The following is a 57,671-nucleotide window of genomic DNA, read 5'->3' as shown; positions in this document are numbered from 1 at the left end:
GCCCGGAGTGTCTGGCTGCCAGCGCGGGGAGGGAAGATGCGGGGGCCAGCCCTTAGTAGTGGTAGCGCGCCTGCAAGATGGTCACGTACTGGTCATTAGCCATGTAGACAAGTCTGTGTTCCTGGTCGATACGCCTGGACCAGGCTCCGGCTAGCGCGTGTTTCAGGGCTTCGGGCTTTCCGATGCCCTCGAAGGGATCATCGCGCAGCGTGTCTTCGATGAGGGTGTTGATCCGCTTTAGTGTCTTGCGGTCCTGGGTTTGCCAGTAGAGGTAGTCCTCCCACGCTTCGGCGGTCCACGCCAGCCTGCGGCCGGAGGTCACGGATCGGTAAGCGCGTGCTCGGTGACTTGACCATCCCGCACGGCAGCAAGGGAAGTCAGCAACCGCTGTGCGTTCTTGGGCGACCGCAGCAGGTGGGTGGTCTCCACCAGGGCGTCGTATTCTTCTTTGGACATGAGGACCGCGGATCCGCGCTTGGACGTGATCTCGACTTCGGTGTGATCGAGGTTGACGCGTTCGATCAGGCCGAAGAGGTCACGCCGTGCCTCGCTTGTGGTGATTGCCATGTCTTCCTCCTTGTCGTACTAGATATGGTACCAGTCGGACCTATGGTCATGCTGGTTGTTTGGCCTGCTTGGCGTTCATCCATTCGGTCAACCAGGGTGCGCGGACCGTGGACGTGATCCGGCAGTCGGCCACGAACGTCCCGCGAGATCCGCAGTCGATCCAGTCCTGCAGCGCCGACAGGTCCTCGAGTGAACGGATCACAGTAGACTCGGCACCCAAAGCCCGGGCAACCCCGCTGAAGTCCACTTCCGGGATCAGCATGGGCTTCTCGGTCAGGCCCTGCGAACCGTACTGGTGGATCTCTGCCCCGTACGCGGCGTCGTTATAGATCACCACGACCGCGCTGCGGGCGGCACCAATCAGCGATTCAAGGTCGGACAAGCCCATCAAGAACCCGCCGTCGCCGGAGGCCAGCACCAGGGTGCGGCCGTCCTCTACCGCGCGGGCTGCCCCGACGGCACTCGCAAGGCCCAGCCCGATGGACTGGAACGCGGTCCCCACCATCACGAGGTCCTGCGGCCGCGGGATGTTCCAGTACATCGGCGCCCACCCAATGAAGTGCCCGCCGTCCTGCACCACCGTGCGGCGCTCCGGCAGCACGGCATCCAGTGCGGTTGCCAGGGCGCGCGGATCCAGCCGCCCGTCCTCAGTCGAAGCGGAACCCGCAGCATGGCCCGGACCGGAAGCCAGCCGCCGGACAGCCTCCGAACGCCACGCACCAGCAGCCGCGTCAAGATCAACCAAAGCCAAGAGCCGCGCAGCGGCAGCCTTCACGTCCGCCTGAACAAACACGTCGACCCGCGGGTTTGTCGGTTCCACCGCCGTGTCGATCTGGATAACCGTGGCGTCCGGGTTGAGCAGGTGCCCGAACCGCATGGTGAACGGGCTCAGGCTGGCCCCGGCCACCAGGACCACGTCGGCCTCGCCCATGAAGCCGGCCGCGGTATCGGTGCCGAAACCGCCCGCCACGCCCAGGTACCCCTCGCCATTGAGGAGGTTGAGCGCCAGGGCGGTTCCGGCGGTCAGTGCGCCGAGCCGGTCGGCAAGTTCGCGGAGTTCCGGGCCGGCGCCGGCGAGGTGCGCACCCCGGCCGGCCAGCATCAGCGGCCGCCGTGCCCCGGCGAGAAGGCGGGCCACCTGCCTAAGGCCCGTGCCGCCGTCGTCCGTCACCTCCAACGCCGCCGGCTCCGGAAGGTCCTCATCCTCAGCCTCGAGCGCGGCGAGGTCGTAGGGGATGGCCAGCACTACGGCGGTGCGCCGGGTGAGTGCGTACTCCACCGCCTGCCGGGTGACGGCGCCCGCGGCGTCGCGGGTGACGGTGAAGGTGGCCGCGCCGAGGCCGGCGGCGATGGCGGCCTGGTCCACGTCCCAGGGGCGGGCGCCGCTGGTGGGGGCGTCGCCGGTGACCAGCACGACGGGGATCTGCGCCTGGACGGCCTCGGCCAGGGCGGTGAGCGCGTTGGTGTAGCCGGGGCCGTAGGTGGTGGTGCCCGCGGCGAGCCGTCCCGAGGTGCGGTAGTAGGCGTCGGCCGCGGCGATGGCGGCGCCCTCGTGCCGGACCGCGGTGAAGCGCAGGCCTTGCTGCTCCGCGGCGTCCAGAAAGTAGACGTTGCCGTTGCCCATGACGCCGAAGACGTCGCTGACATAGCTGCTGAGAACCTGTGCCACACGGCCGGAGACGGTAACTGAAGTCATGCAGGAATCCTGCGGTCCAGCTCACGGAACGGCAAGAGCCGCGATTCTCGTTGGGACTTTTGGCAGCGGGTGAGCGGGGGACTGACAATACGCGCACCGGCAGCGGGCGTCACTAGCAGTTAGTTCAAAGCGGGAGATTCCTCCTTCGGCAACCGGCTGATGGGCCCTCGTGCCGGGGCGGCATGAGCTCCAGGATGGAGATGGCCGTGCTGGTCCACTGAATCCCATCGATCTCCGCAGGGGGAGCGGCCTCCGCCACATTCACAAGATTAGGATGATACTGAAAGTTCCATGGAAAGGGCTATATTTTGCAGCAGAACCACGTAGGCGTTACACCTAATGAATTACCAGTTCTACAACAGGCAATGAAGGACCTCCAGGCAAACGTCGCCGCCTATTATGCGGCGACGGCCCGTGGCAATGATTATGGGCAGGCAGTTCGGGCTTTCTTAGTGAGTACGCAGACGCTCAATGAGCATTTTTCCCAGAACATCAACGATAAGAATGCGTATATCAATCTCCTGGATTCCTCGACTCTTCCCGGGGTGGGCTTTATCAAAGCTGTGAAATATGCGCGGAATGTCCAGCAGCATGTTATGCACATCATCAGCCCAAGAGCCAATAGCCTGGTCGGAGGTTTGCAAGGGATGCGGACCTACGCGTTTTGGGACGAAATTCCTCAGGAGGCACACGACAAGCTGCACACAAGAACCAAGTTGCTAAAGCCGTTCTACGACGGTGTTCTGTTCGACAAAGAGGTGACCGAGACCATGTTGGAGGTCTTGCGTTTCTTTGCTGTCGTCGCTCCTCAAATAGTCCACCGCGATGAAAAAGCGGAATGGAGCCACTTTCCCCTTACGAGTCAGCCGGGCATGTTGGCACCTCGGCTGCACCCGGAGGAGCCCCCGGCTCTCGTCGATGCCCAGACGTGGTTGAACGACAGGGTTCCAAACGGCGACGCCAGGGTCATCTTTGGTCAAATCACGGTCGAGGACGTGAAGTACTTGGTGGGTAGCACCTTCGTCAACCGTCACTGTTTTTCGCCATTTGTGGAAACTGCTAGCCAAGTTGAATGCGACATAGCGGCTGGATTCAGCTACCTGCAAGGGAATCCTGAAGAGAATGTGGAGGATATAACCGATACGTTCAATCAACCCCTCCAGGGAGCTGTCTTGCTTAGTCGAGATTCTCTTGATGCTTGGACCGTTCCAGTGCTGCAGATCGAGCCGCAAAATGATTTTCACGTTGCTTATAGCATTGATGTTTGGCAAAGCATCATGTCTGGAGAAAATCCCAGACTAGTGCCAGAATCCATGGCATATGCAACACGCAGGGCGCGTCGTTTGAACGCGTTCTTGCCCCCAAGTTACTAAGAAGAGCTGATTGCCCTCCTAACCAAAGACCGAGCTTTAGATTCTGGGCAACAGAAACCGTGGCCGCCTCAACTCTTCCTCCGAGCAGGAGCCACAGTCTGCGGTGCGGGGCGCCGGAACCGGCGTTGGCAAAACGTTGCCGGTGCTTCCATTTTGGAGGCAAAGCTAAAGAAATGGTTCAAGCGCACCTGCGTCCCCTTTCGTGCTATTTGTGGGCCGTGAAGGCTTCCTGCTCCGTCAGCCGGCTGATCAACCCGTCGTAACGAGGCGGCATGAGTTCCATAACGGAGATGGCGGTGCTGGTCCGCTGGATCCCGTCGATCTCCAGGATCTGGTTGGTGATGCGGTAGAGGTCGGCGGTGCCGCGGGCCACCACCTTGGCCATGAGGTCCGCGTCACCGGTGGTTGCGTGCACCTCGATGACCTCCGGGATCGCGGCGAGCCCGCTTTCCACCGAGCCGAACCGCGTCTGGCTGATCTCCAGGGAGAGGAAGGCCATCAGCTCATAGCCGAGCGCGGCCGGGTCCAGCCTGCGGCTGAAGGAGCGGAGCGCGCCGCTGCGCTCCAGCCTCGCCAGCCGGGAGTGGACGGTGTTGCGGGCAACGCCGAGCGTCCGGGAGAGCGCCAGGGCGCTGGCTTCGGGGTCCTTGTCCAGGGCAAGGATGATCCTGCCGTCAAGCGAATCGAGGGTGCGGGAGGTGGAGATGGTCATATTTTCACCAGAGGTACTAGAAGTTGAGCAGAAGTCCCAAGCACGGAAGCCTACCTTGCATTGTGGTCCGGGTCACTTCCATGATCGGACCTCATGAGCCCTGAACAACTCCTGGCCCCATCGGCGCTGCCCACCCTGCGCGCCGCGGTCACCGGTCTGCCGGCATACGTCCCGGGCCGGCGCAGCCTCGGCGCGGACATCGCCGCCCTCGCCAGCAACGAAAGCCACTACGACCCCGTGCCCGCCGCCACCGCCGCGGTGGCCGAAGCGGCCGGCAAGATGAACCGCTACCCGGACATGGCCGCCGTCGAACTCCGCGAACGCATCGCCCGGCACTTGGGCGTCACCGCTGAGGAGGTGGCGATGGGGCCCGGCAGCGTGGGCGTCCTGCAGCAGATCATCACCGGGCTGTGCGACGCCGGGGATGAGGTGGTGTGCGCGTGGCGCTCCTTTGAGGCGTACCCCATCCTGGTGGAGCTGGCCGGCGCCCGGCCGGTCCGCGTCCCGCTGGACCACGCCGAGGGCCACGACCTGGATGCCATGGCCGCCGCCGTCACCGACCGCACCAGGGTGATCCTGCTCTGCACCCCCAACAACCCCACCGGCGTGCCCATCAGCCACCGCCGCCTCGAAGCCTTCCTGGAGTCCGTCCGCTCCGACATCCTGGTGGTGATCGACGAGGCCTACGTGGAGTACGCCGACGCCGGCAGCGGCCCTGACTCCCTGGCGCTCTACCGCCGGTACCCGAACGTCTGCATCCTGCGCACCTTCTCCAAGGCCTACGGGCTCGCCGGACTGCGCGTCGGGTACGCGATTACGACGGCGGCAATCGCCGAAGGTCTGCGGCGCACCGCCCTGCCGTTCGCCGTGAGCGCGCTGGCGCAGAAGGCGGCCGTCGCTTCGTTGGACGCGGGGGAGGAGATGGCAGCGCGGGTTTCCCTGGTGAAGCAGGAGCGCGCCCGAATGGCAGCGGAGCTGGAGGCCCAGGGCTGGAGGCTGCAGCCGAGCCAGGGCAACTTCCTGTGGATCCGCGCCGACGCCCCACTTTTGGCCTTGCTCGTGGATGCGTTCGATGCCGCCGGGATTCTGGTCCGGACGTACCAGGGCGATGGTGTACGGATCACCGTTGCCGACCCCGCCTCCAACAACCGCGTGCTCTGGATTCTCGAAGCCCACGCGCCGCTGGCCACTTCCTGATCCTTTTCTCCTTCCGTTCCACCGATCAAATAAGAGGAATTCCCATGGAACACCAGACAACGACGTCTGCCCGCGCCCTCGGCGCGGCCCTCAAACCCCGGCAGCTGACCATGATGGGCCTGGGCAGCGCCATCGGCGCCGGCCTGTTCATCGGCTCCGGCGCCGGCATCCAGGCCGCCGGCCCGGCGGTGCTGATCTCCTACCTCGTGGCGGGCACGCTAATCATCCTGGTGATGTGGGCGCTCGGCGAGATGGCCGCCGCCAACCCGGACAGCGGAGCGTTCTCTGTCTATACCGCCAAGGCGTACGGGCCGGTGGCCGGCGCCACGGTTGGCTGGCTGTGGTGGATCCAGCTGGTGGTGGTGATCGCGGCCGAGGCTTTAGGTGCGGCCGGCCTGCTGGCCACCATCTTCCCGGCCCTGCCGGTGTGGCTGATGGCCTTCGTGTTTATCGTGGTGCTCACCGCCGTGAACCTGACCAGCGTGAAGAACTTCGGCGAGTTCGAGTTCTGGTTCGCCCTGCTGAAGGTCGCGGCGATCGTCGGGTTCCTGCTGGTCGGCTTTGCGCTGCTCGTCGGCTGGCTGCCGGGCGTGCAGTCACCGGGCCTTGCCAACTTCATGGGGGAGGGCTTCGCGGTCAACGGCTTCAGCGGAATTGCGACGGCGCTGTTCGTGGTGGCATTCGCGTTCGGCGGCACCGAGATTGTCTCCGTGGCGGCAGCTGAGACGGCGGAGCCGGCCCGCAGCGTGAAGAAGGCAGTCCGGACCGTGCTGTGGCGCATCCTGGTGTTCTACATCGGTGCCATTTTCGTGATCGCTGCTGTGGTGCCCGTGGGTTCAGCGGGACTCAAGAGCCCGTTCGCCGCGGTGCTGGACGCCGCCGGCATGCCGGGCGCTGCCACCGCCATCACCCTAGTTGCGGTCGCGGCACTGCTGTCCGCACTCAACGCCAACCTCTATGGCGCTTCGCGGATGGCGTTCTCCCTGGCCGAGCGCGGTGAGGCGCCGCGCTGGCTCGCTTCCGTCTCCAGGGCACGGGTGCCGGTGGTTGCCGTCCTGGCCAGCGTGGCCTTCGGTGTTGTCACGGTGGTACTGGAGCTGGCCTTCCCGGAGATGGTCCTAGGCGTCCTGCTCAACATCGTGGGATCCACCTGCCTGCTGGTATGGACGTCCGCGCTCCTGGCCCAGCTCGCGCTGCGCCTCCGCGCGGACCGTGAGGGAACGGAGCTTCCCCTGCGCATGCCTGGGTTCCCGTGGCTAACTGTTGTTGGGCTGGTCATCCTCGCAGCAATCTTCACGGTTGGTTTCATCGGCGAAGATTCCCGTCCTCAACTCCTGAGTACCTTCGCGCTTGTGGCGCTTCTTGCGGTGGCTAACTGGCTGAACCACCGCACCGGGAAGGCTACGGGTCGCATTGAAGCTTCGAACGATGACAAGCACCCAGTGCTCGTCGACTAAATCAGGCGGCTTTGACCGCTTCTCGGCTTATTTCATGGAGGGCCGCCTGGCTTTGGCCAGGCGGCCCTCCATTATTGGAGCGTGTAGTCCCGAGACCGGTAACGCTGGTCGGTTTTCATCCTGACAGCGGAGCCATACCCAGGAAGCCGCCATCATCTGTTCGTAGTTTGGTCCTCCAAACGAAGCGCGAGCTTTATGTTTACCCAGCCATAAACTTCCCTTATCAATGGTTGTGCCCGGACGGAAGTACCAGTGTTGCAACGACAACACTGATTGCCGCCGAGTATGTATCGTCGGTTAGTGTGCTTGATTCTTAAAGCGTGATGAAAAGAACGACCGTCTCGATCCGAGGCGTCGGAATACCTTCTTTGGATAGCTGTAAGCAGGGTCCCATCCAAGATCCATCAACGATTCCCGAAGAACTGACCCGACTTCGGATTCCTCCTGACGGTTACTGTCAGCAACTTGAAGCAACTGCGATCTCAAGCTAGTTTCCTCAGCGCCTAAACCCTTTGTGTAAAGAGGAGCTAACAAGTAGGAGTGGTTGTCTGAGGAAAAGGCTGCAAGCGCATCAAGAAAAATCTCTAGTTTGCGCCCTGCTGCTAGCAATGCTTCGGGTTCATGTAACGGGTTACCTCCAGCATTCGACTCTGCGTCACTAGCAGAAGCGAATTCAAGTTGGCCACGCCAGAGGTGTTGTTTTGGGTCCTGTTGCCGGAGGGTGAGGACGGTTCCGAAGGGCCGGGATTTATCTAAGCGTTGCTGAGGAAGGGCGCGGCGCACATCATGAACAATCTCGTGAAAATGGTCGTCTTCAAGTCCAAATCCAACAAACAACATGTGGTGCGTCACGAGGTGTGCCTTCACTAGGGCAGAAAGCGCTTGGCGATTGGCGGTGTGATCGAGATAGTCGCCGCGTGTGAGAACTATAGTTTCCGGCTTCGTAACTGTACCGTGAAGCTTCAGAAGCCAGCGATCGCCTGCCGTGGGATGATCATCGGGGATTACGGTGCGAGGCTGTTTAGCGTCTAAGCAAGCTGTTTCGAAGAGTGTGTCGTAGTTGAGTGTAATTGTGCCTGCAGCGGGTAAGGTAGCGAGCAATGCGGGTGCTAGCCCATACCGAAGCATTGTTACTTCTTGACAGATGGTTTCCCTGAATTCACCTGGCTGTTTTTGTTTCTCGAAGAGTTGCTCCAGGAGTCCTGCCTGGTCCAACACCGGTAATGCAGCGAAAACGCCTGGACCAATTGATTCTAGGCTCACATGATCTGAGAGTTTACCGATCAGTTTCTTCCAGTCGGGGGCACCTGCACTTACGCTTACACCTGCGCCTAGGAATGGCACTAGCGTGCCTTTCCTAGCTTTTGCGGCTAAGGATTCGGCCAACTCTAGTTGATCGGAACTCAAGGATGACCAATAAATGTCCTTCTTTTCGCGTCGAAGTTTTTGCGCCAGCGCAAAGGCGGCTTTGTCTCGTAATACAATCGCTACGTCAACCTCGTACGCCAAACTTGCTGATACCGCCGCTTGTAGCAATTGCGTCAGCATCTCCCCGAGGTTTCTACCGGCTCCTCCTCCTGCTGTCCCGAAGAAAGGAATGGCAAGAAGAGGTAGTGCTCTATAGGACGGGCGCGAAGGGATGGCTTCAACCGCTGCCTGCGCGAAGGCATGAATTCGCTTCTGAAGTTCTCCTGAGGGCCAGAGGTTGCTCACTGTGACAGAGGTCAGGATAGGAAGCGCTGAGTCCTGCAGCCAACCGTCAACCGCTTGGGCGAGCTTGGATCCGGACCGAAACTCCGGTCCTGCTGAACTATGTGCAAGGCGCTCCAGGTCTGGGTTTCCGTCCTTCCAGTAATCGCTGATCTTGACTTCCACGCCTGTCGGTAGAAGCCAGGCGTCACAGTTCAGATGGAGGATATCTGCCATAGCAATAAAAACGTGAGGCCGCAGAGGAGTAGACGGACTACGATTCGATTCAACATTCACATCGGCGACTTTACAGTTACTCTGCGCTGTTTCCGGCTGACGTTTACGCCGTGTTCGATACCGCAAACGGCAGCAGCTCGGATCTGTATCAGACACACTAATGGATTAGCTAGCACGAAACGTCCGGCTCAGTTCCGTCGCAGCCACTCCTGCTCTTGCCTAAGTACGCGCTCACCTTGACAGTCATTGCAGGCGGTGCCTCTCAGAAGCAACGGACAATTGGTGCTCTAGTTGCAGCCCCGCCTCCAAGGCATGGACAGTGGCTGCAGGCCCCAACTACGCATCCGAAGATGCCACGCTGTATCTGGCTATCCGCGCCGCACCCGCGTAATCGCTGTTTCGCTCCGCCAGCGTGCTCGCAGCCATTGAAGGAGGCAGTAGTTCCGCGAACTTCAGTGTTCTGAGCGCACGCTCATCAACCTGCGGCAGGAGCCTTTGCGGCTCGTCTTGAAGCACACCCCGGATCTCGCGCTTGGCCTTGGCCAGAGCAGGAGCGGTTGTGTCGCCACGCAGCCCAATTTGCCAGTTATTGAAGGCCCTCGACTCATCCAACAACTCGGGCGCCACCTCCAGGAGGCCAGCGACCAAGACGGCGTTGGCCCGCGCTCCGGCCCATGTCCACCAGCGAAGCCTCCCATTCGGCTCGCCACGTATGACAGTCGAATCACCGGAAACTCGGCCTGCATATTCTTCCCGCAGTTCGCCCAATTTGGTCACAGCTCTTTTGGATAGCAGCACGCCGGCCGGAGTGGCTCCGAGCAGCACCCGCCGAGTTGCATCGCTCAGGGCATAGGACTCCGGCTGCGGCATGCTTGACCATTTGGAGTCCCCAGCGTTTGCAGATGGTTCAACGTAGGCTCGGTGGCGCTTCCAATCGACGTAGTTCACCTGCCACGCCCTGCCTCCGAGGGTAAGGAGCCGCGGACCGTCAACTTTGCGCTGTAGCACCATAGGGTCGACAGAGCCGATTTCCTCGCGGCTGTGCAGAATTACGACCTGCGGTTCCGCTGTGAACACCGCCATCAGGTCCCGGTAGTGCACGCCGCCGTACTTTCGCTCAGCTTCGGGGCCCATGAACAGCATCCCTTGGTCCGAATCCAGGTGCCCCGTTTCCACCAGCCACGCAGCGATGTCCTGCCACTCAGCAGGCGAAGCGAGCTCAAGCCCGGAGAACCACTCGTGCCATGTGTTGGCCCCGATTCGCCGTTCCTGCAGAGCTAGCCCCAAGAGTTGCTGTGCTGCCAATTGCAGAGGCGACGGCGGGGGAGTGACCGGCTCAACATAGCCCTCCGACCACAGCAGCAACAGGCCGCAGGCGCCGAGAAATTGTGCGTCGTCCGTGGACAGGAAAAGCATGTTCCGCTCGGTTCCTGGTCTGCGGCCGGTCCGGCCGAGCCGCTGCAATACCGAGGCGACGGTGCGCGGTGCACCGATCTGGACCACCCTATCGAGGTCGCCGACGTCGATGCCGAGTTCGAGGGTCGAGGTGGACACAATGACGCAGTTCCGAGCTTGGGAGAATGCGGTTTCGGCCTGCCTCCGGGCATCGACGGACAAGGACGAATGCGAAACGAATGTCTCCACCTCAAGATCCCGCAGCCCCAGCGACACCTTTTCCACCGTTCGTCGCGAATCGGCGAAGACGAGCCGTTTCTCGCCGCGATGCAGAGCCGCTATCACTTTGGCAGCGTTTAGATCGCTGCCTACGAAATCGAGCTGCATCTGCGGTGCGACCGCAAAGCCGCCGTCCGGGGCGATGACCGAGGCCGGTATCTCCGAGAGCCGATTGCTGCCTTGCAGCCAAGTCAAGAGCTCCGCGGCATTGCCTACCGTCGCGGACAGTCCAATCCGTTGCAGCGGATGGCCAGCCAGTTTGGAGATGCGTTCGACAACTCCCAGCAGGTGCCAGCCCCTATCATCTCCGGCAAAGGCATGGACTTCGTCGACGACGATGGCGCGCACATCCGCGAAGAGGGTCCGGGGATCCGCCAGCGTGGACACGAGCATTGATTCGAGTGATTCCGGGGTCGTCAGCAGGATGTCCGGTCGGTCAAAGACTTGGCGCTTGCGGGCGCCTGCAGCGGTGTCGCCGTGCCGGACGGCCGCAGTACGTCCGAGCCATCCGGCGTAGGAAGCGACCCGTGGTTCCAGGTTGTTCAGCAGCGCGCGCAGGGGACACACGTAGAGCACAGAGGTCCCTGTCCACGCCTCCTCGGCCATACGGGTCAGCAGAGGGAACAACGCTGCCTCGGTCTTACCGCCGGCTGTGGGAGCCAGGAGCAGGCAATCGTTGCCACCAAGTACGGGACCGATGGACTCTGACTGCAATGACCGCAGCCCACCCCAGCCCAGGGTGTTGGCGATGTGGTGCTGGACCACCGTGTGGAGCGCGTCGAACCCCGCAAGTTGGGTCATAGGTCGATTTCGACGTCGTCCGTGGTCGCCGCGTAGCTGCCGGCCATTCCGACGCTGCCGCCCACGGCGTTGCGTTCCTCCGGGCTTAGTTCCTCGCGGGCGAGGGTCAAAGCGTAGTGCTGGCGCGGTTCGAAGCCAGCGAACTGGTCAACACGGTCCAACACGTCGCCGATGAGTTTCTTTAAGAAGATTCTCGGCGCGATGCCGACCTTGCCGCCCAAACCGCCGGTCACGGCGTCTGCCAGATGCGAGATGTAGGGATCATCAACGAGCTGGCGGATACGGTCAGGAGCGTCGGCACCGAGAAGGTAAAGGTCCCGTACCTTGACACCCAACGCTTCAAGCGCGTCACGGTCAAAGCCAGCCAAACGGATCTGTACGGCGCGAGGGTTGTCGAAGCGCGAATCGGTGCCGAAATCCGTCGCCAGGCGCTGTGCAAGGGGCGCCAGGCGGGCCACTCCCGATGGGCCGGTGAAGAAAGCCGGTGTTCCAGTCAGAACCAGATACAGCCCTGGGAACCGACCGGAATCCACTTCGTCCATGAGCTGGCGCAGCGCGTTGAGGGCTTTGTCCCGCACATCCGACCGCATTCGTTGCAGGGTCTCAACCTCGTCCAAAACCACCAGCAGGCCGGGATGCCCGGCGTCGCGCAGGATCAACAGCAGACCCTGCAGGAATCCCAAGGCACCGAAGTGGTCAAGGTCGCCACGGATGCCAGCCCCGCGCTTGGCCGAAGCGCCCACATGGGGCTGGCCACCGAGCCATGCGGCAAGCCCGTCCGCAGCGGCAGCATCTCCAGCGGTTACGGTTGCCCGGTAACCGCGGAGTGCTTGGGCGAAGGCAGGTGTCTTCGCACTCACCTCGGCCAATCGCCGGTCCAGCAATCCATCCGCGGCGGCCGCTAACTCAGCCGCGGAAGCGGTAGCCAGAGAGGGGTCTGCGGCGATGGCATCGTCCTCAAGGGTGAACAGCCAAGCATCTAGGACGGAACGGAACGCACTGGGTGCTACCGAGGCTGTGCGGAGCGACTCGGTAATTCTCCGGTATACGGTTTCGAGTCTGTGCAGCGGGGTCTCGGTCTCGGAAATCTGCACCTCGGCGGCGGCGAAACCCATCCTGAGGGCTTTTTCCGCAAGATGGCGGGTGTAGAACGTCTTACCCGTGCCGTACTCACCACGGACAGCCTTGACCACGGCGCCACTAGCCGCGACCGTCTCGAGTTCCTCGTCGGCGGCGCGCTGGAAACGCTCCAGACCGACAGCCAGCAGGTCGAGTCCGTTGGAAGGAACCGTGCCGCGCCGCAGGGCGTCGATCACTTCGCGGCGCCTGCGCGGGGAGACGTCAGCCACGATCTGTCACCCCGAACTGTTCGCGGAGCAGCCGTGCGTCCAGGACCAGCATGGAACCGTCGACACGCAACACCCCGTAGCCTTCGACGTTGAGCAGCTTCTGCAGTTGGGCTATCGCGCCGTCCATGCGCGTGGGTGCGACTTGGAGGACGACGGCGGCAGCCTCCTTGGTCAGCCGGGTCCCCGGCCCGGCGGTCAGCGCGTCTAGCAGCGCGGAGACTTGTTTATCGAACACTGCGAGTCGGCCCGCGATCGCTTTCTGCGCCTTGTACATGCCTGAGGACACGACGGCGGCGCCCAACCGCGACGCGGGCAACGGGTCGGTGGAATCGAGGATGTCGAGCATCGATGGCGTGTTGTCCTTGGCGGTCTTCGTCAGCCCGGCACCCGGGATAGCTGGGCGCGCCGCGGCGCCGGCGGCCGTAACTGACCACCACAGCGGTTCCTGTGATGGCGCCAGCTTCCACCCGTCCGGGACGTTGTCGCCCGCAACGAGAACCACAATGGGAACTACTACCTCAGCGGGGGAAGCGCCTCCGTGGTATCCGGCCTTGACCGGTCCGTAGCGCAGAGTTTCATCGACAGCGAGCACTGCGCGGCCACCCTCGGCGAGAACTCGGCGTCCCTGGACAAGAACCTCATCTTCACCGATAGGGGTTTCCGGCAGCCGGGACCGTGCGCTGCTCGCTTCACCGAAGGCGCGCAGTTCCCCGCGCCGACGCTCCACGATGTGCCCGTGATCGGACGTCATGACCACGGTGCGTCCGGCGGCCATCGCGGCGGATAGCAACGGTCGCAGGTGCCGGACGGTGTCAGGCGTCCACGTGGTTCCGGCCGGGTCGCTCTTGTCCAGGGCGTCATCAATGGTGTTCAGAACGCAGGCCACGAGCGAGGTCCGTTGGTCGGCGATGGCAACAGAAATGTCGTCCTGCAGGGCCAATCCAGGACGCGATGAATCGAGGGGCGCCTTGTGGAAGAGCTGTGATTGGGCGATCCCGCCGGTCTTTGTCACTGCGGCGAAGCCGGACAATTCGCGGGACTGCCCTCCGGACGTCAACTCGCCGCTGAACAGGGAAGCTCGGCTGAGGTTCGTGAGCGTTGGTAGCACGGCCACGGCGGACCCACGGCGTTCCGATGCAGCCGGAATAACCTCGGCCCAGCCCTCGTTCCCGTGGAGCACGGTGGAGGAGAGTTCCGCGGCGCTGGCGGCGCTCATGCCGTCGAGAACCAGCAGGAGTGTGTTCTTTGCTCGGGCGAGTGGCAGAACCACTGAAGGCAGCAAGCGCTCGAGATGCCACACGGGGTCTCCTGCGCCGTCCAACTGGCCTGTCGCTCTGCCTTCGTCCGAAGAGGTTGACGTAGCCAGCAGCCGCGCGAATTCTCGGTCGTGGCCGTGGCGCCGCTTTTCAGTGAGTCGCAGGATGGTGGCTAGACCTTCGCCCAGGAGTTGGTCGCTGACGCCGGCAGCCACGTCGTTGTAGGCGGCGTCGACCCAAGCGTGGACGTGAGCATGCAGATGGACGGCACCGATGAAACCGCTGGGAAGAGTGTTTTTGCCGGTAAGCCAGCGGGCTAGTCTGACGGCAGCGTGGAATGGGGCCACGCGCGGATCCCGGGCGTTGCCTCGTACCGGATATGCCAGACGGTGGTCTTCGGCCGCTGCCCAGGCCTTTTCCACGGCGTCGATCCCGGACTCAGGGAACGAACGTAGCGTTTCCGCAAGCCGTTGTAACATCGCGGTGAGTCCGGCGGGGAGCAGCTGCGAATCTCGGACTAGGCTGGAAGCTTGGATCTTGATGAGTAATCTGTCGGATGCTTGCAGCGCCGCATGAGCCTCCTGCCAGCGGGCCGGATCCTCCAGTTGCGCTTCGACAACGTTGCGGGCTGCCTTACCGAGTGCCACCAGCATGGAAGGGGTGATTGGTTCCGCGGAGCCGGCCCACAGGTGTTCGAGACGTGCCAGCGCAAGCTCGCTGAGCTGCCGGTCCTGGGCGGTCCGCCCGACCGTCTCGGTCAGGATGTTCAAGGCGATACCGACCGGCACTGCTTCGGCCGCGCGGCCGGTGAGAAGAAACCTCAGGAGCGGCTTCCCGGCCTCGCCTGCGCGGTCCGTCAGCCATTGAAGAACGGCGTCAGTAAGTTCGTTGCCGCCAAATTCGCGCAGGTCTGCCATGCGGTTTGTGGCATCGGTCCGCATGGTCCAATCGAGGACGCTGAGGCCGTCTACCGGACCACGCTGCAGTGCCAGCTGCCGCTCCGCGACTGAAGCGAAGGCATGGTCGATGGTCAGGACTGCTCCGGGAGCTGTGGGCCATCCTTCGTCGGGGGTGATGCGCAATAGGCCTTGTGCCACTGGCAGCCGCTGTTTGAGAGTGGACAGCGGACGGTCGATCCGATCAGCACCGAAACGTTCCTTGAGTGCTTCCCACGAACCTGGTGTCTGGAGCCTCTGGTTCGCAAAGTGCCCGAGGATTCCGGCCCCCAGATCCTCTTCCGGCCGGTCTGTCAGGATCACGAGCCACTCATCACCGGCACGGTTGTGCAACGCGTCTAGGATGGCCAGCGACGAAACACACGGCAGTACGTGTACGCGCTCTCCGGAATCGGCGAAGCGTCGTTCAGCATTCGCGTCCGGGACTGCACGGAGGCCGATCACGCGCTGAGTGCTGTGCTTGCGGGCCGCGGAGATGAGGGAACGGACAACGGCGGTACTCACCGTGCTCTGAACGGCTGCCTGGCCGTTCACTCGACGATCCTCCACTGCACCTCGACACGGCGACCCGGGTTTTTCCGGATGAACTCCTGCAGTTCGGCTACCACGGTGTCTCCGCCACTAGCTGTGCGCCATTCCCCACCAGGAGTTGCTTGCTGTGCCGACGCGGCCGGGAGATCGACGTCGTCCGGCCACTCGGGTTTACCTTCAGTAGGTTCGGGTGTAACCACCGGTGGAACAGGTGGGGAGACAGGAACGGGAGGCATGACAGGCGGGGGCGACGCCGTGGCGAGCCAATCAAATATTCTGTCTTCGGCAGTCTGGAGCGCCTCCACGCACGTGTAGGCGTGCTCATGGCCCTTCAAAGCGGTTGTGAGATCATCGAGGATTTCTTGCGCGGCATCCGCGCGAATATCTTGCCCCTTGGCAGCTTCACGGACGGGAGCCAGCCGGTTCCACGCGAAGGTCGATAAGGCTGCGGCAACTTCCTTGGCGCGGGCCAGGGATGCTGCCGCTTCCTCTGGCGAAGCCGGGAGATCAAGGCCAGCCAGGGTCTGGATCAGCGTGACACCGTTCTGGTGCTGCAGCGCTCCCAGAGTAGTCGCAATCCCACGGGCAAGTTGAAGGCGTGGCCCGCCGTCGATCCCGAGCCTTGTTGCGGCGGACTCCAAGGCGTTGACCAGCACATCCGCGTCAGTAACAGTTCGGCGTGAAAGCGTTCGGGTCGCGTCGGCAAGGGTGACCACGGCGGCAGGGGTGCGGTACTTCGGGGCCTCGATACCCAAGACACGGCCCGCCGTGGCCCGGGCGGCTTCCCATTCCTTTTCAGTGGGCATCGGCTGCGGGCGCAGCTCCATGCTGGGCTGGAGCGAACCGGGCGGTGGGGTGGCGGGTAAGGCTCCGCCATGGTTGAACCAGGCACGCTGGCGCAACAAACCCCACGCAATGACGATCAGGTCCGAGACCTCGTTGCGCAGCCCATGTGCCGGTTCAACTCCGGCGATGATTTCGCGCAGCTTCGAAACGGTGACGGGGTCGTCATTGCCTATGCCGGCGCGGGAGAGTCCTCGCTCAATCGCGGCGCCCCACGGCCCGAAGCGGCCGTCACCGAAGAGGAAATGCGTTTCTCCTGCGAGCCCGACCTCTAAAGGGTTGGCGATCCGGCGGACTGTCCGGGCATCTCCCGGATAGGGGGCGCGGCCTTCAGGATCGGCAGCGGCGGCCTCAAGCGCGGCGGCAACTGCCTTTACGTCGGCTGCCCTGATCTCGGTGTCCTCCGGCTCGAAGCGCGGGTGCCCGGGATACGAGGATTCGAATGCTCGATTTACCAGCTGCCTGAATCCTGCCCCAAGAGTTGCCCCAACCGGCGGCTGGGGTACATATTCCGGATCGAGCGAATACAGGACTTCCACATGTGCGGGGTCCTCCAACAGGGTGCCGGGTGCGGGAGTCGCTGCGCCATACGCCTGCTGAATGACGCGCAACAATCCCTCACGCAAGGCCGCCTGCTGCGACTCGAGGATACCGCGTGCCTGGTTGCGGTCGACTTCGCTGAGGTGGTTGGCGTGGCTGTTCCACCGGTCCCCGGTACCTTCCAACAACCAGTCGAGAACCACGAGCCGACGCAAGTCGCGCATCGAATCTGACGAGAGGAAGCGGGGTAGCCAGACTACCGTTCGCGAGGTGAAATTGCGCGCGCGCAGGGTTTCGATGCGCTCGATGTCTTCGGTGGCAGTGTGCTGTTGTTCATCGAAAGGGTGGTCTATGACGAAGCGCCAGGCGCCGGCCCCTGCACGGAAATGCTCGTCTGTGAGCCAGCCGGCATCACGTACATTGCCGAAGACCAATTCCACCTCGCGTTTGGAGCCGCGCCACACCACTGGGTGCCGGTAGACGTTCCATGCATCGGGGTCGCCGATTTCCAGGCCGAGCCCTTCGGCCACCAGCTTGCGGATGAGCTCACGCTGGCGACCGGGGTTGTCCTCGCCTTTGGCTTTCTCCACGATTGACTCGTAGTCCACATTAGACAGTTGGACCCGGATGATGGGGTTCAGCGGTTCCGAGCCCACATGGATTTCGGGCACCTCACGGGACCAGTTCTTGACCTTGGCCAGCACAATGTTGGCCTCTCCGCCGGGCAGCGGGGAAGCGATGGATCCGTGGTTCAGCGAGGCGAGCCGGGCAGCCGTCAGGGCCTTCAGGGCGGGGACGTTGGGGGCGACGGCGGAGAGCAGCAGCGTTTTGGCGAGCCTGTCGTCCGCTCGGAACGCCGGGGTCAGCCGGAGGGGATCCTGCAGGTCCGTTGCAGCCAGGTGATGCGTGGAGAGTATCTTGGGCAGCAGCTTGTCCTGGTACAGCTGGGTCGCGGACCGGAAGAGTGCCGCGGCCTGCGCGTCAAGGGCAGCCCCGGCCTGGCCTTTGACGATGTAGTCGAAGCTGTCTCCGACCGGGATGACCTCTTCGATGCTCATGGTGTTCCGGCGGTCCACCAACATCTGTTGCATGACCTTCAGTGCGGTGCGGTCGCGCTGCATAACGCTGGCCAGCGATCGCAGGGTGGAGACTAACGCGGGGGCAAATGGGTAGGTGAGCCGGAAGGCTTTCTCATCCGAACCGCGGTGCTGGTCGTCTGCGTTGACTCCGTCGAGCAGTACGTCCCAGACCTTGGGGTTGCGGTCCAGCCGTGTGAAGGCGTCGTCTATGGACTCCTTTGCGGCATCGTCCTTCGGCTTAAGGAGGCGTTTGCTGGCGACGAACGGGAGGTTATCGTCCCCCAGGGGGATCGGTAGGAAACGCCCCTCTTGATGGCGGAACGCAGACTCGAGAGCCTCCTGCTGCGCACCGTTGGCGCCCGCATCAGCGAACCATTTGCGTAAGTCCATTTGGCGGGCCACGAAGGAGACCAGCGGCGCGTCCAGCGCCCCGTAAGATCCTTCCACGAGCTTTGTAAGCTTCTGGGACTCTCGGCGAAAGAATTCCGGTTCATGCATACCGAAGGCTAGCCACAGGACTAGCTCATCGAGGAACAGGACGACGGCGTCATACCCTAGCTTCTTGGCGTGGGCTGACATGATGGCGAGGCCGGAATCGAGGTCCACATATTCGCCGGATCGAACGACATCCTTGTAGTACGTCCCCATCAGAGCGCTGACCAGCGACAATCGTTCAGCACTCTGCGCCGGTGAGATGCGAGCAGCCTGGTAACGCTCGAGGTCCCAGCCGCTCGCGCCCAACAGGCCGGCAAACTCGTCGTCTGCCACCTCACCACCGAGACCTTGGAGGAACGCGGTGTCTCCGAATCGGCGGCGCAGATTATCGGCGCCCTCGAGGAGGGCGTCGGAGGCGAAAAGTGCTGGTAACGACGCGTTAGGGTGCGCAGCTTGGATATGGCGGACGTAGGCGTCGAAGATCACCTGTTCCATGGAATTGCCGTCCAAGAAATGAAAGGCAAGTGGCAGGATATTTCGGCCCGACAGAACGGCGTCATGCCTTGTCGTGGTTTCCTGCAGTTCCGCCACAGAACGCGCCATAGAATCATGACGCAACAGGGCGTGAAGGACGGCCATGAAGTGGGACTTACCGGAACCGAAGGATCCGGTAAGGAAGGCCCCGCGGTTGATGCCGGTGCTGACAGCATTGGAAACGAGCCCCAGAGCGGAATCGAAGGCGTCCACGAGGGATGGAGTGACCACGTAGTCGTCGAGGGCGTGCCGGGCGCCCTCGCCACTAACGGCGTCGGTTAGGCGGAGAACATAGTCCTCCACACCGGCGCGTTCGGGGAGGTCGAAGACATCGCGAAGCAGGATCGTCATGAGTTCTCCTTGAGAGCGCGGCGGCCGGGGATTGCCGTGCTGGGCCGCCATGCCTTCAGATCGGTGGTCGAGATACTTAGTTGGGTCATGCGTTCCTCCAGCTCGGCGGAACAGAACTCAGCCATGCTCATGCCAAAAGTCGGATCAAGATCCGCATGCCACTGTTTGATCCAGGGCAACAGCTCTGCCATGCCCGCGACCAGCGGGACCAGTTTTGCATCGTCCGCGCCCTCGGCAATCCGCTCATCCATGATGGTCGCGAGAACGAGGAACCGTTGCGCGTGGTCCCAACCGGCCCAACCGAGTAGCAATGATGGGTCCGTTGAACGACCGACGTCCGGATACAGAATGAACCTTTCCTTGGGCACATCCAGCTTTCCACGAGCCTGCCACCATGGATCTGTTTTGGCCCCGGCCGGCTTGCGGAAGTCCGCACTCGAGTAATTAGGCGGTACCGCGATCTTGCCCACATCTTGGCCGTGGTCTTGTAGGCGTTGAAGCTCCCACGTCTCCTCCCAGGCTTCGTGCTTCCTCAAGCCGGAATCTTGAAACCGTTGTGCGGCTAGGTAAGGGACTGCTTCATCGACAAACATCCTTGTCAGCGCCGATGAGACATCTACGTCAACGGTTCCGTCCCATAGAGCGAGGATACTGACCATCGTCGCGTCGCGGGATACTAAATCGGCGAGCTGCGAGACGCTTTGCGCCACGGGTCGATTTTGTGCATCAAACCAGAAGGAAGGGTCCTCCAGCTTATCCAGCAGCCGACTACGGAGCGCCGCTTTCATCAGACTTGCCCATGAATCGTTAGCCCAACGGCGCTTGTACTCAGGTTTTTCCAGCAGCCGAATGCTGGGGTTCGTCTTTATGGCGTCCAAACGGCGTTGTACTAGAAACCGGTAATCCTCGGGCCAGTCCGTTGGTATCTCGAGGGTGGGGTTGGACCCATGTCGGGAAAACCATGCGGAATCGGCGAGTCCATCGGCCATTTCGTTAGCTAATGCAATTTCAAACGTGCGCTGGCCCAGGTCAACTTCGGGTAGCGATTCCCCGCCATACGTGAGTTCCTCGTCCAGCAGCCCGTACAGTTGATATGTTTCCCAGTCCAATTCCTCTTGCGCAGCAATCATTTGGCGGCGGAGTGATTGGTACGATTCTGCTGCGATCGCTATGGATTGGTCGTTCAGATGGGACGATGCCACCCCGGCGGCAGGCATAGCCGCACTTGTTGCGCGGGTCAAATTGTCTAGCCGTCGTCCGCTCTGAACTGGAAGGGGAGCTGGCAAAGGGATGTCGGCGACGTTGCTCGAGTTGAAGTTGTATCGCTCCATCCACGCCTCGGACTGAATGCCTCTCCCTATTCCGGATCCACCTTTAGCGGCACACGCTTGACGAAGCCAGAAGCAGACTGTCGAGGAGTTGAGAACGCCAAGCAGGGCCAAGTATCTGTCCTCGGACGCTCCGTCTGGCAACTTGATGACGGGCGCAGACTGTTTGAAAACCTTACCCCCGCGATCAAGCACAAAGTGGTTGTGGGTGGCGACCTCTGCAAAGGCGATGGACAGGGGATTGCGGAATCGGTTGGGAAAGAACATTGAGTGGTCTAGCCAGCGCAGACCTCGCTCGGACTTAGTCTTCTGGAAATCGAGCTGCGTCTCCAGAACTCGTCGAACTCTCCAAAGATGACGCATTGTAGGTTTCGATGGGTCTTTGGGTTGTCCTAGTTCGTCGTAGGGGAAGATTGTTGAGTAGGCAGGATTCAACCTAAAATCGCGAATATCCTCGCCTAAAACTACGGGGATCGTGTCGTTGCCGAGGCGAAGAACTTGAGTGCTACTCGTCGGGACGAAGAAGGCCTCGTCTGTCCCGGTCTTCGTAGTACAGCCGATGTCGCTGACGAGAGAACCCAAGGTTTCGGTTGAAGCCTTCGATATGGAGGCGAGGACGCTTTGGGCGCCACCACCACTGAGGCTCCATGGATGCATGGCCAGTTGCTGGCGCTCCAGATCGATAACGGAGCACCATTCATCATCATGCCCTGGTTGGTCGATATGCTCCACTATCGAACGCCACACCATCCCGTTGGCGGGATCGGTAGGCTTGATAGGTTCCCCTCGGACGCCCATCACGGCACGTAGCGTTTGGCTTATGGGGCGCTGATGCTTGCCAACGATTATCACGGTGGGAGTCCCATGCCCTGGGATATAAGCCCCAGATGTATCGATGACCAGACGGAGGTCCTGACGAACGAGGAATTCCTCAATCAGTTTCGAGCCAAACTCCTTCTTCATGAACGAGTTCGCCGTTATTTGTCCAATCCAACCAGCATTTTGTCCTTGATCCATTCGTTTGGCTAGTGCAAAGAACCGCTCCATGAATGGCACGGTAAGTGTCAACTGACCTTTGATTGACTTGTATCGGGCGCGGTACTGCTTTCTCGGGGATGAGTCAGGTGCGGTGATGTATGGCGGGTTCCCGATCACCACATCATACTGACCTGGCGTTAGTAACTGATTCAGCTGCCTTAGGTCCTCCGTGACATAGCTGAAGCCGCTTACTGCGGTGTCTGCATCGACGACACCAAGGTCGAGTTCACGTTGAGCCCGCCCATAGAGCAGCGAATCGCCGACCGCCAGATGAAACGTGAAAGCTGGCGCTCGTTCGAGATCACGCTCTCCCGTGGCTTGAAGCGCAGCAAGCGTTAGTCGAAAGCGGGCGATGGCGACGGCGAAGGGGTTCAGATCAACTCCGTGGATAGCATCGAGCGCCTTCTGAACCCTTTCGCGTGCTTCTAGGTTCGGGGCTTTGGAACTCCACTCGTCGAGTAGCCGCTTGAAGCCACCCAACAAGAAGTGTCCGGAGCCGCAGGTCGGGTCGATGAGCTGGAACCCCTCCAATGGGCGCTCGGCCAACGCCGGGGTGAGTGTCTGGTCGAGGATGAATTCTTCGACAAACTCTGGGGTCTGGAGTAGGGCGAAGGTTTTCTTTGCGTACTCGGAGAGATCTTGGTAGAGGTCACCGAGGAACCGCGTGGAAAGGTCCTCATCCCGGAAGTCGTAGAGGGGAACGCCGGCTTCGTCTGTGGCTCGCCAGAAATCCAGGATCTCCTTAGCCATAGCGCCGGAGGGGGAAACTTGCCACAGTGCTGCGTGCCGGTCGACCAGGGGGACAGTGGATGGGAAGGACTGTAGGTAGTGGATGCCTTCCAGAAGCCATTCACGCCAGGTGCTTTCCGGGTGTGCACGGAAGTAGGCGTTTTCGGCGTCGAAGGCTTCCTGGCGGCGGGTGCCGGGGCCGGCGATCCAAACCTTGGAGAGCAACGCATTGTCCTCGCAGAAGCGCAGGAACACCGTGGTCAGGACCCAGCCGACGGCAGCCTGCGTGATGCGGTCGTCACGCCAACTGACCCATGCGGAGGAGGTGCGTTCGGCGCGAAGGGCGTCTGCGTGCTCGGACTGCCACTTGGCCTTGAGCTCTGGATCTTCTTCCAGCCGAGCGCGCAGGTCGTCTTCGACCCGGAGCACCAGCTTCTGCAGCTTGGGAGTGAGTTCCTTGCCAATGGTCATGCGGTGGCTCCTTCGACGGCTGCCGGGATGAGGTCTTTCTGGGCGTCAATCCAGGCGGTTTCGATACGAAGATACTGGTTGGGGGACGTCTGAACCGAGACGCCGTCGAGCAGCGGTCCTTGGTTCGCTCCGACCTGGGGCAGGATCACCCACACCGCCTGGCCGCGCGGGGTCGCCAGATCGCTCCAACGCCGGATGAGGTCGGCATGTCCATAGCGGACCAGGGGGGAAGCTTCGACGATGAGGACCGGCCGGGGTTCCTGTCCGGGAACGCCGGCAGTCGCCTGCGCGATGGCCGTCTCGACAACGGGGACGGCCAGCTTCACCGCTGCGGCCACACCGCGGGTAGCCCGGTCGTTCTCAGGCTGTGCGTCCGCGCGAACCAGCGCCTCCCAGGATGGGAAACCCTCCTGGAGGCTCAGGGACTTCAGCTCGTCCAGCAGCAGTGCAGTGACGTCGATCCGCTGTGCGTTGAATTCCGTTTCCAGCCGGGAGGCTAGCGCCTCGCAGCGGTCGGCGCGGGCGCCCAATGCCAGGAAGGAGCGCAGGGTGACGCTTTCGTTGAGCCTTTGCTCCGGTGTGGATGTGGCGGACACAAGGCCGCCGACATGAGTTCCAGTGCCTAAGCGCGAGGAACTGCTCTGAGTTGGTTCCACAATGGTGGGGGCACCGTAGGTCCCGGACCCGGGGTCGTGGACCAGGTCCAGGCCAGCCTCACGGAGCAGCTCGGCGAGACGTCCCGACGTTGGAAGACCCTGCACGGCCGGGAAGCGGACGCGCACGCGGTCCACGATTTCGCGCGGCGAGAGTCGCTGCGGCCCCGCCACTCCGCGCAGGGCAAGCCCTAGCGCCTCGACCTGGGACAGATCCCGGTCGTGCAGTTCGCCGGAACCGGACGCTGCGGCATGGCGGGACAGCCCGGCGGCCAAGCGGGCCAGTCGGACCCTGTCCCGCAGCAAAGGATCTTCGATGCCTGCAGCGTCGAGTATTGCTGACAGCCGTTGCTGGACGCGCTCGGCAGGAACAAGCGCGGGCTGCGCCGTCGACTCTGCAAGCAGCGCATCGCCTTCGCGGCCCAGTCGCTCTGCCACATCCAGCAAGGGTGCCTCGCTGGCGATCAGTAGCGCGCTGCCCTCCCGGCGACGCAGTTCAAGGGGTTCGTCGTTGACATCCGCGCGCTTGAGGGCCCGCTGACGGTCAATGACGATCCGCAGGAGACCTCGAGCGATGCGTTCGTTCTCGCCGGTGCGCTCGGACTCGATCGTGGTCTGGGCGAGCACTTCCGCGGCCAGTTCGTCGACCGTTGCCGTCCCGCCAAGGGCAGCAAGGCGTTGGTTCACCACGCTGGTCAGGTGACGCAGGTAGCCCAGCACGCGTGGATCTTCGGCCCACGAAGTCTGGAGTTTTCCGACGAGCTGGTTCGCGCCGGCCGCAGTGACAGGGTTGGGCAGGTTTGCACCCAGCTGTGCCTGGGTGGCAAATGCATCCACATCGCCGTATGTGCCAAGGATCAGGCCGGCGGCAGCTCGGGACTGCACCGCCTTCCGTGTTCCCGCAGCCTCGATGAGTTGTTCGGCAAGGGCCAGCACCGAGGGGAGCGGGGCGGTCCCCGGATTTCCCTGCTTCTTCTCGCCGAACTTTTCCCGCCACAGGCTAGCCCGCGCTGAAGCCTCCCGGCGGGTGGCGAGTGCAACGCCCCGAAGGGCGTTGAGCCGGATTGGGTCAACGGCTGTGAGTTCCCCAACGGTGGTGACTCCGAGCGGTTCCAGGGCGGAGAGGGCGCGCGCCGAAAGGCCGGACTGTTCCAGCGGGGTGGCCGGTGTGGCCAGAGCCGCGAGTTCATCCGAGTTCTCCGGGGCGGTGGTGGCATCCGTCGGGAACGCAGCCCGCCAGTTCTCCAGCATCTCAGTAGCGGTGTCATAGCGTCGCTTGGCGTCGCGGGCCAGTGCCGTGCGGAAGAAGGAGACGAGGCGTGGTGCAACGGCCCGGTCAAAGTCGTGGGCCTCGATCGTGGCTTCATCCGGTACGGACGCGGGGTTGGCAAGCGGGTCACCATAGAACGGCGTGTGACCTGTTGCCATTTCAAATAGAACGACGGCGGCAGCGTATCGTTCCGCCGCGGAATCGAACCGAGTCCGGACCCCACCCAGGAATGGATCAAGATAGGGAGGGGTTCCTGCAGCGACGTCCGACGCCGCAGCGCGGGAAAGAGAGAAGTCGAAGAGTACGAGGTGTTTGCCGCTGCGCTCTGTCCGAACGCCCAAGTTGCCTGGCTTGATGTCGCGGTGATCGACACCGTCCTTGTCCAGTTGAACAAGTGCCTCAAGGAGGTCCCGGCCGAGTCTTTCCAGCAGGTCCAGGGAGAGACGTTTACGCTCGCGCAGCAGCTCGCTGAGTGTTTGCTCGCCAGCGCTCTCCAGCAGCAAGGCTGAGCGGTCGCCGAGGGAGAGCGGCCCATCGACAATCTTGACCAAGCGCGGACCGGACAGCGCACGCAACACTGCGGCCTCTTCGTGGAGCCGTTGCGCCGCCTTCGCGTCCACCGCAACCTTCAACACGCGCTGCGCGCCGTCGTCGTCCGCGTCTTTAACCAGCAGCCCGACCGCAGTAGAGCCGCGCCCGAGCCGGCGAACGACAGTAAATCGTCCGTCAGCCAAAACCGTGCCCGGAGCAGCCTCGACGGCGTCGACATCCTCACTTGCTAAGGCGGAGGGCGAGGAGGAATCGAACAAGGCGTCCACGAACTTACCAACGCCGTCGAACCGCTCGCGGGGGGCGGGCCTGGTGGCACCCAGCACGGCTTCGCGGATGCTTGGCGAGATAGAGGGCAACTCGAGGGACAGGTCCAGGCCACGCTGGTTCCGGAGGCGCTCCGAAAGGACCAGCGACGAATCAGCGGGACGTTGCGACGCGAGGATGAAGTAAGCCAGGGCGCCAAGAGAAAAGACGTCCACCCGGATACGATCTGCTGATTCCGGTTGCCAGCGTCCCTCTGGGGCTTCAAAAGCTTCGGTCAGCCACGCGTCAGCCTGATTGGGGTCCGGCCTGCGATCCAGCAGTGAAGTGACGCCATCGGCGGCGTGGCCGGTGAGGACCTGGCCTGAAGCCAAGCCAGCGCTTTGCCAGTCGCCGATAAAGACCTTGGGCTGTCCGTGCACCGTCTTGACCCAGACGGCCTTGGGACTCAGGCCACGGTGGACCACCTGGTTGCGATGGGCGTAGTCGAGGGCTTCTGCCAGCTGACGGATGATGTACAGGCGCTGATCCAGGGGCAGCCCGTTAGGCTGCCCGGCGAGCCACAGATCCAGCCGCTGCATGCCATCGGAGTAGTCGTAGACCAATCCGACCCCGAGCTCAGAGTCGACCAGATCGCGGGGCCTCAAGAGACCGTCATGTGAAAGCCGGCTCATGAGCCGGAATTCGTGTTCGGCGATCTTGTAGTTGCGGCTGGCTACGGACTGCGATGTTCCCGGCGGCGTGACCTGGAAACGGATCCGCACCGTTTCCTGCTTTGAGACCTTGTGATAGCCACTCCAGTCCTGCCAGCCGGGGCCCTCGTCAAGGGCTCCGTCTGCAATGATCCACGACCCGGCCTCGCGTTCGCGGCGCTGGACCAGGCCGATGCGCGCCATGAGATCTACGAGGATCGCTTCCTGGTTCTGACCGATGGCTGCGTTGGCACGCGGTTCCTGGCCAATTAAGTCGCTGATACCCGGAAGATGGCTGATACCTTCGGCTTCGTCGAGTCCATAGAGACCGAGCGCCGAGGAAACGGGCAACTCGCTGATAAACCGTGGGTGGTGAAGGAATACGGCCTGATTGACGAAGGGTACGAGGCCGCGCACCTCGTCGAATCCAATGCCCTTTTCACGTGCCCAGTCAGCCAGCGCGTCTTTGAGCTTTGAGGCCAGGTACTGAGCCTTCCGTCGTGCCAAAAGCAGCGGTGACGGTTCCGCGCGTCTTCCGTCGCGGAGCCACTGGGTGTCATTGCCGGTCAGCCGGCCGGAGTAGTACTTGAGCTCCAAAAGGTGGAGAGCGCCACGGCCCAGCAACAGGGCGTCGACCTCGTGCCAACCGCCGCGGCTATCACGGAACTCGAAGTTACTCCACACCCGGTAGGGACTTTGAGCCGGAATCTTGCTCTTGAGGTAGGCGAGGCCCTCGACCTCATGCGGGAACTGCGAATCGCTTACTTCGATCCAGCGGTCTTGCGCCACACCTGTTCCCCCATGAAACTTGCTTCCGAACTCTTTGACACCACTGGCTTACATTACCAACGTTTCGGATGCACGTTTTGGGTCCGGTGCCGGCGCTCCGCCGGCGAGTTGCGGCTTTTTGGCCTGGGACGCTAAAGCTTGTCGATCCAAGTGTCTTCTTCCCGGTTGTCCCAGGCCGAGCCTGTTGCTGCATTCGTCGTTCGGCCCCATCCTTCGATGCGTGCCAGCACCTGGCGCACTTCGCGTGAGTACACTTCCCTAATGTTCGAGATCTTGCGGATCACGCAGCTCTGAATCACCTGTTGGCGTTCGGTCATTGAGGCGATTCCCGCGCGGTCAAAGGCGGTTCGGATGCTAGCGATCTGGGCGGGCGAGATCGGAGTGTCTTCGATTACTGGAGTTGTGTGTGCTGCTTCTGGCAGGTCGAAGAGCTCCGGTTCGTTCTGTGTCACTGCGCGGATGATCCTTAGTGTGGATGCGGGTGGGAAGTGGCCATTTTATCCAGGTCAGCAGGCAGCCCATTTTTCTCGAGGCCTTGCGACTTTCATCCGCAAGCTGCCGGTGGAAGGCATTCCCAACTGGAGTCTGTAACCGGACTATCCTGGGCGCATGACACTTACGGGGGAACCACCGGGAATTTCCTTTGACACGCGGTTGAGGCAAGAGGCGATGGCCTGATTAACCGTCCGCACCAATGACGGAGCGGATTGGCTCACCCGAGAGGACATCCTCGATTTCACGCTGGATGGGGAGAGCCGGCGGCTACAACCCACGCAACAGGGGATTTGGAAACCGCGAGACCTTCCAGCTGCACTATCGTTTCAGACGGTTTATCGGGCCCCGGGTAAAGAGCGTCCATATGACGATGAACCGGGCCCGGACGGATTGCTTCGCTATGCGTGGCGAGGGGAGGATCCTGACCAGGCCGACAACCGCGCCTTGAGGGCCGCGATGGAGCTAGAAAAGCCATTGATTTGGTTTTATGGTGTTGGGATGGGACCGGCGGTATTCCAGGCGATATTTCCCGTTTACATTTTGTGGGAAGAGCCGGAAAACAAGCAGTTCATCATAGACCTGAATGTGGGCCGCGGAATTGTGAATCAGAGTAGCCCTCTCGAAGAGCACCTTCGGCGATACCTGACTGTCGAGACCAAACGGCGTCTGCACCAGCCGGTCTTTCGATCGACGGTATTGCACGCATACCGATCCAGATGCGCAGTATGTTCACTCGCTCATAAAGAACTGCTGGACGCAGCCCACATCGTGGCGGACCGCCACGAGGGTGGCATCGCTTCCGTGGTGAACGGATTGGCCTTGTGCAAGATCCACCATGCGGCTTTTGACGCCCATATCCTTGGAATTCGGCCGGACATGGTCGTTGAAGTTAGGGAAGACATTCTTCGAGAAGTTGACGGTCCCATGCTGCGACACGGAATCCAAGAGCGCCATGGACAGCCGCTGATGGTCCTTCCCGGTAATCGAGCCGAAATGCCGGACCCCGGATTGCTTGATATAGCCTACGCCGAATTCAGAAGTGCTTGATTGAAGGTAGCCGAGAGGGGACGGATGTGGTGGGAGCCGTGCCGCATCTTCCGGACTGGGCTTTCAGTGGATCGCAGGCGGAACGAGGCCGTCTTTGGGTTCACTTGGTTGGATTGGTCCATGGCAGGAGTTCGCCTGAGTTTCCGTCCTGCAACCGGTCGCCTGATGCGGCATTGGTCCGGGTTCACGCCGAATGAAATGTCAACGGATGTCAGTGATGCAAGCTACATTATTGTGACTGAGCTAGAACGGCCCATAGGGGCCGACAAAACTGGGGGCAATAGTGGGTGTAGACGCCGGCGTCGGATCTCTCTCTAAGACGGCTGAACTTCAACGGGAGCAGTCCTATTTCGATCGAGCGAAGCAATACCGTGACAGCCAGGACGCAGCGTGGTCCCTGGCCACGGCTTCCTCCGGTTCAGCAGTTGAACGGCGTGCCTATAAGCGCGCCATGGAGAAACGCAGGGTTGCCTCCCCTGATGACCCGATTGCACTTTCGCGCATTGACTTTGAAGACGGCGACAAACTGTATATCGGTAAGGTTGCCATCTTCGATGAGGACAAGAATCTCCTGGTCGTCAACTGGCAGGCCCCAGCCGCAGCGGTAGCTAATCAGGCCTCCATACAAGATCCCATGGGGCTCCGCAGCAAGCGCGTCTTCGACGCGCCAGCGAACAAGATTCTCGATTTCGAAGACATCGTCTTCAAAGCTTTGGCCGAAGCCGTTAGCGAGCTCGACGAGCACACCTATACGGGGGATGCCCTACTGCAGGCCTTGAGCCGCAAGCGCGGCTCAGAGATGACGGACATCGTCAAGACCATCCAGGCGGCTCAAGACAAGCTCGTGCGCGCGGACCCAGACCAGCTCCTTGTCATACAAGGTGGCCCCGGCACTGGCAAAACGGCGGTGGCCCTTCATCGTGTTTCGTGGCTTCTGTTCAACTATCAGGACGAATTGCCGCCAGAGGATGTACTTGTCGTCGGACCCAATCCGACCTTCACGAAATACATTCGAAGGGTTTTGCCCGATCTTGGAGACGATGACGTCGTCCAGCAAGCATTGCAGAACCTCTTGTCCAATGACGTGCGTGTCAGCGGGGAAGACTCAACTGAGACGGCAAAGGTTAAGGGCTCGGCACGTATGAGCCAGGTCTTGAAAACTGGGCTGAAGCAACGAATCCGAGTTCCGGCCACCGACGTACGAATTCAACGACGAAATACAGTCCTTACTGTTTCTATACCTGCAAACGCCGTGGCCGATGTCTTGAGTAACATGCAGTTCGAGACATTTGCTGACGGGCGCCGTCGCTTTAGACAGCGGCTCGTCGAGCTGTGTGCCCCTTTGCTTGGCAACATCCGTCAGGTTGCCCCCGAACAATTTCTCGATGTACGGGCTCTGGAAGCGGAAGTTGAAAAAATCTGGCCGCAGATAACTCCCCAGCAATTTCTGCGGGAACTCCTTGGCTCTAAGGAACGGCTCAAGCGGGCTGCCTACGGGCACCTGACGTCGGAAGAGGTCGAGCTGCTGTACCGACAGCAATCCGACAAAGTAGGAGATGAGGCTTGGTCGGTCGCCGACCTTTCCCTGCTGGATGAGGCGCAGGCGCTAATGCGCGAGTCACCCCGCACATACGGGCACATTGTGGTGGATGAAGCACAGGACCTGTCTAAGATGCAGCTTCGTGCGATCCGCAGACGTTCCAAAAACGGATCGATGACCGTAGTCGGGGACATAGCTCAATCGACCGGGCCGTACTCCCGCGATTCCTGGGACGATGTGGCGCAGATTCTCAGTGCGGGCACGGCGGACAGCACGGGCACCCACGTGGTGGAGCTTGAGCACGGCTACCGGGTACCGAAGCAGGTCTTTGACGTCGCCCTGCCGGTGCTCAACTCAGCCGCACCTTCGATAACCCCTCCGCGCATCTTGAGGGAAGTTGATTACCAGCCCCGATTCGTTGGGACCCACCAGGAGGAACTGGCTCACGAGGTATCGCGCTCCGTATTCACCCACAGTGGGCGGGGCCGCTTTGTCGGCGTGATCGCCCCGACATACTTGTGGCCTGAGCTTAGAACCGCATTCCGAAGTGATGATTTGCAGTGGAGCGAATCCACCGATGGTGAGCTGTCCACTGCTATCAATCTTGTTACGCCTGAGGATGCCAAGGGGCTCGAGTTCGACGCCGTTTTGGTGGTTGATCCGGCGGGAATCCTGGCAATGCCGCATGGCGAACGCTTGCTGTACATCGCACTGACCCGAACAACTACTCATCTGGACGTGATCTATCCCGCCGGCTCGTTGCCGCCGATTCTTGGCGGTCCGGACAAACCTGAGCCACAAATAGCAGTTGGCTCTGAACAGTCGCGACAGCCATCAAAAGCCGACATAAAGATGTCGAATGATCCAGCTCCCGAAGCCAACTCCGCTATCCCGGATGCCGCATCTACTATCACGCCAGTAGACGACCTGGTCTCCGACGTCGTCCCATCCCTCACAGCTGGCGCTGCCCCGGAACGTCTTGTGGGGACGGAGATGTCCCGCCTGGATGGAATGCAGCAGGCGATGGCTGAGCATTGGGCCAAGTTCTTCGCGTCCCAGCTGCGGGATAACGTGCCGCCCAAGTTGGTTCCAGCTGTCATCGAAGAGCTGGCCCGGCTTGCTTCGGAAAAGTGATAACTCGGCAGAACTTGACTCAAAATTGAGGCTGCAGCCGTAGTTTGGACTGGAAACTCAGCAGACCAATTAGACAGATATCCTCATTGGACGATCCGCTCGAAAAGACCGAGACGTTGAGTGAAATGCATCAATTCTCCGCATGGGGCGGAAGGGTAGGAGAAGCCGTGTCGACAGGCAATGGTGTCTTGGACAAAAAGCTCGCGTTGCAGATGCAACGCTGGCGGGACGACCTGTTGTCGATCGACAGACGTCAGAGGCTTGTCTATTTCCAGCACCCCAAGAGTGGGACCTTCGAAATCGTTGAACCTGGCTGCTCAGGGGTAGAAGCCTTGGTGGCGGAGGGCGACGTCATGCTCGTCAGCAGTGAACCTGCAGACGATGAAGCGGGTGAATCGGCACAGGCCCTGAGGCTTCCCACGAAAGGATCACGAACCCTACGCGTCACTGGCAAAACCGCTGCCCAAATCCTGAGCACGTCAAAGCGGCTGCATCAACGCTCGGAACAAGAATATGCGGACCGCGGGGTATGGACCCTTTACTTGGGCCACGGCATGCTCAATTGGATTGATCCCGCTGACGGAAAGAAAATCTCAAGTCCATTGCTGCTGGTGCCCGTCCGTCTAGCCAAGGAGGGAAAGCAGTATGTGTTGAGGCGAACGGAAGACGAACCGGCACTGAACACGGCCCTCGGCCTTAAGCTCAGTAGGGACTTCGGCCTGGACCTCCCGGAGTTCGACGTAGACGACCTGAACGTAGCGACGGTACTGTCCGGCGCGCGCAAGGCTATCGCGCAGTACGCAGACTGGACTGTTGACGAGCGGGTTGTCATGTCCATCTTCAGCTTCCACAAGGAAGCTATGTACCGTGACCTTGAGCAAAACGAAGCTAAGATTGTCGCCAACGGCATGATTCAACTCATGGCACTGGGCCCGGAGGCACCGAACTCCGAGGTGTTCGCCTTTGACCCTGTTTCTGACGAAGATCTGGATTTCCGTCTGCCGCCCGAAAAGCTTCACAGCATTCTTGACGCCGACGGAAGTCAAAGAAAGTGCATTCTTGCGGCGAGAGAAGGCCGCAGCTTTATCATGGACGGCCCTCCAGGTACCGGCAAGAGCCAGACCATCGCCAACATCATCGCTGAGCTCATCGCAACAGGAAAGACGGTGCTATTCGTCAGTGAAAAGGCGGCCGCGCTTGACGTGGTGCGCGATCGGCTGACAAGCAGGCAGTTGGATCCATTCCTGCTTGAACTGCATAGCCATAAGGCGACCCGTAAGCAGGTGGTCCAGACGCTTCATGCTGAGCTCACCCGCCGCCCGGTAGTAAAGAGCTCTTTCTCGGAAACGGACCGATCTCAGCTCATCAAAAGCCGGACCAGGCTGAGCGACCATGCTGACGCAATGAACGAGGTCCGAAGCCCGTTAGGGCGGAGCCTCTTTGATGTCTTGGGACGGCTGGCCCAGCTAGCAAACGTGGGGGAATACCCCTCTGGGGATCCCAGCAAACTTGGCTTGCTGTCTGCGGACGCACTAGCAGACATCCTGCTTGCCGCCGTATCGCTGTCGAAAGTGTGGCGCCCGGCTGCAGAAGGAGAATCATTCTCCTGGCGAGGTCTCGCCGGATCGAGCCTCACACAAGCACAAATCAAGGAGGCTGAGAAGTGTGTGGACGTTCTGGCCCTGGCAACAGAACGCCTCCTGCGAACAGTCAGACTCTTTGACGCACAGATTCCATTCTGGCCTCTTGCCCTGGACGTTGCCGGCGTTCGTTCGCGAGCGGATCTTTCCGCCCATCTCTGTACAAGAAGGAACGTTCCCCAGCATTGGTATTCCGAGTCCAAATTAACTGATGTTCTTCGAAGGATCGACGGCCTTCAGGCAGACGACGTTGAATACCAGACCAAAAAATCTGAAATTGACAGTATTTGCGTGGAGGGATGGGACAAGAACGACAAGAGCCTTATAGCCCCGCTTGAAACTTTCCTTGAGCACGATCCGGCAATTTTCAGCCGTCCTCTTGGCCAGTTTCCGTTCGGCCAGCTTAGCGGCATCGAGCTGGGAACTTCCGGGGCTGCCTCCCTACTCGAAGCTCTGCTCGACAAGGCCCAGCAACTAGGTGTGCTTTTCGATGTTGAACCGCAATCACTGACTCTAAACAAGTGCCTAGCTCTCTCATCACTCGCGGAGCTCAGCCAACAGGGCAGCCTGCCGGAACCACATTGGATCAACCCGAGTGTCCAAGGGGCTTTGGACGAAAGCGCGCGAATTCTTGGGGAGCTGGCTGCGATCGTACGCGAGCGTCAGTCGGCAATGGAGTCAACCTTCAGCCCTGAAGTCCTCGCACTGGATCTCAAAGGCCTTAAGGCCCGTTTTGAATTGCAACACAGAGGACTGAAAGCCTGGAGTAAACAAGCCCGGGCGGACAAGAAGACGCTTCGCGAGGCGACCGTTGCCGGGGTCGTCAACAAAGAGATCATTGCCATGCTTGGTGATGCCATCTCTTGGCAGACAGCACAGGAGAATCTCGCTAATAGTGAGCCCGAATATGGGCCGCGGCTCGGTAGTTATTACCGTGGCACTGCGACTGACTTTGCGAGGATCGCTCAGGCACTTGAGGTTGCCAGAACGGCTTTGAAGCTGGCCGGAGACGACATAGCGTCCTCCGCACTGGCCAGGCAGCTGAGCAAAGCCAACACGCCAGACGCAGAGCTGATCCCTCTGGCGAGAGACGTTGCCAATATGGTGGAGCGCTTCGGTGCCGACACGCGTGCACTCTTCGGCACTGTTTTCCATGAACAGGTCGGTGATCTGCCACTGACTCACATTTTGGGAATCCTCAAGGCGGCCCAGGAGAACTTTTCGGCCGCGCAACTTTTGCGGGACCGACTTTCGAAGATGCTGGGCGAGACGGCAACACCGCTTGCGGCCAAGGCGGTTCTCCGGCAGATCCATGCGTTGGACGCGATGGATGAGAAAACCGCCGAACGTTCGCGGCACGATTCCGAGGTATTGGGCAAGCGATACAGTCCACGGAAAACAGACTGGGCAGCGGTGCGAGCCGACTACGACTGGATCGCAGCCTTGCGCAGAATCGTCGGGGGACCAATCGAGGATGACGATGTCCGCTTTATTGAGGAGTTCGACGCTTCCGACCTTAATTTGGCAGAAGGCCTTTCCTCCTGGCTGGAAGCCCGAGACAAGCTGGTCGGCTTCTTTGATGCCGAGCGCTCGACCGACCTCAGCGCTGAACTGAACCATGACCTTGAATACGCAGAGGAACTCCTTGCGGCCCTTGGTTTCAACCCGGCTGCTGATATCGATGTTTGGTTCGAATATAAAAGGCTCTTTGCTGCTCTTTCCGATGCCGGAGTGCCTGAGACGCTGACAGCCCTGTGCGACAGCCATGCGCCAGCGGACCAAGTAGTGCCAGCAATTGAAAGGGCTGCACTGGAACCTTGGGCAGAAAGTATCGTTGAAGGCGACGACAGGCTATCGGAACACCGTGCGTCCGGCCGCGAAAGCCTACTGAAACAGTTCAAGGAATTGGACGGAAACCTAATCGTCAATGCTTACGCCGACGTCGTAACGGCCTGTGTTGCCCGACGTCCACGCAGCATGGCCGGCCCTGCGGCAGTCATCGCGCACGAGGCCAACAAGAAGTCCCGTCACAAACCCATTAGGCGGTTGCTGGAAGAAACCGGCTCTGTAGTCCAGGGCCTGAAGCCCTGTTTCATGATGAGTCCTCTTTCCGTATCGCAGTATCTTCCTGCAGGGTTCGTCTTCGATGTCGTTATCTTCGATGAGGCCTCTCAGGTCATGCCCGCGGATTCCGTAAATTGCATCTACAGGGGCAAACAGCTGATCGTGGCTGGGGACCAGCGACAGCTCCCGCCAACGTCCTTCTTCTCGGCTGCAGATATTGAAAGCGACGACGAAGATGAACCGGACAACTTCGATAGCGTCTTGGACCTATGTAAGGCTTCGGGGGCTATGGTGTCCCTGCCGCTCTCATGGCACTACCGCAGCCTTCATGAAGATCTCATTACCTATTCGAACTACCGGATTTACGAGGGGAAACTCAATACATTCCCTGGCGCCACCCAGGAAGCTGACGACCTCGGGGTACATCACGAATTCGTTCAGGGTATCTATCAGCGAGGGGCTGGTAGCAAGAATCCCATTGAAGCAGAGCGCGTCGTGGACCGTGTCCTTGAACACCGCCGCGTTAACCCGGAACTCTCGCTCGGAGTCGTAACGTTCTCTACACAACAAGCCGAGGCTGTTTCCGAAGCTATTGAACGTCGCGCAGAGCTAGAGCCGCTGCTTACGGGTCTCATGGAAGACCATGATCGACTCCGCGGGTTCTTTGTGAAGAATCTGGAGTCCGTCCAGGGCGACGAGCGAGACATCATCATCTTCAGTATTGGATACGGGCCCGATGAAGCGGGCAAGCTGGCAATGAACTTCGGACCCTTGACTCGGAAAGGCGGCGAACGGAGACTCAACGTGGCAATCACGCGCGCACGCCGAAGGGTCGAAGTAGTCAGCTCATTCCATGCTGGAGACATGTCTGACGGCGCGTCAGCAGGAAATCGTCACCTGAAGAATTATCTAGACTTTGCTGCCCGGGGCCGAGCGGCCTTAGCCTCTGACATATCCGGATCTGTGGGGGATGCCGAGAGCCCCTTTGAAGAGGAAGTCCTTCGCGTAATCAGGGCATGGGGTTACGACGCCGTGTCTCAGGTCGGGGCTGGTGGCTACAGGATAGATATAGGGGTTCGTCATCCTGACAAGCCCGGGAGCTTCATGCTGGGCATCGAGTGCGACGGAGCCGCATATCATTCGGCAAAGAGCGCGCGTGACAGAGACCGCCTGAGGGAATCTGTGCTGCGGGGGCTCGGGTGGGATATCTATCGGATCTGGGGTTTGAGCTGGTACAGAGACCGGTCCACACAGGAGATCGCTCTCAAGCAGGCAATTGAGGACGCTGTGAGTGGGAACCACGGCGTTCCTGCTATTGCTCAGGCGGCGGAAAGTACCGGGGCCATGGAGTATGAAGAGATCGACCTGTCCGCCCCGCCCGCCTGGACGGTGCCATACACCTCCGCCTCAAAGCCTGCGCACCGGTATTGGTACCAACCGGGAGATGCCGACGCACTTACAGACCTCATCCAGTATGCGGCCCACGTCGTTAGCGTCGAAGCGCCGCTGCACGTAGATACCTTTCACACTCGGTTGCGGGAGCATTGGGGAGCCGGTGCCATTGGTCCGCGCGCCAAAATCAACATTGAACGAGCATTGTCACTTGCCAAAGTTAGCGGCATGAAAGTGAAGCTCGATAAAGAAGGCTTTATCCGAGTCGATGGCGCAAACGCAGTAAACGTCCGGCGACCAACGGGACAAAGTGACATCCGTAAAGCAGGCGCAATCCCGCCTGAAGAGTTCGATGAGGCCGTTCGTCTCGTAGTTGCTGACTCAATAGTCATTACAGAAGAAGAGTTACTCGTCGCCGTCCGTAACGTCTTCGGCTGGGCACGACGAGGCCCCGATATTCAGAATGCACTTCAGCGGAGCCTTCGGAGAGCCGTAAAGAAGGGTTACTGCCTGCGCCGGCCAGACGGCTCATACGAGACTGCGCAATAAGGTGTGCTTAAGGCGCCCGCCAGGCGCTATCTTGGCGAGCGCTTTATGCTCATGATTTGGCAGGAGGTAAGCAAATCAAGCACATCGAGCCTTCCTCTAGACGCACAGGGCGGGGTGTGAATACTCGATCGATGTATTCTCATCCCTAAGCACTAAGACTCTAAGGAGACGCTTGTGGTTCGAGCGGAAAATGGGACGCTCGCGGGCGTTCTAGAAGGCAAGAAGCAGTACCAGGTTCCTCTGTATCAGCGGGTGTACTCGTGGGGGAAAAAGCAGCTCGACCAGTTGTGGTCAGACGTCGTGGAGCTGGAGCGGACCCTTCACGACGACCCGAAGGCCTCTCATTTCATTGGGTCCCTCGTCCTGGCGAGCAGCCCTGATTTCGGGGCCATCGGCGTCAATAAGTTTCTTGTCGTTGACGGCCAGCAGCGCCTGACCACCCTGACTCTTTTCCTGGCTGCACTCCGGGACCACTTGATCGAAACAGGGGAAACTGACCGAGCTGGCGGCATCGATGCCCAATACCTCATCAACGTTTACGACAATGGCAAGCCACTCAAGGTGATGCCGACGCAGACAGACCGGCCCGCCTATATGGCTGTTCTCAACCGTGCTCCTCAGGCCGGCGGTGAGGATACCATCGGCGACGCCTACCGATTCTTCCGCTCGAAGATCGCGGCGGCTGACGACCCAGACGATGCACACGACCTCCATCTGCTCGAGGCCGCCGTCGTCCGCGGACTCGCGCTCGTCGTCGTTACCGCCGAACCGTCAGACAACGCACACCGCATCTTCGAGTCCCTGAACAATACTGGTCTTCGCCTGACGCAAAGTGACCTGCTCAAGAACTACCTGTTCATGAGGCTTGGTGACCGCGCAGAAACCGTCTACGACAATATTTGGCTTCCACTAGAGAAAAAGCTTGACTCCGAAAACCTCGAGTTGTTGTTCTGGCTCGATCTCGCTCAACGCGACGAACGGGCAAAACAGTCTGATACATACGTAGGACAGCAAAAGCGGCTCGAGAAACTCAAGACCATTGACCAGGTAGAGGCTGAGGTACTCCGCATAGCCCGATTGGGCGACGTGCTCGCTACGATTCTCAACCCTGCGGAGGAAAGACATACCGAGATTCGCAGGCGCCTCACCAGAATCAAGGCGTGGGGTTCGACCACTGCGTATCCCGTGGTCATGCAGATCCTCGCCCGACGCGCCGCCGGCACCGCTGCCAATGATCAAGTGGTTCGCGCGTTGACTTATCTCGAGTCCTACTTCGTGCGGCGGATCATCATCGGACGCGCTACCGCCAACCTGAACCGGACACTGCTCCAAGCTGTTGGTGCGATCAGTGGTGCCGAGGACATCGACAAGGCACTACGCGACTACCTGTCGCAGGGTCGAAAATACTTTGCAACCGATCAGCAGGTCCGAGAGGCTGCTCGAGCTGTCGCCTTCTACTGGCAGGGCCGTGGAACACAGAAAAAGCTGATCCTGCAGTGGCTTGAAGAGGCCTACCGCCCGAAGGAGATCGTCGACCTTGACCCAAGGCACCTGACCATCGAGCATGTCTTGCCCCAGACTATGACTGAGCCCGTACGTGAAGCGTTCGCAGAGGGTTTCGACGCAGACGCAGACATTGATTACGAGCATGAGCGCGTCGTGCACACCCTGGGCAACCTGACTCTCAGTGGGTACAACAGCGAGCTCAGCAACAAGCCTTTCCACGAGAAGCGGGAATTGCTGGCTAAGAGTGGCGTTTCGATGAATCAAGCGATTGCCACGCACGCCACATGGGGTGCCAAGGAGATCAACGCGCGCAGCTCCGAATTGGCAGAGAAGATCATCGATCTATGGCCAGGCCCTGACGAAAGCATTATTGCTGGGGGCGAGGAGCCGTCAGCTCTGCGCAGCCAAGTTGCAGCGGTCGTAGCTGAGATCCCGGCCGGCCGATGGAGCTCCTATGGGGATGTCGCCATCGTGGCGAACACCTGGCCACAACCACTGGCCGGGATACTTGCGAGCTATCCGATAGCGAACGCCTGGCGAGTCCTGCAAAGTGGCGGGACCATCTCGCCTGGTTTCCGCTGGCTCGAGCCCGGCCGCAATGATGACCCACGGGCGGTTCTCGAGGAGGAAGGAATTCGATTCGATGGTGAAGGACGCGCGGCTCGGGACCAATTTATTGGTGCAGAGGAGCTTGCTAACGCGGCAGGTCTCGACGTCGACGAGAATGTGATCTCCGCGCGACGCAATAGGGTGAGCGGTCAGGCTCGCGCGGAAAACAACGTGGCGCTGAAGAACGCACAGCTGGACTTCTTCGAGCGAGTACGAAACTTCGGGCTCGCTAATGCGACCAACATCAAGACATGGCGTAAACCGTCACCACAAAACTGGTATGACGTGAGCCTCGGGGATTCCCGTGCTGTGATCTCGCTTTCAGTTAACTCGCAGAGCAAGCTCGTAACCGCGCAATTCTGGATCAACAACGACAAGGGTCTTTACGGGGAGTTACTTGCCCAGCGCACCGCTATCGAAACCGCTCTAGGGTTTGGAGTGGAGTGGGACGACAAGCCCGGCCGTAAGGCCTCCAAGCTTGTCAGCAGGCTGCCCGGCGATTTTCTTGATGAAGCCCAGTCGCAGGAACTCGTGGAATGGCTGGTGACGAGGGCCGACAGGTTTGCGCAGGTATTGGCGAAGTACCTGCAAAACCCGGATCTGCAAGGGAATCCGGAGGATCAACTCGTCTTGGAGTGGGAACCGGACTTGGCGCAACAGTCCCCGGAAGGTTGATGATGAACTAGCAGGGCTCGTGCCCGTTGCTACTTCTTCCGCATCTTGTCTCTCACTGCCGCTACCTTGCGGTAGATCTCTTTGGCTTCGGGGCTTGTTGCTGCACGATAAATTCTCTTTCCGTCCGCAACCAGCTTCTCGGCCTTGGCCTGCATCGCAGGGTCCTTGGCGAGAACGTAAAGCTTGGTAGTGGCGGCTTTCGCCTTTTGTCCGACGTCCTTCATCGCGGCTGCGGCTTTGTCTGCCTTTCCGGCCATGGTCTGCTCCATTTCTGAGATGGCTGTTCCTATCAGATAAACGTGCCCAAGGCCTATGGGCGCTCTGCGCATCGACAACCTAGGCGGGGACTGCAGGGAAAACCACGAGCGACCCGTCGCTGTTCCGCTCAATCTCAATTGCAACGTCGTCCCGGTGGCCATTTACGTGAAGGCCGTCTCCCAAAGCACGAAGTCGATATGCGGCCTGCAGTAGCTGGTCTACCTCGCCGGGCGTAAATGCGGGAAGTCGGAAACCACCGTCGCGCTTCACTTCAAGTGCAGACAGTCGAAGTAGCACCTGGTTGATGCCTGACTCCAACTCGTCGGTGCCGCGTCCGTCGTCGCGAAGCGCCCCGACGAAATTTTTGAAGGAATTGCCGGTGTCCTGCTGGGCGTGTTCGACTGCTTGCAGCACGAGGACCCGGCGTTTCAGAGCGACGGCTAGCCGGGCGATTTCCAAGTGCGCCCGAAAGGTGCCGCCTTCCTCGGTGATGCCGGGAAATGACTTCTTCAGTTCGCTCACTTCGACTGCGCCGTCGGGCAGGGCATCCAGTGCGGCTTCCCACTTCTTTAGCCGCCTACGGGTAGCAGCGATAGCGGTGTTGATACCATGCACGGAGGAATCCAGACCGAGCGAAAAGCCGATCCGGCCCTGGTCAAGAAGGATCGAGGTAGCCTTGTCGATCGCTTCACGGCAACCGTCCAACTCGTTGCGTTCCTTGTCAAGGTTGTCCTCGTGCAACTGCTCCAGGAGGTCCGTAATACGCTCAATCGCTTCCTGGCGCTGGTGCTCTGCATACGCACTCACGCTAACGGCGACTGCCATCAGCACAAGTGGCGCGGCCACCGTCAGGGCTCCAGCACTGGCAACAGCAACGCCAGCCGTAGCCGCGGAACCAGTTGCAGCGCCGGCGGTACCTGCAGCTGCGGCTCCGCCAACAACGGGTACGAGCTTGGCCTGCCCGACTATTCCGGTCGAGTTCACCAGGGCGCCATAGACAGCTCCTGAAGGTCCTTTGGCTGCCATGGGCCGAACGAGTCCTTTGCCCACCTGGGCAGCAACTTTAGCCGGTACTACCATCCGATAAAGTACCTCGCCGGTATCAGCTACGTTCACTTTTGAGGGAGCTGATTTCGCTGTTTGGGTTACTAGCTGCGCCAACTGCTTTGCGAGCGGGCTTGCAACGTCAAGCGGTAGGCCGCCTTTGCGATCGCGAGTCTGTGGCATCGGGTGCATCTCGAGTGTGGCGATGGGAGAATCCGCGAGTGCTGCCAGAACGGTTCGCAATTCTGCGAGGCGAGCCGGCGTTAGCCCCTCAGTACCCAGCACGTCAGCAACGCTCACTGCCTCTGTAGCTAGTGTCCATACCGGCACGAGTGCCTTGCTGTTAGTAGTCACTGTGTCCCCTCGTGGAAGTGAAACCGCCTTCGCGGTGGGAGCGACGCCGCTGGAGGACCTGAGAACATGGTCCTTGCCTAAATGGCACCGGTGGTTATCGTCCCACATTCATATAGGAACGCATGAAGTGTCACCATGCTAAGCGTTGGGCGAGTCCCGCTACACTGATCCTGAATCAGCCAGACAGCAACCTCTGGCATGCAATCATCAGGAACGGAACCCAGGCCGTTTCAAGGCAAAAGGGGTCTAGTGTCCGAAGCTAAATCATTCAAGCCGGCAGCGTACATTGCTTCTGCGGTAGCGCTGCTACTGGCTGTAACGCTTGTAGCGAGCATGCTTGGGTTCGGCCCGTTTGCGAGCAAGAGCGGGCGGAGCCAAAGCGTTCTTCTCAAATCCGTCCGGGACGTAAGCCAGTACCACGCTGCGGTCGGTAATTTTGAGCTTTTGTTGGATAAGAAAGATGACACCGGGGGGCTTCCTGATTTCATAGCGGGACGACGGACGCTATTTGTAGCCGCTGGCACCGTCAACGCCTATGTCGATCTTGCAGGCCTGGCCGATACGGACCTTACTCTGGCAGCGGACGGCAAATCGGTGACCCTGCGGCTGCCCGAGCCGCAGCTCGACAAGCCAAACATCGACCATGAACGTTCTTATGTTTATAGCCAGGATCGCGGCATTGCTGATCGAGTCGTAGATGCGTTCACGGCGCCCCAGCAAGCCGAACTCTATCTCCTCGCCGAATCCGACATGGCCAAAGCTGCTGAGGATTCTGAGCTGCGGCAGAGAGCGGACGAGAATACCAAGAGCATGCTGACCGGTCTGTTCGGGTCGCTCGGGTACGAGGTCTCCTTTGAGAGAGATACGTCTGACTAGATTGTGGCGTTGATCGTTGTGATCAAAGCCCTGCATGGCGTGTGCCGGGGATAGTTTCGGCTACGGCAGGCTAAACACGTAGTGAAACGCTATCGAAACCGCCTCCAATGTCGGAGGGGCTGGGTACAGTTGCGAGCATGGGGAAGTCAGGTTCATTAGAGGATCGATTTGTCGGTGATATAGAAGGCCGGTTTTTCATCCCCGCGTACCAGCGTGGGTATCGGTGGGGCGAAGAGGAAGTTACACGCCTTCTGGACGATATCGCGGAGAGCCGTCACCAATCGGCATATTACCTGCAGCCGATCGTCGTGAAATCAATGGCAGATGGCCGATGGGAGCTTGTAGACGGCCAACAGCGACTTACCACCTTGTTCCTTATTCTGCAGGACATCCGCCGATCGTTGCCGTTCGCAAAGGTTCAATTCGAGCTCGAATATGCCACCCGGGGTGGGAGTCAGGAGTATTTGAAGGACCCGCACGAGGCGGGCAGCAGACGCAACATCGACTTCTTCCACATCCACAAGGCCGCTTCTACGATCAGATCCTGGTTTGAATCTTTAGGGCCTGGCGAAACTCAGGCCGCAATCGACTTCTACACGGATTTGTCGCGTCGTGTGAAGGTGATCTGGTACGAGGCACCAATTGCAATGGATTCTACCGATCTGTTTACCCGGCTCAATGTTGGTCGCATCCCCTTGACGGACGCGGAGCTGGTGAAGGCGCTTCTGCTCACCCGCGCTCGAGGTAATGCCGACGCGTCCGACCGGTCCCAAGAGGTAGCCGCCCAGTGGGACACCCTCGAACGAGATCTCCGTGCGCCCGAGCTGTGGGCGTTTGTGACAGGGCAGGCAGACAGTCAGTCGAACCATATAGCCCTGCTGCTCGACTGTCTCGCAGGTGGGTCGACAGGGCGTGAAACAGCGGCCTTCAAAACGTTTGATTCGCTACGTGCCGAAATTGATATCGACTTCAAGACCTTTTGGAACAAAGTCCTTGACCTCCACTCTCTGATTCTCGGCTGGTACGAGGACCGAAATCTCTTTCACAAGGTCGGGTACCTGATCGCAACTAAGACTCCATTTAATGAGCTTGTCACTGTCGCAGAAGGCAAAACTAAGAGCAGCTTCGAGGCGCTGCTCGACAACATGATCAGGACGAAACTGGATCTGACAGACACAGCCCTATCCGGGCTCTCGTATGAGAGTGCGGCAGGAAGGGAGAAAGCGACCCAAGCTCTGCTGTTGATGAACGTCGAAACAATCCGCAAGATGCAACATTCCTCGGAACGCTATTCATTTCATGCGCACGCCGCCGGGGCATGGTCACTGGAGCACATCCACGCACAGAATGCCGAAGCACTCAATAAGGCCGAGCAGTGGACCAGCTGGCTCCGCCTACATCGAGACGCATTAGTCGGCCTTCCGATCGACCATGACCGTCGTCTTGACATGATCCGCCGCATCGACGACGCAATCCCTACGATCAGCCGCCATACGTTCCCTGAGTTGCAGCGCCAGGTCAACGCGATCTTTTCGTCCGGTGATGAGGGTGCGGAGGGTGACGTGCATGTCATTGACAACCTTGCACTTCTCGGCGACAGAGACAACAGCGCATTGAGCAACGCTGTTTTTGAAGTGAAAAGGCTTGAAATACTCCGGAGAGACCGCATGGGTTCCTATATACCGGTGTGCACACGAAATGTGTTCCTGAAGTACTACACGGAGGAGGGCGCGCAGCAAGTCCACTTTTGGGGCGCAGCGGATCGCCGCGCGTACTTGGACGCATTTCGCCGGGAAATCGGCGGCTACCTAATGGAAGAAGTGAGCCAAGCATGAATACGCCAAGCCGCTTGACTACCTTCACCGGCCTTTTTGCTTCCGATGATGAGGCACAAGTGAGGGCGATCCGAGTCCCATTAATTCAGAGGGATTACGCGCAGGGCCGTGAAGACGGCGCCATCGAACAAATTCGCAACAACTTCCTTGACGTTCTTCACTTGGCCGTCTCCGGAGAAAATCCGGATCCGGTCCACCTCGACTTTGTTTACGGTGAAGTGAAGTCTGGTGTGCTGGAACCCCTCGATGGTCAGCAGCGGCTGACGACGTTATTCCTGTTGCACTGGTATCTGGCCTCGCGAGCGGGAGAGCTCGATTCTCGCCAGCCGTGGACGGAGTTCACATACGCCACTCGACCGAGCGCACGCTTATTCTGCGAACGCCTTGCAATGTCCCCGCTGCCAGCCTCAATTGAGCAGCCGTCGGCGTGGATCATCGACCAGCCGTGGTACCTCTTCGTTTGGCGCCATGATCCGACGATCCAGTCCATGCTTGTGGTGCTGGACGCAATTCACAGGCGATTCCGGACCGAGGATGCCAAGACCGCTTGGATGCGACTCGTAGATCCGATTAAGCCGGCGGTTTCCTTCCTCGTGCTCGCTCCGTCTGATATGGGCTCGGCTGCGGACCTCTACATCAAGATGAATTCGCGCGGTAAGCCGCTGACGGAATTTGAAAATTTCAAGGCGCATTTTGAGAAGTCGATTGAATCAACTAGAAGGGCTAAGGAATTTGCGCAAAGGGTAGACGGGGCATGGTCGGACTTACTCTGGGGATTCCGCGGCGAAGATGACTTGATCGATGACGAATTTCTGCGCTACATCGGCTTCATCACTGAGTTGTGCGAGTGGGGCGATCCGGAAGCTGACGTTCGTGAGCGTCGAGAGCTTCTCAGCCATAGCGCCGAACGGGTCTTCGGGGAGGCGAATGTAAGACGATCTGAGTCGTTGGACTTCCTGTTCAGCGCATTCGATGTATGGGAAGGCCGAGACATTGCTGGCCTGTTTACCGGGCTTTTCAGGGGCGCGGCGGAGCAGCCAGCGGATGAAACCGACCGAATCGCATTGTTCTTCCGGGACCAGCGGATCAACCTGTTCGACGTTTGCTGCCGGACGTTTGGTGAAACGAGCGGGAGAACACGAATCTTCACGTTCGGGCAGAGCCTCCTGCTATTCGCCGTGCTTCTCCACCTTAAGCATGAGACAGACGCACCTCGGGCCCGGATCCGTTCGCTGCGTAATCTCATAGAAGCTTCTACGAATGAACTGCGTCTGGACCGGATGCCCAGGTTGCTCCGGGACGTTGAACGACTTGTGCGTGACGGCGCTCTCAGCGAACTCGAGAGCTTCAACAAGCAGCAGATCGGCGAGGAATTGCTGAAACGAGAGTTCCTGGTCGCAAACCCTGAGCTCATCCAGTCGCTTCATCGTTTGGAAGACAGTCACCTCCTGCGCGGATCTATAGGCGCCTTCTGCTTAGAACCGAACAAGTTCGCTGCTCGAACCGACGCGTTCCTTCGCTTGGCGTCAGAGCCCGAAATCTGGCCCGAGGTCACAGGGGCGCTGCTAGCAACGGGCGAGTATCAACGAACAACCAACAACAGAAGGTTTCAATTCGGAACCGGGTTCAAGCGATACGAGAATGCCTGGCGGGAACTATTGACGGGGGCAGATCAAGAGGCGCTTTCGGAGACGCGATCCGCTTTCGCCAAGCTCTTGGATGCCATCAGCTGTTGCGAAGAATTAGAGCCGACACTGGGGGCCCTGCAATCGGAATGGCTCGCTCAGCGTGAAGCGGAGCTCTCTTTCGATTGGCGATACTACATGGTGAAATACTCGGACATGCGTGAGGGCGGCTCGGGAATCTACTACTCAGAAGGCGGAGCGCTAGGCTACTCGATTTGCATGCTCCGGGGCGGTACAACCACGCTCAATAGTAGGTACCGGGATCCATATCTCCTTGCGATTTGGCGTAACCTGGGCAGCCCCGAGGACGTGGAAGACCCGTGGTTCACTGGGCATGAGGCTACTCCTCGGCGGTTGAAGCTCACGCGGAGCGGCGTCGGGATCCGCTCCATTTCGCAAGGATTGGAGCTGTCCGGGCCTGCGGTAGAGGAGTTTGCGGAAGTTTACACTTCGCTCCGGCGTGACCTCGGCGCCTCCGAGAACGGCCTCATTGAGATCAAGCAGGTGGACGGTATCGACGCGGTTGACCGAATCCTGCTAGGAGCGGACGTTTTGCGACGGCTTCTTGATGCGGGACTTTGACCGGCACGTTCATGCATATTTGAGTCGCGACGCCATCTTTTGACTTTGCCCTGTTCCAACTAGGCGTGGGAACTTGTGCACGTGCATGGGCTGGCCACCGTCATCCGTAGAGCTTGCTCATCGAGCAGCAACCCCCGCCGCACGTCAGAGCTCCAGCCGGAACACCCACAGCAGCACGTCTTCGCCCGGCACACGCCAGTCCCGCTCGGGCGCCCGCCGGAATCCCAGAGACGCGTACAGCCCGTGGGCGCGTTCCATAAACGTGGCACTGGTGATGCTGATCGCCTCGACGCCGTGCAGCTGCCGGGCGTGCTCAATGATCGCGCGCACGACAGCCCGGCCCACACCGCTGCCCTGATGCGCCGGGTCCACCGCCAGCATACGGAACTCCAGTTCACCGTCCTGCGCGATCTCGGTGTACGGCTGGCCGGCGAACGTCAGCGTTACCGCCGCCGCCACCTGCCCGGCGGCCTCCGCCACCCACACCTCCGCGTGCTCGGCGCGGTGCTCCACATCCTCAAGCACACTCATGTACGGATGGTCGGCTGCGAAGTGCCCGGCCCGCTGGTACGCCTCCTGGGTGATCCGCCGGACCTCCGGGAAGTCGGCCGGCACCGCTCGCCGCAGTGTCACCATCGCCGGCAGAGCAACGCTCACCGGGCGTCCGAAGCTGAAGCGGTCTGCTCCAGATACTGGCCCAGCTGTGCCAAATCCGGCTGCGAGGACGGATCGCCCACGGCGTCAGCACCCACGGCGTTGGCAACAGAAAGCGCGGCGGCGTAATCAAGTCCCGACCTCAGCGCCAGGACCAAAGCGGCACAGAACGCGTCGCCGGCACCCACGGTGTTCGCCACTTCAACCGCAACCGACGGAGCCTCCGCCACCTTGCGGCCCTGCTCGAACATCGCCGACCCCTCGCCGCCGTACGTCACCGCCACCAGCTTCGCCTCCGCCAGGGCAGGAATCAGGGCGTACTCGCTTTCATTGACGATCACCAGGTCGCACCGCTGCAGCAGTTTCGCCGGCAGGTCCATGGCCGGCGCCGCGTTCAGCACAAAGAAGCCCTGCGCCTTCCGGGCCGCCTCCAGCACCACAGGCAGGCCCACCTCGAGCTGGCACAGCACCGTCTCCTCCGGGCCGAACTCCACCCCGTCCAGCGACAGGTGCGCGTTGGCGCCAGGGCACACCACAATTTGGTTCTCGCCGTCACGGTCCACCACGATCAGCGCCGTCCCGATCGGCTCCGTCAGGACGGTTACATCTGAAGTATCAACACCGGCAGCACCCAGCGCATCCAGCATCCGCTGGCCGGCGGAATCCCGGCCAACGGCGCCGACCATCCGGGCCCGGCCGCCGAGCCGGGCGGCCGCCGCGGCCTGGTTGGCACCCTTGCCGCCGGGCTGCTCGGAAAGGACGGCGCCGCCGATGGTTTCGCCCGCCGTTGGAAGCCGTTCGGAGGTGGCTATCAGGTCCAGGTTGATGCTGCCGACCACGGTGACGGCAGTGCGTGTTGTGTTCATGGGAAAACTCTCTCAGGGGGAGGGCCGGAAGCGGCCGGGGTTTCAAAAAAGTGTAGCGCATGGTTGTACTTGTTAGTCATACGTGGTTGTATAACAACTCGAACCGCAATTCCGCGAAGCGGTCCAACCCAAAAGCCTGCTCGAACAAAGGAGTTTGATGTGAACACCCCGACCCCCGCGGCAGCCGCGCCGCCCGCGGACCCGACTGCCGCCGTCGTACTTCCCGACGACCCAGCCAGGCTCTCCGGCCGCCGCGCCGCCCTGCTGATCTCCTCGCTGCTGCTGGGCGTGCTGTCCTTCCAGCTCAACGCCAGCATGGTCACCCCGGCGCTGCCGCAGATCGCCGCCAGCTTCGGCAAGGGCGCCGACGCCGCCGCCCCCGTCCAGTCCATGTTCTTTCTGGCCGGCGCCATCGCCGGGCCCGTGATCGGCCGGTGGAGCGACTTCATCGGCCGCCGCGCCGCGCTGCTGCTGGTCCTGGGCATCATGTCCGCCGGCACCATCCTCTGCATCACCGCGCCCACCCTGGAACTGCTCGTCACCGGCCGGTTCCTGCAGGGCGTCTCCAGCGCCGTCTTCGCGCTCGCCTACATCGTCCTCAGCGAAAACCTGCAGGCCAAAGTGTTCGGCACCTCGGTGGGCATCATCGCCGCCATCAACGGGGGAGTGGGCGGCGTGGACGGCTACGTGGGCGGGCTCATGGCAGAGACCCTCGGCTTCCGGTCCATCTTCGTCGTCGTCCTCGTCCTCACCGCCGTCGCCGCTTTGTGCATCTTCCGCTTGGTGCCCGCCGGGCGGCCTGTTGGGGTGCGTGGCGCCATGGACTGGTGGGGCGCCGGCTCCCTCTCGCTGTTCCTGGTGTTCCTGACGTACTTCGTGTCCGACGGTTCGGCCGCCGGCTGGACGTCGCCCACCGCCCTGGCCCTGCTGGCCGGCACCGTTTTGTCCTTTGCGGGATTCTGGTTCATCGAGAAGCGCCGCAGCCACCCGCTCATCGCCGTGCACCACCTGCGCTCCCGCCAGGTGTGGCCGGTCATCGCCACCACCGTCCTCACCCTGGCCGGCATCTTCGCGGTCATCAACTTCACCGTGGTGCTGCTGAGCCAGGATCACGACGGCGGCTTCGGGCTTTCCGCCTCCATCTCGGCCTTGCTGTTCCTCACCCCCGCCGCGCTGATCGGCGTCTTCGCCGCACCTTTGGCCGGGTGGTTGGCGGACCGGCGCGGGTGGGTGCGTACCCTGCGGCTTGGGACGTCGCTGAGCCTGGTGTGTGCTGTGGTGGCCGCGGTGTTTTCGTCCAGCCCGGTGGCGGTGTTTATTGCCGTTGCCTGCCTGGGGATCTTCTACAACGGCTTCTTCCTGACCGCCATCAACGGGCTCTCGGTGCTTCTGTCACCGAAGGAGGCCCCGGCTGCGCTGCCCGGCATCAACGGTGCGTCGTTCGGGATCGGGGCGAGCCTCGGCGTCGTACTCGTGGCGCCGTTCGCCGCGCAGGCGACCTCTGCGTGGTACGCCACCGCCCTCTGGATCTCGGTGGGCATCACCGCTGCCGCGTTCATCGTCAGCCTCTTCGTCGCCGCCCCCAAGGGCGAGACGGTCTAACCCCTCTATCTGTTGCGAAGGAATCTATTGTGACTGCCCCCGTTTACTTGGACTGCGACACCGGCATCGACGACGCCCTCGCCCTGGCCTACCTGCTCGCCTCGCCGCTCGCTTCCGTGGTGGGCATCGGGACTGTCAGCGGGAATGTGAGTGCCGCGGTTGGTGCCCGGAATACGTTGGATCTGCTTTCGTTGGCCGGGGCTGCTTCTGTGCCTGTTGCTGTGGGCGCGCACGATCCCCTTATTGGTTCTTTTGGTGGCGGGTCGCCGTGGGTGCACGGGCAGAACGGTGTGGGGGAGGTTGTGGTGGCGCCTTCTGCTGCCTCTGTTGTTGCTGAGTCCGCGGCGGAGATGCTGGTGCGGCTGGCCCACTCTTATCCCGGTACGTTGCGGGTGGTGGCGATCGGGCCGCTGACGAACATTGCCGAGGCGCTGCGGCTGGAGCCATTGTTGCCCTCTTTGGTGGAGTCGGTGGCCGTGATGGGCGGAGCCGCGCTGGCGCCGGGGAACATCACGCCCGTGGCCGAGGCGAACATCTGGCACGACCCAGAGGCCGCCGCCCTGGTGCTGGCCGCCGACTGGGACGTGACCCTGGTGCCGCTGGACGTGACGATGGCTTCTGTGCTGGAGGAGCACCACCGGCAGGAGCTGCTGGCCTCTTCTGCGCCCGTGCCGCGGGCGCTGGGGGAGATGCTGGGCTACTACTTCCGGTTCTACGAGGGCATCTACGGCCGGCCCTGCTCCGCCATGCATGATCCGCTGGCGGCGGCGCTCGCCGTCGGCGCCGTGAAGCCGGCGCTGGCACCCGTGGTGCGTGCCGCCGTCGACACTTCCGGCGGGCCCGGGCGCGGGCAGACCGTGTGCGACATGCGTGGGCTGTACGCGGGGTACCCGGCGGTGAAGGGGGCGCGGTGCCGCGTGGTCCTCTCGCTGGAGGAGGACTTCGCCCCGCACCTGGTGGAGACGCTGCTGGGGCACTTTGAGACCGCTCCTCTGCCGGCGGCATGGGCCGCGGTCAGCGCGTAGCGTTGCCACACGCGCGGGCAAGTTCCCTTAGCCGGGGCTTCCGCCCAGCACGTCCACGTGGACGTGGTCGAGGTGGCGAAGGATCTCATTGCCGGGTGCAGGTGCCTCGTAGTCCCGCCATTGCCCCCGCGAGCTGCGTGCGCTCCAGAACCGGTCATCGAAAATGACGAACTGGATGTCCAGGTCCTCGGCGTGGGCCACCAGCCAGTGAGCCAGTATCCACCCCTGGCGCCGGGTCTCCTCGGTGACGGGGCGGAAGAAGATGTCGATGGCCCGGCCGTCGTAGTGCGTCGAGTCCGCTCCGTGCCCCTGGTCCACGCCACCCGGGGCGAAACCGCCCAGGCTCTGCTCGCCGAACACCTCGGCCATCGCGGTACGCAACTCCTCGGCGCGCGGTGTCAGGCCGCCGGCACCCGCCTGCTGTTCGTGCAGGTCACTGGCGGCCGAACCCCGGCAGGCCAGGACAGGACCGGCATCTTCGGAGGGCCCTTCGGCCAGGCGCTGCAAAACCGCCGGGTCCATGCCGGTGGTGTCCGGGGCTGCCATCCCGCGGGCGAGGAGGGCCACCGCCGTGGTGGCCCTCCTCGCTGCCTCACGGTCGAGTCCCACCTCCCCGTCCGGCGTCTCGACGACGCACTCCGGGCGCAGCACCAACGAGCCGTCCGGTGTGCGCAATCCACTGACTAAGCCGGGCCCGAGGAGCGCCAGCACGGTGGCCAGTGCCCCGAACAGGACAAGGCCAAAGAGCAGCCGGCGGGCGCGGTGCCGGCTGCCACGCGTGCGGTTGCCGGCCATGGTGGGGTGCCCTTCGGTCATTGGATGCTGCCGTGTTCATTGTTTCAAACGTGGCGGCAGTGCGCGGCCGGAGGCAATCGAAGTCTTAGGCGCGGCCTTCATCGCGGCGGCTGGCCGTGGCAGCACGTCCGCGGCGCCGGGGGAGGAGCAGGATGCAAATGCCCAGCGCCGCCACCCACAATCCCCACCCGGTACTGCCGATCAGGCCGGCGAGGTCCCACACCGGGAACCCGGGAACGGCGGTGGCAAGGATATCGCCCTGGTTCAGCAGGTAAAGGAGGCTGACCAGAAGCCCGGCCAGGCCCAGCCAACGGGGGAGGACCCCGGTCCGCACAATAACCACGCTGAGGGTGACCGACCAGCCGATGACCAGCAGTTGGCCCAGATGTTCGCCCAGCAACGCCCCGCCGAACTGGTGTTGCGCCAGCCAGGCTGCTTCCACGGCGGCGCGTGCGGTGGCATCGCCTGTCACGTATGACGCGGCCAGGGGCGGGACGACGAACACCCAGCGCAGGAACCCGATGAGCGACAGGAGCACCGAGGCAGCGCCCACGTAGGTCGCCACTCTCATGGCAGGATTCCCGCGGAGGTCCAGCGCTTCGGGCAGAAGCAGGACGGGTATGGCCAGGAGGCCATAGGTCCACGCGGTGGCGCACCACGTCCAGACGAGCCCGGCTCCGCCGGCTTCGAAGGCGGGCAGTACAACAGAGGCCGGCTCCCGCAGGATGTCAGGCCAGTTGAACGTCGCCGACAACGTGCTGGCGGCCGCGGCGAACGCCAGCGCGCTCACCACGAACAGCACCCCTGTCACGCGCAGCGTGGTCCTGTCACTGGAGCTGGTTGCCACGGTTCCCGCCTCCCGGAGCCTCTCCCCGGCAGCATCGTACGCTTGCCCCAGAAGCCAAACAATGGCGGCTGCGGACGGCCCTGACGCAGGGGAGGACGACGACGGCGGGAGGCGAGTTCCGTCGTCGTCCTTCCCTTCCTGGCCACGGGGTAAGGGTGACGGGCCGGGAGCCTGGGCGGGCTTGTTGATTAGGTGCGGGTTGCGCGCGGGTGCAAGGCTGGGCGGATGAACGCCGACATCAACTTCTATTTCGACCCCGTCTGCCCTTTCGCCTGGATGACGAGCAAGTGGGTGCGGCAGGTGCAGGCGCAGCGCGGGTACAGCGTGGACTGGCGGTTCATTTCATTACGACAGATCAATGCCGCGGTGGACTATGACGCGCATTTCCCGCCCGAATACGAGGCCGGGCACACGGCGGGGCTCCGGCTGCTGCGGGTGGCGGCCCGGGCACGGGCGGAGCACGGCCGCGAGTCGATTGCCCGGCTGTACGAGGCGTTCGGGACCCACATTTTTGAAGCCGCCCCGGACGCAACCGGCGAGCCCTCAGAGGGCGAAGTGCGTGAGCGGCGCGGGACACGGGAGTTTGTGGAGCCGATACTGGCCCAGGCCGGTTTGCCCGTGGCGCTTGCCGAAACCCTCGACGACGACTCCTGGGACAACGAGATCCGGCAGGAGACGGATGAGGCGCTGGCGCTGGCGGGCAAGGATGTGGGCACGCCCATCGTCCATTTCGAACCGCCCGCCGGTGTGGCCTTCTTCGGGCCGGTGATCAGCCGGCTGCCGGACGAAGAGTCTGCCGCCGAGCTGTGGGACCACGTGGTGGGGCTGGCGCGGTTCCCTGGTTTCGCCGAGCTCAAGCGAAGCCTGCGTGAGCGGCCGCAGCTTCCTGCCTTCGGGGTCGCCTCCGGTGCAGTAGGTCAGCAGGAGGACTGGCACGGCGGCAGCCGGCGGCAGAAGAAGTGAACTTCAGCAAGAACTGACTCTCAGTAAGGATGGAACCATGAAGCAGAGCAGCATCCGCCAGTACCAGGAGTCCGTTTCGGTCCAGGCATCGGCTGAGGCAGTCTACGACCTGGTCTCGGACATCACCCGGACGGGGGAGTGGAGCCCGGTTTGTAAAGCGTGCTGGTGGGACGATGAGGACAGCGCCGGCCAGCCCGGTGCCTGGTTCACCGGCCGCAATGAGCTGCCGCACCGGACCTGGCAGACGCGGTCGCAGGTGGTGGCCGCCGAGCGCGGCCGCGAGTTCGCCTGGCTGGTGGGCGGCAAGTTCGTGCGCTGGGGCTTCACCCTCGCCCCGGCAGACGGCGGAACGGTCCTGACGGAGTCGTGGGAATTCCTGCCGGAGGGAATTGCCATGTTTAGGGAGAAGTTCGGTGATGCGGCCGACGCCCAGGTAGCCGAGCGCACCGAGCAGGCGCTGGACGGCATTCCGAAAACACTCGCCGCGATCAAGCGGATCGCCGAATCCGCCACTGCACGTGAGGAAGTTCGGTCCTAGGACCGGACTGGTAGGCGGGTGTGCCCCGTCGGCAGCCTGTGCTGCCGACGGGGCGCCGGGTTACTCGCTTCCGACCGCGAGCTCCCCGAGCTTTGACCACCCGTCAACCTTGACGTTAATGATGTCCGGAGTGCGGGCCAGGTACGCCGGCAGCTCAGCGGTCGCCCTCTTGAAGTGCTCCGACTGCACGTGCGCGCCGCCGGCCTCGTCGTCGCGGAACGCCTCGATCAGGACGTAGGTGTTGGGGTCGGCCAGGGAGCGGGCCCACTCGAAGAACAGGCAGCCCTCCTCGGCGTTGATCTTCTCAGTAAAGTCCCGGGAAATCTCCGGCCACGCGTCGGCGTGCTCCGGCTTCACCGGGAATTTTGCGGTAATGAAAATCATCAGTTGTCCTCTATGTAAAAGCTTCGTGCGGGCTCGGGAAAAGCGTTACGGCAGCGGTATCACGGAACCAGGATGGCGCGGCCGCGGACCTTGCCGGCGTCGAGGTCGCTGATCGCCTGCTCGAAATCGTCCAGCTTGTATTTCTGGGTGTGCAGCGTGACCGCCCCGCGGGCAGCCAGTGCCATGAGGTCCTGCAGGTCGTTGTAGGAACCGACAAGGTTGCCGATGATGTTGATCTCGGAGGAGATGATGTCGATGGTGGGCACACAGATGTCCTCGCCATAGCCCACCACGAAGTAGTCGCCGGCCTGCCGGAGCATCGCAATACCCTCCGACGTCGCCCCGCCTTCGCCCACAAAGTCGATCAGCACTTCGGCGCCGTTGCCGCCGGTGAGGGCGCGCACCTGGTCCACCTGCGCGCCGTCGGCCAGGACCCCCACGTCGGCCCCGATCGACTTCGCCAGTTCAAGGGCGGCGGGGTTGCGGTCCACCACGATGATCCGGGCCGGGGTGAGGGCCTTCAGCACCTGGATCCCGATGTGGCCCAGCCCGCCGGCGCCGATCACCACGCAGTTGTCCCGCGGTGTCAGCCGCTTGGCCGCCTTCGCCGCGGCGTGGTAGGCCGTCAGGCCCGCGTCCGCCAGGGCCGCCACGTCCGCAGGTTCCAGTGAATCGTCGATCTTCACCACGGACCGGGCCGAGGTGAGGAGGTACTCTGCGTACCCGCCGTGGGTGTCGATGCCGGGGAACCTGCTGCTCTCACAGTGCACGTCGTCACCCGAGCGGCACGCACGGCACAGGCCGCAGGTGATCAGCGGGTGCAGGATCACCTTGTCGCCCTCCTTGACGTTGGTGACGGCACTGCCCACGGCGTGCACCCACCCGGCGTTCTCATGCCCGATGGTGTAGGGCAGCTGCACTTGCGACTTTTCCGCCCACTGGCCCTCGAGGATGTGCAGGTCCGTCCGGCACACCCCGGCGCCGCCGATCCTGACCACGACGTCCCAGGCCCCGGCCACTTCCGGGATAGGCGCCTCGGTCATCTTCAGGCCTTCGTGGTAGCCGACCACCTGGACGGCTCGCATGGTGTTCATGGGCGGATCTCCTTGACTGTGAACGGAAGCAGGTGGTGGTGATCGGCCGGCTCGGCTCCCTCGGGCCGGTCTGTCTGGTCGGCGCCCGAGCCGGCGTAGCGGGTCCGCAGCAGGCCGCGGCAGAAGTGGGCATTGCCGTCAATCGAAATGCGGGTGGAACGGGCCCGGCGAAGCGCCATCGGCACATTGCCGGGCGGGTAGGGCGTGCCGTTATGGTCCACGAGGACGACGGCGGCAGGTTCCGCCGGCAGCCCAAGCGCCATCCGTCGTCGTACTAAAGCGTCCTTGGACCGGCCCGCCGGCAGGTCACCCAGCCGCACCGTCCCGACGCTTTCCTCCTTCCGCGCGGGATCGGCCCGCAGCAGTTCGGTCAGGCAGCGCTCCATCGCAGCAGTGTGCGCCTTGCGCCGGAACGTCCACCGCAGCTCCTCCAGGCTGTGCTCGGCTTCGTGGCCGAACGTGCCGCGGTACCCGGCGTCAGCTGCGAGGCCGGCGTTGATGAGGTCGGAGTCGTGGTGGTCATCGAGCTCCACTATCACCCTTGCCACCCCGGGCAGTACCGAGATCACGTCCTTGCTGTCGGATGCCATCAGGTAGGCGAAGTTCGGCGAGCAGAATGACGTCGGCAGCCGCAGGTGAACGGTGACCACGGCACCGGCCGGGGAGCCGGTGATTTCGAGGGACCGGACGAAGCCAAGGTCGGTAATGGGCTCATCCAGCTCCGGGTCCAGCACGGCACCCAGCGCCCGGCGCACGTCCTGTGCTGTCACCGCCACGTTGCTGTTTCGGACGGTGCGCTCCGTCAGTGCCGCGGTCATAGCGCGGCCGCCAGGTCCGCCCGTTCCGGCTGCCGCGGCCCTGTCTTGGTTTCGTCCGCGTTGGGGAGCTGGAGCTCCGCGGGCACCGGGATGTCGTACATTTTCGCTGCGTTGAGTCCCAGGATCTTTTTCTTCTGGTTGACGGTGAGCGGGGCGTACTCGGTCATGTCTTCCGGGATCTGGAAGTCAACGAAGCGCTCGATCAGCCAGCGGGGTGACCAGATGGCGTAGTCGCTGGAGAACTGGATCCTGTCCTCGCCGATCCAGTAGATGAGCTCGCCGATGATCTGGGCGAAGTAGCGCGGCCGGGTGTGCATAAAGGGAATGGCGACGGCGAGGCCGCCGTGGACGTTGGGTTCCTGGGTGGCGATCCAGCAGAAGTCTTCCAGCCGCGGCAGGCCGACGTGATCCACCACGAAGTTCAGGTCGTTGAAGTCGGAGGCGGCGTGGTCCACGTCGGCGACGTCGAAGGCGTCCCGGTCCAGCGGGCGGACGGTGGGGCCCTTGTGGATGTGGATGTTCTTGATGCCGAGCTTGCGGCACTCCTCGAAATACCGGTAGGACCAGGGATCGGAGAGTTTGTATCCGCGGGACTCGCCCCGCCATTCTGCGGTGTAGAGCTTGACGCCCTTGAACTGCATCTTTTCGTGGTCGGCGCGGAGCCGGTCCAGGCCGACCTCACCCTCCCTGGGGTCATAACAGTGGTTGTAGGTCAGCTTGTCCGGATGCGCGGCAGCCAGCCCGTAGGCTTCCTCCACCTGCGCGAAGCCGTTCTTGTAGAACTCCCCGAGGTAGGCCGGCTGGAAGATCGCGTGGTCCACGTAGCCGTCCTGGAACAGATCCTTCATGAGGCGTTCGCCGCCCTGGTAGAGGAATTCCTCGTAAGGCCAGTGTTCCTCCTCCGGGCCGAGGTTGCGGTGGTAGTCGTAGAAGCAATCGATGAACTGCCTGCCCTGGATGTTCCGCTGGTTTTCCGGGCGGGCGTCCCACAATGCGACGTGCGCGTCGACGATGAAGTAGTTCTCGCCGTCTTTGCTGTACATATCGTTCTCCTCCCCGCGACTGCCATAGTCGCGACAAGAGATGACGGTATGGCCAAAAGGGACCTGTCAACCTGTGACCGGTGTCTCATTTTGAGACACCGGCGCTTCACCTTTTGCAGCACCGCGCAATAATCTCGAATGACCAAACAAGGAGGGCGGCAACGGTGCCGGATCACAACATTCCCGTCCCGCAGGCACAGGGTGGCGGGCCGGAAGGCATGCTGGCAACTGTCTCGAGGCGCCTTCTTGCCTCATGGCAGCGCAGTGAGGAATACGGTGTCTCGGCCGAGGTCATCGACCCCGTCTGGGCAGGCTCGGTGGCCGGCGACTCACTGTTTTACCAGTGCGGGCAGGAGGTGCTCACCGGCCTGCACCAAACGCTGGCCAACGAACCCCTCAGCCTGATGCTCACCGACGCCGACGGGCTGGTCCTCAACCGCTTCAGCGGCGACACGTCACTGCTGCGGGCACTCGACAAAGTCCATCTGGCCCCCGGTTTTGCCTTTTCCGAGCGGGAAGCGGGAACCAGCGGGCTGGGCATGGCGCTGGCGGACCGGACACCCAGCCTGGTCCGCGCCGAGGAACACTACAGCGCAAGCCTCCGGACCTACACCTGCGCTGCCGTGCCGGTGATCGATCCCCGCAACGGACGCCTCGAGGGCAGCGTGAACATCACCACCTGGTCCAAGTCTTCGCC

The 57,671-nt window shown here is 61.7% G+C and carries 37 protein-coding genes (1 of these 37 only partly in view); 15 read left to right on the top strand and 22 right to left on the bottom strand.

Annotated elements, in window-relative coordinates:
* Positions 1-52 precede the first annotated feature (52 nt).
* The 3 genes from UC32_RS05630 to UC32_RS05620 are packed head-to-tail and all read right to left on the bottom strand — an operon-like array spanning position 53 to position 2,263.
* Positions 53-322, bottom strand: coding sequence for a Txe/YoeB family addiction module toxin (locus UC32_RS05630; RefSeq protein ID WP_045730256.1), 270 nt, complete (start codon positions 320-322; stop codon positions 53-55).
* Entirely contained in the window at positions 319-567 is a 249-nt protein-coding gene (locus tag UC32_RS05625) for a type II toxin-antitoxin system Phd/YefM family antitoxin (RefSeq protein ID WP_045730255.1), read from the bottom strand. Before UC32_RS05625 ends, UC32_RS05630 begins: the two co-directional genes overlap by 4 nt.
* A gap of 46 nt (positions 568-613) precedes the next feature.
* A complete protein-coding gene (locus UC32_RS05620) occupies positions 614-2,263 on the bottom strand; it encodes a thiamine pyrophosphate-binding protein (RefSeq protein ID WP_045730254.1) in 1,650 nt (549 codons plus the stop codon).
* 308 nt (positions 2,264-2,571) lie between these two features.
* On the opposite strand from UC32_RS05620, the gene UC32_RS05615 reads away from it, so the two are divergent.
* The gene (locus tag UC32_RS05615; protein ID WP_152642567.1) at positions 2,572-3,636 is read left to right on the top strand and encodes a hypothetical protein; all 1,065 of its coding nucleotides are present in this window, start codon (positions 2,572-2,574) and stop codon (positions 3,634-3,636) included.
* 205 nt (positions 3,637-3,841) lie between these two features.
* On the opposite strand, the gene UC32_RS05610 is transcribed toward UC32_RS05615, so the two are convergent.
* Complete coding sequence (locus UC32_RS05610; RefSeq protein WP_045730252.1) at positions 3,842-4,348, bottom strand: Lrp/AsnC family transcriptional regulator; 507 nt, start codon at positions 4,346-4,348, stop codon at positions 3,842-3,844.
* A gap of 93 nt (positions 4,349-4,441) precedes the next feature.
* Here UC32_RS05610 and hisC point away from each other — a divergent pair, with 93 nt between their 5' ends.
* Positions 4,442-5,545 (top strand): histidinol-phosphate transaminase, encoded by a 1,104-nt coding sequence (gene hisC / locus UC32_RS05605; RefSeq protein WP_045730251.1) that lies wholly within the window; start codon positions 4,442-4,444, stop codon positions 5,543-5,545.
* Between the two features lie 44 nt (positions 5,546-5,589).
* Positions 5,590-7,002 (top strand): amino acid permease, encoded by a 1,413-nt coding sequence (locus UC32_RS05600; protein ID WP_045730250.1) that lies wholly within the window; start codon positions 5,590-5,592, stop codon positions 7,000-7,002.
* 297 nt (positions 7,003-7,299) lie between these two features.
* On the opposite strand, the gene UC32_RS20260 is transcribed toward UC32_RS05600, so the two are convergent.
* The 8 genes from UC32_RS20260 to UC32_RS05565 form a co-directional block, all read right to left on the bottom strand.
* Entirely contained in the window at positions 7,300-8,988 is a 1,689-nt protein-coding gene (locus UC32_RS20260; RefSeq protein WP_152642566.1) for an SIR2 family protein, read from the bottom strand.
* A gap of 276 nt (positions 8,989-9,264) precedes the next feature.
* Positions 9,265-11,403: a DEAD/DEAH box helicase gene (locus UC32_RS05595; RefSeq protein WP_045730249.1), complete on the bottom strand. Its 2,139-nt coding sequence runs from the start codon at positions 11,401-11,403 to the stop codon at positions 9,265-9,267.
* Entirely contained in the window at positions 11,400-12,752 is a 1,353-nt protein-coding gene (brxD, locus tag UC32_RS05590) for a BREX system ATP-binding protein BrxD (protein ID WP_200896323.1), read from the bottom strand. The genes UC32_RS05595 and brxD overlap by 4 nt, the downstream gene beginning before the upstream one ends.
* Positions 12,745-15,498 (bottom strand): BREX-2 system phosphatase PglZ, encoded by a 2,754-nt coding sequence (pglZ, locus tag UC32_RS05585; protein ID WP_045730247.1) that lies wholly within the window; start codon positions 15,496-15,498, stop codon positions 12,745-12,747. Before pglZ ends, brxD begins: the two co-directional genes overlap by 8 nt.
* The gene (locus UC32_RS05580) at positions 15,495-19,277 is read right to left on the bottom strand and encodes a DUF6079 family protein (protein ID WP_052690527.1); all 3,783 of its coding nucleotides are present in this window, start codon (positions 19,275-19,277) and stop codon (positions 15,495-15,497) included. The genes pglZ and UC32_RS05580 overlap by 4 nt, the downstream gene beginning before the upstream one ends.
* Positions 19,274-22,843, bottom strand: a complete 3,570-nt coding sequence (gene pglX / locus UC32_RS05575) for a BREX-2 system adenine-specific DNA-methyltransferase PglX (protein ID WP_045730246.1) — start codon at positions 22,841-22,843, stop codon at positions 19,274-19,276. The genes UC32_RS05580 and pglX overlap by 4 nt, the downstream gene beginning before the upstream one ends.
* On the bottom strand, positions 22,840-27,060 hold the full coding sequence (pglW, locus tag UC32_RS05570; protein ID WP_045730245.1) for a BREX system serine/threonine kinase PglW: 4,221 nt from the start codon (positions 27,058-27,060) through the stop codon (positions 22,840-22,842). The genes pglX and pglW overlap by 4 nt, the downstream gene beginning before the upstream one ends.
* Positions 27,061-27,191: 131 nt before the next feature.
* Positions 27,192-27,512 carry a hypothetical protein gene (locus UC32_RS05565; protein ID WP_045730244.1) on the bottom strand — a complete coding sequence of 107 codons (321 nt, stop codon included), beginning with the start codon at positions 27,510-27,512 and terminating at the stop codon, positions 27,192-27,194.
* Between the two features lie 499 nt (positions 27,513-28,011).
* On the opposite strand from UC32_RS05565, the gene UC32_RS20255 reads away from it, so the two are divergent.
* The 4 genes from UC32_RS20255 (at position 28,012) to UC32_RS05545 (ending at position 39,711) form a co-directional block, all read left to right on the top strand.
* Positions 28,012-28,602, top strand: coding sequence for an HNH endonuclease (locus UC32_RS20255; RefSeq protein WP_235423595.1), 591 nt, complete (start codon positions 28,012-28,014; stop codon positions 28,600-28,602).
* Between the two features lie 283 nt (positions 28,603-28,885).
* Positions 28,886-31,276, top strand: a complete 2,391-nt coding sequence (locus UC32_RS05555) for a HelD family protein (protein ID WP_152642564.1) — start codon at positions 28,886-28,888, stop codon at positions 31,274-31,276.
* An 86-nt stretch (positions 31,277-31,362) separates the two neighbouring features.
* Entirely contained in the window at positions 31,363-36,921 is a 5,559-nt protein-coding gene (locus tag UC32_RS20020; protein WP_082071934.1) for a DUF3320 domain-containing protein, read from the top strand.
* A gap of 174 nt (positions 36,922-37,095) precedes the next feature.
* A complete protein-coding gene (locus UC32_RS05545; protein ID WP_082071933.1) occupies positions 37,096-39,711 on the top strand; it encodes a DUF4268 domain-containing protein in 2,616 nt (871 codons plus the stop codon).
* 29 nt (positions 39,712-39,740) lie between these two features.
* Here the strand turns inward: UC32_RS05545 and UC32_RS05540 are convergent, their stop codons facing one another.
* Together UC32_RS05540 and UC32_RS05535 are read right to left on the bottom strand one after the other, a co-directional pair.
* Positions 39,741-39,968, bottom strand: a complete 228-nt coding sequence (locus UC32_RS05540; RefSeq protein WP_152642563.1) for a hypothetical protein — start codon at positions 39,966-39,968, stop codon at positions 39,741-39,743.
* Between the two features lie 79 nt (positions 39,969-40,047).
* Entirely contained in the window at positions 40,048-41,367 is a 1,320-nt protein-coding gene (locus UC32_RS05535; RefSeq protein WP_045730240.1) for a hypothetical protein, read from the bottom strand.
* Positions 41,368-41,616: 249 nt separating this feature from the next.
* Between UC32_RS05535 and UC32_RS05530 the strand changes: the two genes are divergently transcribed.
* The 3 genes from UC32_RS05530 (at position 41,617) to UC32_RS05520 (ending at position 46,345) form a co-directional block, all read left to right on the top strand.
* Positions 41,617-42,243 (top strand): DUF4230 domain-containing protein, encoded by a 627-nt coding sequence (locus UC32_RS05530; RefSeq protein WP_045730239.1) that lies wholly within the window; start codon positions 41,617-41,619, stop codon positions 42,241-42,243.
* Positions 42,244-42,380: 137 nt separating this feature from the next.
* Positions 42,381-44,078 carry a DUF262 domain-containing protein gene (locus UC32_RS05525; protein WP_045730298.1) on the top strand — a complete coding sequence of 566 codons (1,698 nt, stop codon included), beginning with the start codon at positions 42,381-42,383 and terminating at the stop codon, positions 44,076-44,078.
* Positions 44,075-46,345, top strand: coding sequence for a DUF262 domain-containing protein (locus UC32_RS05520; protein WP_045730238.1), 2,271 nt, complete (start codon positions 44,075-44,077; stop codon positions 46,343-46,345). Before UC32_RS05525 ends, UC32_RS05520 begins: the two co-directional genes overlap by 4 nt.
* A 144-nt stretch (positions 46,346-46,489) precedes the next feature.
* On the opposite strand, the gene UC32_RS05515 is transcribed toward UC32_RS05520, so the two are convergent.
* Both UC32_RS05515 and UC32_RS05510 read right to left on the bottom strand, forming a co-directional pair.
* The gene (locus UC32_RS05515; RefSeq protein ID WP_045730297.1) at positions 46,490-46,981 is read right to left on the bottom strand and encodes a GNAT family N-acetyltransferase; all 492 of its coding nucleotides are present in this window, start codon (positions 46,979-46,981) and stop codon (positions 46,490-46,492) included.
* Positions 46,982-46,998: 17 nt separating this feature from the next.
* Positions 46,999-47,865: a ribokinase gene (locus UC32_RS05510; protein ID WP_045730237.1), complete on the bottom strand. Its 867-nt coding sequence runs from the start codon at positions 47,863-47,865 to the stop codon at positions 46,999-47,001.
* Positions 47,866-48,024: 159 nt separating this feature from the next.
* Here UC32_RS05510 and UC32_RS05505 point away from each other — a divergent pair, with 159 nt between their 5' ends.
* Positions 48,025-49,467 carry an MFS transporter gene (locus UC32_RS05505; protein WP_045730236.1) on the top strand — a complete coding sequence of 481 codons (1,443 nt, stop codon included), beginning with the start codon at positions 48,025-48,027 and terminating at the stop codon, positions 49,465-49,467.
* Between the two features lie 29 nt (positions 49,468-49,496).
* Complete coding sequence (locus UC32_RS05500; protein WP_045730235.1) at positions 49,497-50,492, top strand: nucleoside hydrolase; 996 nt, start codon at positions 49,497-49,499, stop codon at positions 50,490-50,492.
* 27 nt (positions 50,493-50,519) lie between these two features.
* Here the strand turns inward: UC32_RS05500 and UC32_RS05495 are convergent, their stop codons facing one another.
* Together UC32_RS05495 and UC32_RS05490 are read right to left on the bottom strand one after the other, a co-directional pair.
* Complete coding sequence (locus UC32_RS05495; protein ID WP_045730234.1) at positions 50,520-51,308, bottom strand: hypothetical protein; 789 nt, start codon at positions 51,306-51,308, stop codon at positions 50,520-50,522.
* 64 nt (positions 51,309-51,372) lie between these two features.
* Positions 51,373-52,134, bottom strand: a complete 762-nt coding sequence (locus UC32_RS05490; protein WP_045730233.1) for a DUF4386 domain-containing protein — start codon at positions 52,132-52,134, stop codon at positions 51,373-51,375.
* A 225-nt stretch (positions 52,135-52,359) separates the two neighbouring features.
* Here UC32_RS05490 and UC32_RS05485 point away from each other — a divergent pair, with 225 nt between their 5' ends.
* Both UC32_RS05485 and UC32_RS05480 read left to right on the top strand, forming a co-directional pair.
* On the top strand, positions 52,360-53,097 hold the full coding sequence (locus tag UC32_RS05485) for a mycothiol-dependent nitroreductase Rv2466c family protein (protein WP_045730232.1): 738 nt from the start codon (positions 52,360-52,362) through the stop codon (positions 53,095-53,097).
* 37 nt (positions 53,098-53,134) lie between these two features.
* Entirely contained in the window at positions 53,135-53,635 is a 501-nt protein-coding gene (locus UC32_RS05480; RefSeq protein ID WP_045730231.1) for an SRPBCC family protein, read from the top strand.
* A 60-nt stretch (positions 53,636-53,695) separates the two neighbouring features.
* On the opposite strand, the gene UC32_RS05475 is transcribed toward UC32_RS05480, so the two are convergent.
* From UC32_RS05475 to UC32_RS05460, 4 genes are read right to left on the bottom strand one after another with little or no spacing between them, the layout of a single operon-like run.
* Positions 53,696-54,019, bottom strand: coding sequence for a putative quinol monooxygenase (locus UC32_RS05475; protein WP_045730230.1), 324 nt, complete (start codon positions 54,017-54,019; stop codon positions 53,696-53,698).
* A gap of 59 nt (positions 54,020-54,078) precedes the next feature.
* A complete protein-coding gene (locus UC32_RS05470; RefSeq protein ID WP_200896322.1) occupies positions 54,079-55,113 on the bottom strand; it encodes an NAD(P)-dependent alcohol dehydrogenase in 1,035 nt (344 codons plus the stop codon).
* Complete coding sequence (locus tag UC32_RS05465; RefSeq protein WP_045730229.1) at positions 55,110-55,931, bottom strand: iron-sulfur cluster assembly protein; 822 nt, start codon at positions 55,929-55,931, stop codon at positions 55,110-55,112. The genes UC32_RS05470 and UC32_RS05465 overlap by 4 nt, the downstream gene beginning before the upstream one ends.
* Positions 55,928-56,974, bottom strand: a complete 1,047-nt coding sequence (locus tag UC32_RS05460) for an amidohydrolase family protein (protein WP_045730228.1) — start codon at positions 56,972-56,974, stop codon at positions 55,928-55,930. Before UC32_RS05460 ends, UC32_RS05465 begins: the two co-directional genes overlap by 4 nt.
* A gap of 164 nt (positions 56,975-57,138) precedes the next feature.
* On the opposite strand from UC32_RS05460, the gene UC32_RS05455 reads away from it, so the two are divergent.
* Positions 57,139-57,671 carry the beginning of an AAA-type ATPase lid domain-containing protein gene (locus tag UC32_RS05455; RefSeq protein WP_235423594.1) on the top strand. It continues 967 nt past the right edge of the window, so only the first 533 of its 1,500 coding nucleotides appear in the window; its start codon is at positions 57,139-57,141; its stop codon lies beyond the right edge, outside the window.

It is taken from the genome of Pseudarthrobacter chlorophenolicus, assembly GCF_000962805.1.
Classification (GTDB): Bacteria; Actinomycetota; Actinomycetes; order Actinomycetales; family Micrococcaceae; genus Arthrobacter; species Arthrobacter chlorophenolicus_A.
The sequence above is the reverse complement of the archived record's forward strand: the minus strand, read 5'-3'. Positions and strand labels throughout refer to the sequence as shown.

What these genes read in the sequence shown, in the direction of transcription:
- UC32_RS05625 (WP_045730255.1), bottom strand. Translation starts at nt 567, where the DNA reads ATGGCAATCACCACAAGCGAGGCACGGCGTGACCTCTTCGGCCTGATC.
- UC32_RS05620 (WP_045730254.1), bottom strand. Translation starts at nt 2,263, where the DNA reads ATGACTTCAGTTACCGTCTCCGGCCGTGTGGCACAGGTTCTCAGCAGC.
- UC32_RS05610 (WP_045730252.1), bottom strand. Translation starts at nt 4,348, where the DNA reads ATGACCATCTCCACCTCCCGCACCCTCGATTCGCTTGACGGCAGGATC.
- hisC (WP_045730251.1), top strand. Translation starts at nt 4,442, where the DNA reads ATGAGCCCTGAACAACTCCTGGCCCCATCGGCGCTGCCCACCCTGCGC.
- UC32_RS05600 (WP_045730250.1), top strand. Translation starts at nt 5,590, where the DNA reads ATGGAACACCAGACAACGACGTCTGCCCGCGCCCTCGGCGCGGCCCTC.
- UC32_RS05595 (WP_045730249.1), bottom strand. Translation starts at nt 11,403, where the DNA reads ATGACCCAACTTGCGGGGTTCGACGCGCTCCACACGGTGGTCCAGCAC.
- UC32_RS05580 (WP_052690527.1), bottom strand. Translation starts at nt 19,277, where the DNA reads ATGACGATCCTGCTTCGCGATGTCTTCGACCTCCCCGAACGCGCCGGT.
- pglX (WP_045730246.1), bottom strand. Translation starts at nt 22,843, where the DNA reads ATGACCATTGGCAAGGAACTCACTCCCAAGCTGCAGAAGCTGGTGCTC.
- UC32_RS20255 (WP_235423595.1), top strand. Translation starts at nt 28,012, where the DNA reads ATGGAGCTAGAAAAGCCATTGATTTGGTTTTATGGTGTTGGGATGGGA.
- UC32_RS05540 (WP_152642563.1), bottom strand. Translation starts at nt 39,968, where the DNA reads ATGGCCGGAAAGGCAGACAAAGCCGCAGCCGCGATGAAGGACGTCGGA.
- UC32_RS05525 (WP_045730298.1), top strand. Translation starts at nt 42,381, where the DNA reads ATGGGGAAGTCAGGTTCATTAGAGGATCGATTTGTCGGTGATATAGAA.
- UC32_RS05520 (WP_045730238.1), top strand. Translation starts at nt 44,075, where the DNA reads ATGAATACGCCAAGCCGCTTGACTACCTTCACCGGCCTTTTTGCTTCC.
- UC32_RS05515 (WP_045730297.1), bottom strand. Translation starts at nt 46,981, where the DNA reads ATGGTGACACTGCGGCGAGCGGTGCCGGCCGACTTCCCGGAGGTCCGG.
- UC32_RS05510 (WP_045730237.1), bottom strand. Translation starts at nt 47,865, where the DNA reads ATGAACACAACACGCACTGCCGTCACCGTGGTCGGCAGCATCAACCTG.
- UC32_RS05495 (WP_045730234.1), bottom strand. Translation starts at nt 51,308, where the DNA reads ATGACCGAAGGGCACCCCACCATGGCCGGCAACCGCACGCGTGGCAGC.
- UC32_RS05485 (WP_045730232.1), top strand. Translation starts at nt 52,360, where the DNA reads ATGAACGCCGACATCAACTTCTATTTCGACCCCGTCTGCCCTTTCGCC.
- UC32_RS05480 (WP_045730231.1), top strand. Translation starts at nt 53,135, where the DNA reads ATGAAGCAGAGCAGCATCCGCCAGTACCAGGAGTCCGTTTCGGTCCAG.
- UC32_RS05475 (WP_045730230.1), bottom strand. Translation starts at nt 54,019, where the DNA reads ATGATTTTCATTACCGCAAAATTCCCGGTGAAGCCGGAGCACGCCGAC.
- UC32_RS05470 (WP_200896322.1), bottom strand. Translation starts at nt 55,113, where the DNA reads ATGAACACCATGCGAGCCGTCCAGGTGGTCGGCTACCACGAAGGCCTG.
- UC32_RS05465 (WP_045730229.1), bottom strand. Translation starts at nt 55,931, where the DNA reads ATGACCGCGGCACTGACGGAGCGCACCGTCCGAAACAGCAACGTGGCG.
- UC32_RS05460 (WP_045730228.1), bottom strand. Translation starts at nt 56,974, where the DNA reads ATGTACAGCAAAGACGGCGAGAACTACTTCATCGTCGACGCGCACGTC.